The 55452-nt window shown below is 72.7% G+C and carries 53 protein-coding genes and 2 tRNA genes (2 of these 55 only partly in view); 35 read left to right on the plus strand and 20 right to left on the minus strand.

Annotated features, from left to right (window positions below):
* The 3 genes in view from ACFW3D_RS02835 to ACFW3D_RS02845 are tightly spaced (at most 38 nt apart) and all read right to left on the minus strand, a layout consistent with a single transcriptional unit that may run on beyond the window.
* Positions 1-422, minus strand: the 5' end (the start) of a protein-coding gene (locus ACFW3D_RS02835; RefSeq protein WP_500500566.1) for an acyl-CoA thioesterase. Its footprint begins 460 nt before the window's first position; only the first 422 of its 882 coding nucleotides appear in the window; the start codon lies at positions 420-422; its stop codon lies beyond the left edge, outside the window.
* A gap of 31 nt (positions 423-453) precedes the next feature.
* A complete protein-coding gene (locus ACFW3D_RS02840) occupies positions 454-1611 on the minus strand; it encodes an acyl-CoA dehydrogenase family protein (RefSeq protein WP_500500568.1) in 1158 nt (385 codons plus the stop codon).
* A 38-nt stretch (positions 1612-1649) separates the two neighbouring features.
* Positions 1650-2273: an SACE_7040 family transcriptional regulator gene (locus ACFW3D_RS02845; protein WP_500500571.1), complete on the minus strand. Its 624-nt coding sequence runs from the start codon at positions 2271-2273 to the stop codon at positions 1650-1652.
* Positions 2274-2414: 141 nt separating this feature from the next.
* On the opposite strand from ACFW3D_RS02845, the gene ACFW3D_RS02850 reads away from it, so the two are divergent.
* The 6 genes from ACFW3D_RS02850 to glmS all read left to right on the plus strand — a co-directional run bounded on the left by ACFW3D_RS02850 (position 2415) and on the right by glmS (position 10400).
* Entirely contained in the window at positions 2415-4043 is a 1629-nt protein-coding gene (locus tag ACFW3D_RS02850) for a carboxyl transferase domain-containing protein (protein WP_500500573.1), read from the plus strand.
* 22 nt (positions 4044-4065) lie between these two features.
* Positions 4066-6066, plus strand: a complete 2001-nt coding sequence (locus tag ACFW3D_RS02855) for an acetyl/propionyl/methylcrotonyl-CoA carboxylase subunit alpha (RefSeq protein WP_500500722.1) — start codon at positions 4066-4068, stop codon at positions 6064-6066.
* A gap of 29 nt (positions 6067-6095) precedes the next feature.
* Entirely contained in the window at positions 6096-7019 is a 924-nt protein-coding gene (locus ACFW3D_RS02860) for a hydroxymethylglutaryl-CoA lyase (RefSeq protein WP_500500724.1), read from the plus strand.
* Between the two features lie 8 nt (positions 7020-7027).
* Positions 7028-8194 (plus strand): acyl-CoA dehydrogenase family protein, encoded by a 1167-nt coding sequence (locus ACFW3D_RS02865; RefSeq protein WP_500500575.1) that lies wholly within the window; start codon positions 7028-7030, stop codon positions 8192-8194.
* A 72-nt stretch (positions 8195-8266) separates the two neighbouring features.
* Entirely contained in the window at positions 8267-8542 is a 276-nt protein-coding gene (locus ACFW3D_RS02870; RefSeq protein WP_500500577.1) for a hypothetical protein, read from the plus strand.
* Between the two features lie 43 nt (positions 8543-8585).
* The gene (gene glmS / locus ACFW3D_RS02875) at positions 8586-10400 is read left to right on the plus strand and encodes a glutamine--fructose-6-phosphate transaminase (isomerizing) (RefSeq protein WP_500500579.1); all 1815 of its coding nucleotides are present in this window, start codon (positions 8586-8588) and stop codon (positions 10398-10400) included.
* A gap of 87 nt (positions 10401-10487) precedes the next feature.
* Here glmS and ACFW3D_RS02880 read toward each other — a convergent pair whose 3' ends face one another.
* Both ACFW3D_RS02880 and ACFW3D_RS02885 read right to left on the minus strand, forming a co-directional pair.
* Entirely contained in the window at positions 10488-11084 is a 597-nt protein-coding gene (locus tag ACFW3D_RS02880) for an acetate uptake transporter (protein WP_500500581.1), read from the minus strand.
* Positions 11085-11190: 106 nt separating this feature from the next.
* Entirely contained in the window at positions 11191-11712 is a 522-nt protein-coding gene (locus ACFW3D_RS02885) for a universal stress protein (RefSeq protein WP_500500583.1), read from the minus strand.
* A gap of 714 nt (positions 11713-12426) precedes the next feature.
* On the opposite strand from ACFW3D_RS02885, the gene ACFW3D_RS02890 reads away from it, so the two are divergent.
* The 3 genes from ACFW3D_RS02890 (at position 12427) to ACFW3D_RS02900 (ending at position 14722) form a co-directional block, all read left to right on the plus strand.
* A complete protein-coding gene (locus tag ACFW3D_RS02890) occupies positions 12427-13941 on the plus strand; it encodes a helix-turn-helix domain-containing protein (RefSeq protein ID WP_500500585.1) in 1515 nt (504 codons plus the stop codon).
* A gap of 5 nt (positions 13942-13946) precedes the next feature.
* A complete protein-coding gene (orn, locus tag ACFW3D_RS02895; RefSeq protein WP_500500587.1) occupies positions 13947-14558 on the plus strand; it encodes an oligoribonuclease in 612 nt (203 codons plus the stop codon).
* Positions 14559-14649: 91 nt separating this feature from the next.
* A tRNA-His gene (locus ACFW3D_RS02900) sits at positions 14650-14722 on the plus strand.
* Positions 14723-14809: 87 nt separating this feature from the next.
* Here the strand turns inward: ACFW3D_RS02900 and ACFW3D_RS02905 are convergent.
* Together ACFW3D_RS02905 and ACFW3D_RS02910 are read right to left on the minus strand one after the other, a co-directional pair.
* Positions 14810-15319 carry a flavoprotein gene (locus tag ACFW3D_RS02905; RefSeq protein ID WP_500500589.1) on the minus strand — a complete coding sequence of 170 codons (510 nt, stop codon included), beginning with the start codon at positions 15317-15319 and terminating at the stop codon, positions 14810-14812.
* A gap of 67 nt (positions 15320-15386) precedes the next feature.
* The gene (locus ACFW3D_RS02910) at positions 15387-15587 is read right to left on the minus strand and encodes a hypothetical protein (protein ID WP_500500591.1); all 201 of its coding nucleotides are present in this window, start codon (positions 15585-15587) and stop codon (positions 15387-15389) included.
* Positions 15588-15695: 108 nt separating this feature from the next.
* Between ACFW3D_RS02910 and ACFW3D_RS02915 the strand changes: the two genes are divergently transcribed.
* A complete protein-coding gene (locus tag ACFW3D_RS02915) occupies positions 15696-16469 on the plus strand; it encodes an isocitrate lyase/PEP mutase family protein (RefSeq protein ID WP_500500593.1) in 774 nt (257 codons plus the stop codon).
* Positions 16470-16476: 7 nt separating this feature from the next.
* Here ACFW3D_RS02915 and ACFW3D_RS02920 read toward each other — a convergent pair whose 3' ends face one another.
* The 3 genes from ACFW3D_RS02920 to ACFW3D_RS02930 form a co-directional block, all read right to left on the minus strand.
* Positions 16477-16980: a pyridoxamine 5'-phosphate oxidase family protein gene (locus ACFW3D_RS02920; protein ID WP_500500595.1), complete on the minus strand. Its 504-nt coding sequence runs from the start codon at positions 16978-16980 to the stop codon at positions 16477-16479.
* Between the two features lie 55 nt (positions 16981-17035).
* The gene (locus ACFW3D_RS02925) at positions 17036-17224 is read right to left on the minus strand and encodes a hypothetical protein (RefSeq protein WP_326575914.1); all 189 of its coding nucleotides are present in this window, start codon (positions 17222-17224) and stop codon (positions 17036-17038) included.
* Between the two features lie 227 nt (positions 17225-17451).
* On the minus strand, positions 17452-18480 hold the full coding sequence (locus ACFW3D_RS02930) for a LacI family DNA-binding transcriptional regulator (protein WP_500500597.1): 1029 nt from the start codon (positions 18478-18480) through the stop codon (positions 17452-17454).
* Positions 18481-18637: 157 nt separating this feature from the next.
* On the opposite strand from ACFW3D_RS02930, the gene ACFW3D_RS02935 reads away from it, so the two are divergent.
* The 4 genes from ACFW3D_RS02935 to ACFW3D_RS02950 all read left to right on the plus strand — a co-directional run bounded on the left by ACFW3D_RS02935 (position 18638) and on the right by ACFW3D_RS02950 (position 23492).
* Positions 18638-19984 carry an ABC transporter substrate-binding protein gene (locus ACFW3D_RS02935; RefSeq protein WP_500500599.1) on the plus strand — a complete coding sequence of 449 codons (1347 nt, stop codon included), beginning with the start codon at positions 18638-18640 and terminating at the stop codon, positions 19982-19984.
* Between the two features lie 5 nt (positions 19985-19989).
* Positions 19990-21021, plus strand: coding sequence for a carbohydrate ABC transporter permease (locus ACFW3D_RS02940; RefSeq protein ID WP_500500601.1), 1032 nt, complete (start codon positions 19990-19992; stop codon positions 21019-21021).
* Positions 21022-21026: 5 nt separating this feature from the next.
* Positions 21027-21944, plus strand: a complete 918-nt coding sequence (locus tag ACFW3D_RS02945) for a carbohydrate ABC transporter permease (RefSeq protein ID WP_500500603.1) — start codon at positions 21027-21029, stop codon at positions 21942-21944.
* A 75-nt stretch (positions 21945-22019) separates the two neighbouring features.
* Entirely contained in the window at positions 22020-23492 is a 1473-nt protein-coding gene (locus tag ACFW3D_RS02950) for a GH1 family beta-glucosidase (RefSeq protein WP_500500605.1), read from the plus strand.
* 22 nt (positions 23493-23514) lie between these two features.
* Here the strand turns inward: ACFW3D_RS02950 and ACFW3D_RS02955 are convergent, their stop codons facing one another.
* Genes ACFW3D_RS02955 through ACFW3D_RS02965 form a run of 3 tightly spaced genes read right to left on the minus strand, consistent with a single transcriptional unit; the run spans position 23515 to position 25340 of the window.
* Positions 23515-23715: a DUF397 domain-containing protein gene (locus tag ACFW3D_RS02955; RefSeq protein ID WP_500500607.1), complete on the minus strand. Its 201-nt coding sequence runs from the start codon at positions 23713-23715 to the stop codon at positions 23515-23517.
* Positions 23712-24527: a helix-turn-helix domain-containing protein gene (locus ACFW3D_RS02960; protein WP_500500609.1), complete on the minus strand. Its 816-nt coding sequence runs from the start codon at positions 24525-24527 to the stop codon at positions 23712-23714. The genes ACFW3D_RS02955 and ACFW3D_RS02960 overlap by 4 nt, the downstream gene beginning before the upstream one ends.
* 51 nt (positions 24528-24578) lie before the next feature.
* Positions 24579-25340, minus strand: a complete 762-nt coding sequence (locus ACFW3D_RS02965; RefSeq protein WP_500500611.1) for a GNAT family N-acetyltransferase — start codon at positions 25338-25340, stop codon at positions 24579-24581.
* A 37-nt stretch (positions 25341-25377) separates the two neighbouring features.
* On the opposite strand from ACFW3D_RS02965, the gene ACFW3D_RS02970 reads away from it, so the two are divergent.
* The 5 genes from ACFW3D_RS02970 (at position 25378) to ACFW3D_RS02990 (ending at position 31346) form a co-directional block, all read left to right on the plus strand.
* On the plus strand, positions 25378-25998 hold the full coding sequence (locus ACFW3D_RS02970; RefSeq protein ID WP_500500613.1) for a hypothetical protein: 621 nt from the start codon (positions 25378-25380) through the stop codon (positions 25996-25998).
* 150 nt (positions 25999-26148) lie between these two features.
* Complete coding sequence (locus ACFW3D_RS02975) at positions 26149-27873, plus strand: nucleic acid/nucleotide deaminase domain-containing protein (RefSeq protein ID WP_500500615.1); 1725 nt, start codon at positions 26149-26151, stop codon at positions 27871-27873.
* A gap of 76 nt (positions 27874-27949) precedes the next feature.
* Positions 27950-28513, plus strand: a complete 564-nt coding sequence (locus tag ACFW3D_RS02980; protein WP_500500617.1) for an SUKH-4 family immunity protein — start codon at positions 27950-27952, stop codon at positions 28511-28513.
* Between the two features lie 44 nt (positions 28514-28557).
* Positions 28558-29370 (plus strand): nucleic acid/nucleotide deaminase domain-containing protein, encoded by an 813-nt coding sequence (locus ACFW3D_RS02985; protein ID WP_500500619.1) that lies wholly within the window; start codon positions 28558-28560, stop codon positions 29368-29370.
* A 5-nt stretch (positions 29371-29375) separates the two neighbouring features.
* Entirely contained in the window at positions 29376-31346 is a 1971-nt protein-coding gene (locus ACFW3D_RS02990; RefSeq protein WP_500500621.1) for a hypothetical protein, read from the plus strand.
* Positions 31347-31444: 98 nt separating this feature from the next.
* On the opposite strand, the gene ACFW3D_RS02995 is transcribed toward ACFW3D_RS02990, so the two are convergent.
* Positions 31445-32791, minus strand: coding sequence for an NsdA family TPR-like regulatory protein (locus tag ACFW3D_RS02995; RefSeq protein ID WP_500500623.1), 1347 nt, complete (start codon positions 32789-32791; stop codon positions 31445-31447).
* A 223-nt stretch (positions 32792-33014) separates the two neighbouring features.
* Between ACFW3D_RS02995 and ACFW3D_RS03000 the strand changes: the two genes are divergently transcribed.
* On the plus strand, positions 33015-33368 hold the full coding sequence (locus ACFW3D_RS03000) for a hypothetical protein (RefSeq protein WP_500500625.1): 354 nt from the start codon (positions 33015-33017) through the stop codon (positions 33366-33368).
* 34 nt (positions 33369-33402) lie between these two features.
* Positions 33403-34266 carry a spermidine synthase gene (locus ACFW3D_RS03005; RefSeq protein ID WP_500500627.1) on the plus strand — a complete coding sequence of 288 codons (864 nt, stop codon included), beginning with the start codon at positions 33403-33405 and terminating at the stop codon, positions 34264-34266.
* A gap of 16 nt (positions 34267-34282) precedes the next feature.
* Here the strand turns inward: ACFW3D_RS03005 and ACFW3D_RS03010 are convergent, their stop codons facing one another.
* On the minus strand, positions 34283-34846 hold the full coding sequence (locus tag ACFW3D_RS03010) for a hypothetical protein (protein ID WP_500500629.1): 564 nt from the start codon (positions 34844-34846) through the stop codon (positions 34283-34285).
* A gap of 107 nt (positions 34847-34953) precedes the next feature.
* On the opposite strand from ACFW3D_RS03010, the gene ACFW3D_RS03015 reads away from it, so the two are divergent.
* Together ACFW3D_RS03015 and ACFW3D_RS03020 are read left to right on the plus strand one after the other, a co-directional pair.
* Positions 34954-35631, plus strand: a complete 678-nt coding sequence (locus ACFW3D_RS03015) for a response regulator transcription factor (protein WP_500500631.1) — start codon at positions 34954-34956, stop codon at positions 35629-35631.
* Complete coding sequence (locus tag ACFW3D_RS03020) at positions 35628-37016, plus strand: HAMP domain-containing sensor histidine kinase (protein ID WP_500500633.1); 1389 nt, start codon at positions 35628-35630, stop codon at positions 37014-37016. Before ACFW3D_RS03015 ends, ACFW3D_RS03020 begins: the two co-directional genes overlap by 4 nt.
* A 77-nt stretch (positions 37017-37093) precedes the next feature.
* Here ACFW3D_RS03020 and ACFW3D_RS03025 read toward each other — a convergent pair whose 3' ends face one another.
* Positions 37094-37342 carry a hypothetical protein gene (locus ACFW3D_RS03025; RefSeq protein WP_500500635.1) on the minus strand — a complete coding sequence of 83 codons (249 nt, stop codon included), beginning with the start codon at positions 37340-37342 and terminating at the stop codon, positions 37094-37096.
* Between the two features lie 306 nt (positions 37343-37648).
* On the opposite strand from ACFW3D_RS03025, the gene ACFW3D_RS03030 reads away from it, so the two are divergent.
* Positions 37649-39145: a cellulose binding domain-containing protein gene (locus ACFW3D_RS03030; protein WP_500500637.1), complete on the plus strand. Its 1497-nt coding sequence runs from the start codon at positions 37649-37651 to the stop codon at positions 39143-39145.
* Between the two features lie 98 nt (positions 39146-39243).
* Here ACFW3D_RS03030 and ACFW3D_RS03035 read toward each other — a convergent pair whose 3' ends face one another.
* The gene (locus ACFW3D_RS03035) at positions 39244-39927 is read right to left on the minus strand and encodes a TetR/AcrR family transcriptional regulator (protein WP_500500639.1); all 684 of its coding nucleotides are present in this window, start codon (positions 39925-39927) and stop codon (positions 39244-39246) included.
* 260 nt (positions 39928-40187) lie between these two features.
* Here ACFW3D_RS03035 and ACFW3D_RS03040 point away from each other — a divergent pair, with 260 nt between their 5' ends.
* The 7 genes from ACFW3D_RS03040 to ACFW3D_RS03070 all read left to right on the plus strand — a co-directional run bounded on the left by ACFW3D_RS03040 (position 40188) and on the right by ACFW3D_RS03070 (position 46337).
* Positions 40188-41072, plus strand: coding sequence for a phosphatase PAP2 family protein (locus ACFW3D_RS03040; protein ID WP_500500641.1), 885 nt, complete (start codon positions 40188-40190; stop codon positions 41070-41072).
* Between the two features lie 146 nt (positions 41073-41218).
* A complete protein-coding gene (locus ACFW3D_RS03045) occupies positions 41219-42244 on the plus strand; it encodes a hypothetical protein (RefSeq protein ID WP_500500726.1) in 1026 nt (341 codons plus the stop codon).
* Positions 42235-43779, plus strand: a complete 1545-nt coding sequence (locus ACFW3D_RS03050; protein ID WP_500500643.1) for a hypothetical protein — start codon at positions 42235-42237, stop codon at positions 43777-43779. The genes ACFW3D_RS03045 and ACFW3D_RS03050 overlap by 10 nt, the downstream gene beginning before the upstream one ends.
* Positions 43776-45101 carry an AAA domain-containing protein gene (locus ACFW3D_RS03055; protein WP_500500645.1) on the plus strand — a complete coding sequence of 442 codons (1326 nt, stop codon included), beginning with the start codon at positions 43776-43778 and terminating at the stop codon, positions 45099-45101. Before ACFW3D_RS03050 ends, ACFW3D_RS03055 begins: the two co-directional genes overlap by 4 nt.
* A gap of 77 nt (positions 45102-45178) precedes the next feature.
* Positions 45179-45550 carry a DUF8844 domain-containing protein gene (locus ACFW3D_RS03060; RefSeq protein WP_500500646.1) on the plus strand — a complete coding sequence of 124 codons (372 nt, stop codon included), beginning with the start codon at positions 45179-45181 and terminating at the stop codon, positions 45548-45550.
* Positions 45551-45662: 112 nt separating this feature from the next.
* On the plus strand, positions 45663-46211 hold the full coding sequence (locus ACFW3D_RS03065; RefSeq protein ID WP_500500648.1) for a bifunctional DNA primase/polymerase: 549 nt from the start codon (positions 45663-45665) through the stop codon (positions 46209-46211).
* A 53-nt stretch (positions 46212-46264) separates the two neighbouring features.
* Positions 46265-46337, plus strand: a tRNA-Lys gene (locus tag ACFW3D_RS03070).
* Positions 46338-46409: 72 nt separating this feature from the next.
* Here ACFW3D_RS03070 and ACFW3D_RS03075 read toward each other — a convergent pair.
* Positions 46410-47642, minus strand: a complete 1233-nt coding sequence (locus tag ACFW3D_RS03075) for a M6 family metalloprotease domain-containing protein (RefSeq protein ID WP_500500650.1) — start codon at positions 47640-47642, stop codon at positions 46410-46412.
* Between the two features lie 4 nt (positions 47643-47646).
* Positions 47647-48903, minus strand: coding sequence for a M6 family metalloprotease domain-containing protein (locus tag ACFW3D_RS03080; protein ID WP_500500652.1), 1257 nt, complete (start codon positions 48901-48903; stop codon positions 47647-47649).
* Between the two features lie 309 nt (positions 48904-49212).
* Between ACFW3D_RS03080 and ACFW3D_RS03085 the strand changes: the two genes are divergently transcribed.
* Entirely contained in the window at positions 49213-51039 is a 1827-nt protein-coding gene (locus tag ACFW3D_RS03085) for a putative bifunctional diguanylate cyclase/phosphodiesterase (RefSeq protein ID WP_500500654.1), read from the plus strand.
* A 67-nt stretch (positions 51040-51106) separates the two neighbouring features.
* Positions 51107-52201: an LLM class flavin-dependent oxidoreductase gene (locus tag ACFW3D_RS03090; protein ID WP_500500656.1), complete on the plus strand. Its 1095-nt coding sequence runs from the start codon at positions 51107-51109 to the stop codon at positions 52199-52201.
* A 292-nt stretch (positions 52202-52493) separates the two neighbouring features.
* Here ACFW3D_RS03090 and ACFW3D_RS03095 read toward each other — a convergent pair whose 3' ends face one another.
* The gene (locus tag ACFW3D_RS03095) at positions 52494-53978 is read right to left on the minus strand and encodes an NAD-dependent succinate-semialdehyde dehydrogenase (protein ID WP_500500658.1); all 1485 of its coding nucleotides are present in this window, start codon (positions 53976-53978) and stop codon (positions 52494-52496) included.
* A gap of 141 nt (positions 53979-54119) precedes the next feature.
* On the opposite strand from ACFW3D_RS03095, the gene ehuB reads away from it, so the two are divergent.
* Positions 54120-55037: an ectoine/hydroxyectoine ABC transporter substrate-binding protein EhuB gene (gene ehuB / locus ACFW3D_RS03100; protein WP_500500660.1), complete on the plus strand. Its 918-nt coding sequence runs from the start codon at positions 54120-54122 to the stop codon at positions 55035-55037.
* Between the two features lie 48 nt (positions 55038-55085).
* On the plus strand, positions 55086-55452 hold the 5' portion of the coding sequence (gene ehuC / locus ACFW3D_RS03105) for an ectoine/hydroxyectoine ABC transporter permease subunit EhuC (RefSeq protein WP_500500728.1). The gene runs 314 nt beyond the window's last position; only the first 367 of its 681 coding nucleotides appear in the window; it begins with the start codon at positions 55086-55088; its stop codon lies off the right edge, out of view.

A 55452-nucleotide genomic window follows, 5' to 3' on the forward strand; every position in this document is an offset into this window, starting at 1 on the left:
TGCGGGAGCAGCAGCTCCTCGCCCGTGGGCAGGGTCTCCGGATCCGGCGCCGGCGGCATCGGCTCCTGGTGCTCCAGCCCGTCCTCGTACGTCTGGAAGGACGCGGACAGGTGGAAGATCGGCTGCCCGTGCTGCACCGCGACCACCCGGCGGGTGGTGAAGGAGCGGCCGTCACGGATGCGGTCGACCTGGTAGACGATCGGCGCGCCCGGGTCCCCCATGCGCAGGAAGTAGGCGTGCAGGGAGTGGGCGTCGCGTCCTTCCGGGACCGTGCGCCCCGCCGCGACCAGCGCCTGTGCGGCGACCTGGCCCCCGAAGACACGGGGGACGACGGCGGGGCGGCTGGCGCCGCGGAAGATGTCCTGCTCGATCCGCTCGAGGTCGAGCAGATCGAGCAGGGACTGCAGTGCGTGGTTGGTCACGTGCGTCTCTCGGGGTCGGCGGACCGTCCGGTCACAGCCCCATCGACTTGGCGATGATCGACTTCATGACCTCGCTGGTGCCGCCGTAGATGCGGTGCACGCGGTTGTCCGCGTACAGACGGGCGATCGGGTACTCCAGCATGTAACCGTAGCCACCATGCAGCTGGAGGCACCGGTCGATGACCTTCGCCGCGGTCTCGGTGCAGAAGAGCTTGGCTCGCGCGGCGTCGGCGGCGGTGAAGTCGCCGTGCTCGTGGGCCTCCAGGCCGCGGTCGACGACGGCCTGCATGGCGTCGACGTCGGAGGCGCACTCGGCGAGCACGAACTTGGTGTTCTGGAACTCGGCGACGCTCTTGCCGAAGACCTTGCGGTCGCGCACGTACTGGGTGGCGAAGCGGACGGCGGCATCGGCCTGGGCGTAGGAGCCGACGGCGATCGCGAGGCGCTCGACCGGCAGGTTGTGCGCCAGGTAGGAGAAGGCCCTGCCCTCCTCGCCGAGCAGGTCCTCGACGGGGACCTTGACGTCGGTGAAGGACAGCTCCGCGGTGTCGGAGGTGCGCAGGCCGATCTTCTCCAGCTTGCGGCCGACGGCGTAGCCCTCGCTCGTGGTGTCGACCACGAGGATCGACAGGCCGCGGCGGCGGTCCTCCGGGGTGGCGGACGAGGTGCGGCAGACGACCAGCACGCGGTCGGCGACCACGCCGCCGGTGATGAAGGTCTTGGCGCCGTTGAGGACGTAGTGGGTGCCGTCCTCGGAGAGCCTGGCGGTGGTGGTCATGCCGGCCAGGTCGGAGCCGGTGCCGGGCTCGGTCATGGCGATGGCGGTCATCATGTCGCCGCTGATGAAGTCCGGCAGCCAGCGCTTCTTCTGCTCGTCACTGGCGAACTCGAGGAGGTAGGGGAGCACCAGGCCGGTGTGCACGCCACTGCTGCCGAAGCTGACGCCGGCGCGGGCGCACTCCTCGGTCACCACGGCGCTGAACTTCCAGCCCGTGATGCCGGCGCCGCCGTACTCCTCGGGCACCTCGATGCCGAAGATGCCCAGCTCGCCCAGGCGCCGGTAGAAGTCGCGGGGCGGATACCCCGCCTCCTCCCACTCGGGGTAGACGGGCACGACCTCGTTGGCGATGAAGTCCCGGATCGTCTCCCGGAAGGCCTCGTGGTCCTCGTTGAATACCGTGCGACGCACTTGGCGCCTCCTCTGCACACCGAGCGATAAGCAAGCGCTCAGTAAGTTACTTCCCGGTTGTGCGCGCTGTCCAGAGCGGCGAAGGCGCCCAGGGCCAGCCGGTGCAGCAGGACGGCGGTAGCCGCGCGGCCGGGCAGCCCCCCGTGCGGGCCGAGGTGCGGGGTGGAGTTGAGCAGGCCGAAGACGGCGTGCACGGCCGCCCGGACCTCCGGCTCGGCGGCCCCGGGGTGCACCTCGCGGACGACCGTGACCCACTGCTCGACGTACTGGCGCTGGAGCTGGCGCACGAGCTTGCGGTCGGAGTCGCGGAGCCGGTCCAGCTCGCGGTCGTGGAGGATGATCAGCGCCCGGTCGTCCAGCGCGAAGTCGATGTGCCCGCGGACCAGGGCGTCCAGCGCGGCGTGCGCGCCTTCGGCCTCGGCGACGCGCATGCGGCCCGCCGAGTGCAGCCGGCCGCTGATCCCGACGAGCAGTTCGGCGAGCATCGCGTCCTTGCCCGCAAAGTGCCGGTACAGCCCCGGGCCGCTGATACCGACGGCCGCCCCTATCTCGTCCACGCCGACCCCGTGGAACCCGCGCTCGGCGAAGAGCCGCGCGGCCTCCCTCAGGATCTGGTCGCGCCTGCCGCTGGCGGCCCTGGCCGCCGTCCTCGTGGGCTCCACACCGCACCTTTCCGCGAGGCGTCCGGTCTGCGGATGCCCCCCGCGATCTCATCGTCCTACCATTCTAGACAGCCGTGTTAACGACCGCTAACGTGGTCGACAACACGTTAACGACCGCTAACTCCTCCGGGGGCCCGTGACATGGAAGCACCCGTCCTCGCCAGCGCCGCGGATCCGGCGAGCGAGGCCTACCGCGCCAACGAGAAGGCGCACGCCGAGCTCTCCGCGCGGCTGCGCGAGAAGCTCGCCGCGGCCGCGCTCGGCGGCGGCGAGAAGGCCCGCGCCCGGCACACCGCGCGCGGCAAGCTGCTCCCCCGTGACCGGGTGGACGGGCTGCTCGACCCCGGATCGCCCTTCCTGGAGCTCGCCCCGCTGGCCGCCGACGGCATGTACGACGGCCAGGCCCCGGCCGCCGGCGTCGTCGCCGGGATCGGCCGGGTCGCCGGCCGCGAGGTCGTCGTCGTCGCCAACGACGCCACCGTCAAGGGCGGCACCTACTACCCGATGACGGTCAAGAAGCACCTGCGCGCCCAGGAGATCGCCCTGGACAACCGGCTGCCGTGCGTCTACCTGGTGGACTCCGGCGGCGCCTTCCTGCCGAAGCAGGACGAGGTCTTCCCCGACCGCGACCACTTCGGGCGGATCTTCTTCAACCAGGCCACCATGTCCGCGCGCGGCATCCCGCAGATCGCCGCCGTCCTCGGCTCCTGCACGGCGGGCGGCGCCTACGTCCCGGCGATGAGCGACGAGGCGGTGATCGTCCGCGGTCAGGGCACGATCTTCCTCGGCGGGCCGCCGCTGGTGAAGGCCGCCACCGGCGAGGTGGTCACGGCCGAGGAGCTCGGCGGCGGCGAGGTGCACTCCCGCACCTCCGGCGTCACCGACCACCTGGCCGAGGACGACTCCCACGCGCTGCGCATCGTGCGGAACATCGTGGCGACCCTGCCCGCCCGCGGCGAACTGCCCTGGACGGTCGGGCCCGTCGAGGAGCCCGCCGTCGACCCGGCCGGGCTCTACGGCGCGGTCCCGGTCGACTCGCGCACCCCCTACGACGTCCGCGAGGTCATCGCCCGTCTCGTCGACGGCAGCCGCTTCGCGGAGTTCAAGTCCGAGTACGGCACGACGCTGGTCACCGGCTTCGCCCGGATCCACGGCCACCCGGTGGGCATCGTCGCCAACAACGGCATCCTCTTCTCCGAATCGGCCCAGAAGGGCGCGCACTTCATCGAGCTGTGCGACCAGCGCGGCATCCCGCTGCTCTTCCTGCAGAACATCTCGGGCTTCATGGTGGGTCGTCAGTACGAGGCGGGCGGCATCGCCAAGCACGGCGCCAAAATGGTGACGGCGGTCGCCACGACCCGGGTGCCCAAGCTGACCGTGGTCATCGGCGGCTCCTACGGCGCGGGCAACTACTCGATGTGCGGCCGCGCCTATTCGCCGCGCTTCCTGTGGATGTGGCCCAACGCCAAGATCTCCGTCATGGGCGGTGAGCAGGCCGCCTCCGTGCTGGCCACCGTCAAACGCGACCAGATCGAGGCGGCCGGTGACAGCTGGGCGGCGGAGGACGAGGAGGGCTTCAAGGCCCCCATCCGCGCCCAGTACGAGGAGCAGGGCAACGCCTACTACGCGACGGCCCGGCTGTGGGACGACGGGGTCATCGACCCGCTGCAGACCCGCCAGGTGCTGGGACTGGCCCTGACCGCCTGCGCCAACGCGCCGGTTCCGCAACGCGATCCGCAGGCGCCGGGCTTCGGCGTCTTCCGGATGTAGGGGGAGCACTCAGATGTCAGCGATGTTCGACACCGTCCTGGTGGCCAACCGCGGCGAGATCGCCGTCCGCGTCATCCGCACCCTGCGGCGGCTCGGGATCCGTTCGGTCGCCGTCTTCAGCGACGCCGACGCGGGCGCCCGGCATGTGCGCGAGGCCGACACCGCCGTGCGCATCGGCCCCGCGGCCGCCTCGGAGAGCTACCTGTCGATCGAGCGGCTGCTGGAGGCGGCCGCCCGTACCGGCGCCCAGGCCGTCCACCCCGGTTACGGGTTCCTCGCCGAGAACGCCGCCTTCGCCCGCGCCTGCGCGGACGCGGGGCTCGCCTTCATCGGGCCGCCCGCCCGGGCCATCGAGCTCATGGGTGACAAGATCCGCGCCAAGGAGACCGTCCGCGAGGCCGGGGTCCCGGTGGTGCCGGGGAGCAGCGGCAGCGGGCTCACCGACGAGCAGCTGACGGCCGCGGCCCTGGAGATCGGCACCCCGGTGCTGCTGAAACCCTCCGCGGGCGGCGGTGGCAAGGGCATGCGCCTGGTGCGCGACACGGCCCTGCTCGCCGAGGAGATCGCGGCCGCCCGCCGGGAGGCGCGCGGCTCCTTCGGGGACGACACCCTGCTGGTGGAACGGTGGATCGACCGTCCCCGGCACATCGAGATCCAGGTGCTGGCCGACGGCCACGGCAACGTGGTGCACCTCGGCGAGCGCGAGTGCTCGCTGCAGCGCCGCCACCAGAAGGTGATCGAGGAGGCCCCCTCGGTCCTGCTGGACGAGGCGACCCGGGCCGCCATGGGTGCCGCCGCCGTGCAGGCCGCGCTGTCCTGCGGCTACGTCGGCGCGGGCACCGTGGAGTTCATCGTCCCCGGCGCCGATCCGTCCGCCTACTGCTTCATGGAGATGAACACCCGCCTCCAGGTCGAGCACCCCGTCACCGAACTGGTCACCGGGCTGGACCTGGTGGAGTGGCAGCTGCGGATCGCCGCGGGCGAGCGGCTCTCCTTCGGGCAGGACGAGGTCGCCCTGACCGGGCACGCCGTCGAGGCCCGGATCTGCGCCGAGGTGCCCTCACGCAACTTCCTGCCGTCGGCGGGCACCGTGCTGGCGCTGGACGAGCCCGCGGGTGAAGGAGTGCGCGTCGACTCCGGGCTCCGCGCGGGCAGCGAGATCGGCACGTCCTACGACCCGATGCTCGCCAAGGTCATCGCGTACGGCCCCGACCGCCCGACGGCACTGCGCCGGCTGCGGGCCGCCCTCGCCGGGACGACCGTGCTGGGCCTGGAGACCAACACCGGCTTCCTGCGCCGCCTCCTGGCCCACCCCGACGTCGTCTCCGGCGAGATGGACACCGGCCTGATCGACCGGGAGCTGGCAGGCCTGGTGCCCTCCGAGGTGCCCGTCGAGGTGTACGCGGCGGCCGCCCTGCTGCGCCACGCGGCCCTGGAACCCGCGGTGGCGGGCGGCGGCTGGCGGGACCCCTTCTCCGTGCCGAGCGGCTGGCGGCTCGGCGGCGAGCCCGCCTGGACCGACCACTGGCTGCGCGTGCCCGGGTCCGAGGCCGTGCGGGTCCGCGTCCGCGGCAGCGCCCCGGAGGCCGAGGTGCGGGTCGAGGGGGCCGCCGCGGTGCGGGCCCGGCTGTTCGCCGGCTCCGGCCGGCGGATCACCGTCGAGTGGGACGGCGTCACGCACGCCTTCGACCACGCCGGCGACTGGCTCGGCAGGGACGGCGACGGCTGGCACCTGCAGCCGTACGACCCGGTGGAGGCCGCGCTGCGCGGCGGCGCCGGCGCGGGCGGGGTGGACACCCTGGCCGCGCCCATGCCGGGCACGGTGACCGTGGTCAAGGTCGCCAAGGGCGACGAGGTCACCGCGGGCCAGAGCCTGCTCGTGGTGGAGGCGATGAAGATGGAGCACGTCATCACCGCCCCGCACGACGGCACCGTCACCGAGATCGACGTGACCCCGGGCAGCACCGTCGCCATGGACCAGGTGCTCGCCGTCGTCACCCCGCACCAGGAGGAGGCCGAGTGACGACCGTCGGGCGAACCCCAGGGCTGCCCATGTCCGTGCCGATGGACGGGCTGCCGGACCGCGTGCGCATCCACGAGGTCGGCGCGCGCGACGGCCTGCAGAACGAGAAGGCCACGGTGCCCACCGAGGTCAAGGCCGAGTTCGTGCACCGCCTGGCCGGCGCCGGGCTGACCACCATCGAGGCCACCAGTTTCGTGCACCCCGACTGGGTGCCCCAGCTCGCCGACGCCGAGCAGCTGATGCCGCTGCTGGGCGACCTGGGCGAAGGGATCCGGCTGCCCGTGCTGGTGCCCAACCGGCGCGGGCTGGAGCGGGCCCTGGCGCTGGGGGTGCGCGAGGTCGCCGTCTTCGGCAGCGCGACCGAGTCCTTCGCCAAGGCCAACCTCAACCGCACGGTCGACGAGTCGCTGGAGATGTTCGCGCCGGTCGTCACCGCCGCCAAGGAGGCGGGGGCGAGGGTGCGCGGCTACCTGTCGATGTGCTTCGGCGACCCCTGGGAGGGCTCCGTGCCCGTCCCGCAGGTCGCCGCGGTCGCCCGCAGGCTCCTCGACCTGGGCTGCGACGAGCTCAGCCTCGGCGACACCATCGGCGTCGCCACCCCCGGCCACGTCGTGGCACTGCTGGACACCCTGACCGGCCTGGACGTGCCCGTCGAGCGGCTCGCCGTCCACTTCCACGACACCTACGGCCAGGCGCTGTCCAACACCCTGACCGCCCTCCGGCACGGCGTGACCGTCGTCGACGCCTCCGCCGGCGGCCTCGGCGGCTGCCCGTACGCCAGGAGCGCCACCGGGAACCTCGCCACCGAGGACCTGGTCTGGATGCTCGACGGCCTCGGCGTCGAGACCGGGGTCGACCTCAGCCGCCTCACCGCCACCAGCGTGTGGATGGCGGAGCAATTGGGCCGACCGAGCCCGTCCCGTACCGTCCGCGCCCTCTCCCACCAGGAGTGACCACAGCCATGACGACCGCCCACCGGCTCCCCGCCGAGTACGAGGAACTCCGCCGCACGGTGGAGGAGTTCGCGCACGACGTCGTCGCGCCGAAGATCGGCGAGTTCTACGAGCACGACGAGTTCCCCTACGAGATCATCCGCGAGATGGGCCGCATGGGCCTGTTCGGCCTACCCTTCCCCGAGGAGTACGGCGGCATGGGCGGCGACTACTTCGCCCTGTGCATCGCCCTGGAGGAACTCGCCCGGGTGGACTCCTCCGTGGCGATCACCCTGGAGGCGGGCGTCTCGCTCGGCGCCATGCCGGTCTTCCGCTTCGGCACCGAGGAGCAGAAGCGCACCTGGCTGCCCCGGCTGACCTCCGGCGAGCAGCTGGGCGCCTTCGGGCTGACCGAGCCCGACTGCGGCTCCGACGCCGGCGGCACCCGCACCACGGCCCGGCTGGACGAGGCGACGAACGAGTGGGTGATCAACGGCACCAAGAGCTTCATCACCAACTCGGGCACCGACATCACCGCCCTGGTCACGGTCACCGCCGTCACGGGCCGCAAGGAGGACGGCCGCCCGGAGATCTCCTCGATCATCGTTCCGTCCGGCGCCCCGGGCTTCACGGTCTCGAAGAAGTACAGCAAGGTCGGCTGGAACGCCTCCGACACCCGGGAGCTGTCCTTCTCCGACTGCCGCGTGCCGGCCGCCAACCTGCTGGGTGAGCAGGGCCGGGGCTACGCCCAGTTCCTGCGCATCCTGGACGAGGGCCGGATCGCCATCGCGGCCCTCGCCACCGGGCTGGCGCAGGGCTGTGTGGACGAGTCCGTCGCCTACGCCAAGGAGCGCACGGCCTTCGGCCGCCCGATCGGCGGCAACCAGGCGATCGCCTTCAAGCTCGCCGACATGGAGATGCGCGCCCACACCGCCCGGCTGGCCTGGCGGGACGCGGCGTCCCGGCTGGTCGCCGGAGAGCCCTTCAAGAAGGAGGCGGCGATGGCCAAGCTGTACTCCTCGGAGATCGCCGTCACCAACGCCCGCGAGGCCACCCAGGTGCACGGCGGCTACGGCTTCATGAACGAGTACCCGGTCGCCCGCATGTGGCGGGACTCCAAGATCCTGGAGATCGGCGAGGGCACCAGCGAGGTGCAGCGCATGCTGATCGCGCGCGAGCTCGGCCTTCCGGCGTAGTTTTCGCCGCCCCCTGCCCGATATCGGGCAGAAATCTTGCGATCAGCCTCCTCCGTCCCTCAGTATCAACCGGTGCTCGAACACCGGACGACCCATGACGACCTCGTCGACCACCTGGTGCGGACCACGCCGCTGCAACGCGGCGAGGTCGCCCGGGTGGTCCTCGACGTCCTGGCGTACTTCGACGAGACAGCCGAGGACTTCGTGCGGCGCCGCCACCGTGAGCTGCAGGCCAGGGGCCTGCAGAACACGGAGATCTTCGAACGGATCACGGCCGAGCTGCCGCACCGGGCGGTCGCACCGCCCGAGTACTCACTGCGGCAGCTGCGCCGCATCGTCTACGGCTGACAGCGAGACCGGGCCGCCTCGTGCGACCGGGAGGGACGGAAACATGTGCGGAATCGTCGGCTACATCGGGAAGCGTGATGTCGCCCCGCTGCTGCTGGAAGGCCTGCAGCGACTGGAGTACCGCGGATACGACTCCGCGGGCATCGTGATCGCCGGCAGGTCCGGCGGGCTCAGGGCCGTCAAGGCCAAGGGCCGGGTCCGTGAGCTGGAGGCACGGGTCCCGAAGCGCTTCGCCGGGACCACCGGCATCGCGCACACCCGCTGGGCCACCCACGGCGCCCCGAGCGACGAGAACGCGCACCCGCACCTCGACACCGAGGGCAAGGTCGCCGTCGTCCACAACGGCATCGTCGACAACGCCTCCGAGCTGCGCGCCAAGCTGGAGGCCGACGGCGTGGTCTTCGCCTCCGAGACCGACACCGAGGTGATCACCCACCTCGTGGCCCGCTCCCAGGCCGAGTCCCTGGAGGAGAAGGTCCGCGAGGCGCTGAAGGTCGTCGAGGGCACCTACGGCATCGCCGTGATGCACGCCGATTTCCCCGACCGGATCGTCGTGGCCCGCAACGGCTCGCCGGTGGTCCTCGGCATCGGCGAGAAGGAGATGTTCGTCGCCTCCGACGTCGCCGCGCTGATCTCCCACACCCGCCAGGTCGTCACCCTCGACGACGGCGAGATGGCCACCCTGAAGGCCGACGACTTCCGTACGTACACGACCTCGGGCACCCGCACCACCGCCACCCCCGAGACCGTGGAGTGGGAGGCCGCCTCCTACGACATGGGCGGTCACGACACGTACATGCACAAGGAGATCTGCGAGCAGCCCGACGCGGTCGACCGCGTGCTGCGCGGCCGGATCGACGACAAGTTCTCCACCGTGCACCTGGGCGGTCTGAACCTCGACGCCCGCGAGGCGCGCGGCATCCGCCGTGTGAAGATCCTCGGCTGCGGGACCTCCTACCACGCCGGTCTGATCGGCGCCTCACTGATCGAGGGCCTGGCCCGGATCCCGGCCGACTCGGAGCCGGCCTCCGAGTTCCGCTACCGCAACCCGGTCGTGGACCCCGACACGCTCTACATCGCCGTCTCGCAGTCCGGGGAGACCTACGACGCGCTGGCGGCGGTGCAGGAGCTCAAGCGCAAGGGCGCCCGCGTCCTCGGCGTGGTGAACGTGGTGGGTTCCGCGATCGCCCGGGAGACCGACGGCGGTGTGTACGTGCACGCCGGCCCGGAGGTCTGCGTCGTCTCCACCAAGTGCTTCACCAACACCGTCGTCGCCTTCGCGCTGCTCGCCCTGCACCTGGGCCGCATCCGCGACCTGTCGGTGGCCGACGGCAAGCGGATCATCGAGGGCCTGCGCGCGCTGCCCGGGCAGATCCAGGAGATCCTCACGCAGGAGGAGGACATCAAGAAGCTGGCGGCCGAATACGCGCAGGCCAAGTCGATGATGTTCATCGGCCGGGTGCGCGGTTACCCGGTCGCGCTGGAGGCCTCGCTGAAGCTGAAGGAGATCTCCTACATCCACGCCGAGGCGTACCCGGCCTCCGAGCTCAAGCACGGCCCGCTGGCCCTGATCGAGCCCGCGATGCCGACGGTCGCGATCGTCCCGGACGACTCGCTGCTGGAGAAGAACCGCGCCGCGATGGAGGAGATCAAGGCCCGCAGCGGCCGGATCCTCGCGGTCGCGCACCAGGAGCAGGAGAAGGCGGACCACACGATCCTCGTCCCGAAGAACGAGGACGAGCTCGACCCGATCCTGATGGGCATCCCGCTGCAGCTGCTGGCGTACCACACGGCGCTGGCACTGGGCCGGGACATCGACAAGCCGCGCAACCTGGCGAAGTCCGTCACCGTCGAGTAGCCGGCCCCGGCACGCACGAGGCCCCGGCACGCACGAGGCCCCCCGCGCCCGAGGGTGCGGGGGGCCTCGCCGCTGCTTCCCCGGGCGTCAGGCCGCGTGCCCGCGGTGCGGCATGGCCAGCCGCCAGCCGTCGGCGAGGGCACGCCGCCCCCACGTGGCGTTGGTGAGCAGTGCCGTCCCGCCGTACCAGGCGACCGCGCCGGCCGCGAGGCCGACCCAGCCGGCCACCTTGCCGAGGCCGCCGTTGGAGGCGAGGGCCGCGACACCGAACAGCGCCATGGACACGGTCAGCAGCCCGAAGACCGCCTGTGCCACGCCGCCCATCTGCCACGCTGCCATCGTGAGGCTGAGCGCCGCCAGCGCCCACAGGAGCATGAACAGCCCGGTGACCTCCTTGCTCGCACCCGCGCCGGTCGCCGCCGACCAGGTCACCCAGAGGGCGCCGAGCAGGGCGAAGGCCGTGCCGGTGAAGCCGTTGCCACCGTAGAACTCCCACATGCCGGCGACGAATTGCGTGACGCCGCCGACGACGAGCGCGAGTCCCGCGGCGTCGGCCGCCGCGGTGTTGTCGAATACGCCCGTGCTGAGCAGCCCAAAGGCGATCAGTGTCAGGCCGAGTGCCAGATATCCCAGAGCCGTGGCGCCGGCTCGTGCGGTGCTTGCCGTGGAGACGTCGTTGTCCACCGCGGGCCCCCTTCGGGTACGAGGGAAGAAACTGCAGGTGAGATACCCTTCACAAGGGCACAAGCAATCCCGCTAAGCCGCCGTTCGCGGCAACGTGCCCGAATCGTTATGGAATGACCACGACAGGCCGCTGAGCGCGCCGGGCGAGCCGCCCGGCGACCGACCCGAAGATCTTGCCGATGATCCCGTGCGTCCCACCGACCACGATGGCATCGGCCTCGTACTCCCGGCCGACCTCCTCGAGTTCGTGGCAGATGTCGCCGCCGCGCTCGACCAGGATCCACGGCACCTCCGACAGGTGGTCGGCGCAGGCGAGTTCCAGGCCGAGCACCTCGGTGCGGTGGTCGGGGACGTCGACGAAGACGGGCGGCTCGCAGCCCGCCCACACCGTCGCCGGGAGCCGGTTGGCGACGTGCACGATGATCAGCGCGGAACCGGACCGGCGTGCCATGCCGATGGCGTAGGAGAGGGCCCGTTCACTCGACACGGAGCCGTCGAAACCGACGACCACGCCGTGCCGGAACGCGGGATCACAGGAAGTGCGCGGCTCGGAGTCCGCCTCCGGCACCGCCGCCGATTCGGCGAGCGGCTTTCCGTCGGCGGGCTCGGGGAGCTCGTAACCGGCCATGATGCGGTTTCTCGGCAAGGTCGGCGCCGGGGGCGCCGAGTGGGCGGACAACAACAGTGCGGGGGCCGCGGGACCGGCCTGATTTCGACCGGTAAGGGGCTGCCCTTCCCGCTGACTCCAGAGTACGGCGACTGGGGGCCCCTGCACAGATGCGCAGGCGCCCTCACAGCGTCCCCCTACCCCGGAGTTTCCAGGAGAATGCCGGAGCGGACGGCCGAGCGCAACGCCCCGCCGCCAATCGGACAAGTCACCCCGCGCCTTACCCTCCGCCGCTGTCCGCCTCCGGCCATATCCGGAATCGTCCTCCTGACCCCACGGGGCGACAGGGGCGCACTCGTTCCCCGGCCACCCAGGGGGCGTACGACGGAGCGCTGACCAGGGGCGCGTACAGGACTTCCCATCATTTTCGGCCAACTTCCCACCGCAGGGCGGGACTTGGGATCATGTCCCACAACCCCCGCCACCACCAGGGTGGAAGCGGAATGAGGGGGCGCGCGGACGTTGTGCGCCGGTCCCCCTCCCGGAAGGCACACTTCACGAGGAGAACGCTTCGTGATCGAATGCTTCACGCCACGTGGTCATGTCGACATACCGGCAGGTGGTGAACTTGCCATTGCGGGTACAGCGGAACCAGTAGATTCGATCTTGAGCGACAACGGCGGGGGACCCGTGCAGGACCGAGAGGACCACACGACCGAGGGGGGCTTGAGCTCCATGACACAGGAGTCCAGGACCGGCACCATGGCGGAGATCCAGTCGGCCGCCGGCATGTCCACCGCACCGTCCGCGTCGACGGGGACGGTGCACGTCCCGCACGTCCCGGGAGCGTCCGGCGCCCCGGTGAGCACCTCCGTTCCGTCGGGCCCGTCCGCCAGCGCCCAGCAGGGCCGCGGGCCACGCAAGTTGTCGGCGCGACGCCGTCAGGAGGTCGTCGCCGTACTGCTGTTCAGCGGCGGGCCCATCTTCGAAAGCTCCATCCCGCTCTCCGTGTTCGGCATCGACCGCCAGGACGCGGGCGTACCGCGCTACCGGCTGCTGGTCTGCGCCGGCGAGGACGGCCCGCTGCGGACCACCGGCGGGCTGGAGTTGTCGGCCCCGTACGGACTCGAGGCGCTGTCACGGGCCGGCACGGTCGTCGTGCCCGCCTGGCGGTCCATCTCGCAGCCGCCGCCCACCGAGGCGCTGGACGCGCTGCGCCGCGCCCACGAGGAGGGCGCCCGCATCATCGGGCTGTGCACCGGCGCCTTCGTGCTCGCCGCCGCCGGACTGCTGGACGGCCGCCCCGCCACCACGCACTGGATGTACGCACCGACCCTCGCCAAGCGCTACCCGTCCGTCCACGTCGACCCGCGCGAGCTGTTCGTCGACGACGGCGACGTCCTGACCAGCGCCGGCACCGCCGCCGGCATCGACCTGTGCCTGCACGTCGTACGGAGCGACCACGGCGGCGAGGCCGCCAACGCGCTCGCCCGCCGGCTGGTCGTACCGCCGCGGCGCGGGGACTGGGGCGGCCAGCCCCGGCACCTGGACCGCTCTTTACCCGAGGAGATCGGCGGCGATCCGCTCGCCGAGGTCGTCGCCTGGGCGCTGGAGCACCTGCACGAGCAGTTCGACGTGGAGACCCTGGCCGCCCGCGCCTACATGAGCCGCCGCACCTTCGACCGCCGCTTCCGCACCCTGACCGGCAGCGCGCCCCTGCAGTGGCTGATCACCCAGCGTGTCCTGCAGGCCCAGCGGCTGCTGGAGACCTCCGACTACTCCGTGGACGAGGTCGCCGCGCGCTGCGGCTTCCGCTCGCCCGTCGCACTGCGCGGTCACTTCCGCCGCCAGCTCGGCTCCTCCCCCGCCTCGTACCGGGCCGCCTACCGGGCCCGGCGCCCGCAGGACGAGCCGGACCCGGCCGCGCCCGGCGCCGCCCGGGAACCGCGCGGCGCCGAAGCGGGCGGCGGTCCGGTCCCGGCCCCCCGCCGCAGTCCCGTGCCCGCCGCGGACCGCGGCAACAGCGGGGTGCTGCAGGTCCAGGGCCAGACCGCTCCCGGCGCCGGCCCGGGGACGCTCAAGACGGACGGCGAACCGCCCTACGCGGCGCGCATCCCGGAGCAGCCCGGCAGCCGTTTCGACCCCCGTGAGCCGCACGGTTCCCGGCGTCCGCGGGGTGACCGGGACGGCCGTGACGGACGCAGTCGCAGCGCAACCATGCCTGCTCCGCGGGATCGCCCCGTAGGGTGAGACGTATGAACGACCGGATGGTGTGGATCGACTGCGAGATGACCGGGCTCTCCCTGGCCCAGGACGCTCTGATCGAGGTGGCGGCGCTCGTCACCGACTCGGAGCTCAACGTGCTCGGCGAGGGGGTGGACATCGTCATCCGTCCGCCGGCCGAGGCCCTGGAGAGCATGCCGGAGATCGTCCGCACGATGCACACCGCCTCCGGCCTGCTCGAGGAGCTCGACGGCGGAGTGACGCTGGAGGAGGCGGAGAAGCTCGTCCTGGACTACGTCCGCCAGTACGTGGCCGAGCCCCGCAAGGCACCGCTGTGCGGGAACTCGGTCTCCACCGACCGCGGCTTCCTCGCCCGCGACATGCCCACCCTCGAGCAGCACCTGCACTACCGCATCGTCGACGTCTCCTCCGTCAAGGAGCTGGCCCGGCGCTGGTACCCGCGCGCCTACTTCGCCAGCCCGGAGAAGAACGGCAACCACCGCGCGCTCGCCGACATCCGGGAGTCCATCGCGGAGCTGCGCTACTACCGCGAGGCGGTCTTCGTGCCGCAGCCGGGACCCGACACCGACACGGCGCGCTCGATCGCCGCGAAGTACGTCCTGCCTGCGGAAACGTCGGACTGAGCGAGCCGCGGAAAACGTGGCAGCGAGCACCCCGCCGGACCCTGTACACTTTTTCTCGGCCGGTGCGGAGCAGTGAAGAGCGCCGGTCGTGGTGGGTGTAGCTCAGCTGGTAGAGCACCTGGTTGTGGTCCAGGATGTCGCGGGTTCGAGTCCCGTCACTCACCCTGATCGACGAGGGGCCGGTCCGTACACACGGACCGGCCCCTCGTCGTTTGTCCGGCGGCCACCGGCTCACCGGTGGCCGCGGCGCCTCAGCCGGCGACCGCCTCGGCGGCGGCGAGCGCCGGCTGCCAGGGGTACTCGGGTCCGGATCCGGCGTCGCCGAACAGCACCGTGACACCGGCGGCGCGCAGGGTGTCCAGCGAGCGCTCGAACTGCGGGTGCTGCATGAGCGCGGCGTTCACGGACGGCATCGCCACCATCGGGACCCGCTTGCCGATGCCCTCGGCGAGGATGCCGGTCACGAACGTCTCCGTGAGGCCCAGCGCCCATCCGTTGATCGTGTTGAAAGTGGCCGGGGCCACCAGGATCACGTCGGCCGGGGGCCACACCTCGGGCAGGCCGGGCAGGGGGTACTCGTGGCGCACCGGGCGACCGGTCAGGGCGGCCAGTCCGTCCAGGCTCGGCTCCAGCCAGCGGGCCGCCGTGGGCGTCAGGCCCAGGCAGACGTCCCAGCCGCGCACCTGGGCGTCCTCGATGACCCGCGCGACGTCGAAGACGGGAGGGGCGGCACCGGCGAAGAGGTAGAGGGTCCGAGTCATGCGGCCCACCCAATCGCGGGAAGTGGATCTTACGCAACCGTATGCGGGACCGGACGTCCGGCGGGCCTCACGGGGCCCAGTGGTACTTGCCCCCGCCGAGCCAGCGCACGGCGTGCGGGTCGTCGAAGTCGACGTGCTCGTGACCGGCTGCGTGGGCGATGCGGACGACGTCGAGCAGGTCATGGGCGATCCCGACGGGTTCCCCGTCGATCTGCACGATGCGGAAGGGCGGGTCACCGGCCTGGACGGGGGACACGACGATGCTCACCCGTCCAGCTTGCGGCACCCGGGCACACCGCGCACCCGAAGTGGCCCCGCGACGCGACGGGTGAATGGCCCTCGGCAGGGCCGGGCCCGCGCTCGTAGCGTGGAGGACATGAGCACCGAGCCCTCCCGCACGGCCCTCGCCCGCCGACTGCGCGCCCTGCACGTGCCGGGCGACCCGCTGGTCCTGCCGAACGTCTGGGACGCCGCCTCGGCCCGTGCCGTGGCCGACGCGGGCTTCCCTGTGGTCGCCACCGGGAGCGCGGCCGTGGCGCCCGCCCTGGGGTACGACGACGGGGAGTGCGCACCCGCGGAGGAGATGCTCGCCGCGGTCGCCCGGATCGCCCGGGCCGTCCCCCTGCCGGTGACGGCCGACATGGAGCGGGGCTACGGGATGGGGCCCGCGGAACTGGCGGAGCGGCTGGCCGCGACCGGTGCCGTGGGCTGCAACCTGGAGGACACCGACCACCGCACGGGGCTGCTGGCCGACGCCGGGGAGCAGGCGGCGTACATCGCCCGGCTGCGCGCCGAGGACCCCGACCTGGTGATCAACGCCCGGACGGACTGCTTCCTGCGCGGCGGCGCAACCGCGGAGCGGCTCGCGGAGGCGGCGGCCCGGGCGCGGGCGTACCTGGAGGCCGGCGCGGACTGCGTGTACCCGATCGGGGCGCTGGACGAGGCGACCGTCGTGGCCGTGGTCGGGGCCGTGGACGGCCGCCCGGTCAACGTGATCTCCCGGCCCGACGGGCCCTCGCCGGCCCGTCTGGCGGAGCTGGGGGTGGCGCGGATCAGCTTCGGCCACCAGCTCCACCGGCTGGTCCAGGGGTACTTCACCGGACTCCTCGCGGCCGTGGCGCGCGGGGACAGCCCCTTCACTGGGAGCTGACGACGCGTCAGCCGTCCGTGCGCGGGGGCGACTCGTCGTTGCCGCGCCGGATCGTGCGCAGCGGACCGCCGGGCCGCCACACCTGCAGGACGAGGTCGGGGTCCTCGACGTAGGTGCGCACGACCTCGGCGATCTCGGCGCGGAAGAGGTGGAAGGGCCCCTCGGGCACCGTCACCTCGCCGGTGAAGCGGGCGATCGCGGCCGGGTCGGCGACCTCGACGGCGCGTCCGGAGATCCGCACGTCCCCGCCGTCCATGGAGGTGTCCGGGCCGGGGTTCACGTGGAGCGCGAAGCGCGGGTCGCGCCGCAGGTCGAGGGCCTTGCGGGAGCCGGGCATCATGCCGAGCCACAGCTCGCCGAACCGGAACTCGGCCTCGATGCCGCTGAGCCTGGGTGAGCCGTCGGCACGGAGGGTGCCGAGGACGTGGTGCTTGTAGCCGCCGAATCGGGTGCGCACGGCCTCGGCGAGGCCGGGCTGCGCTTCCTGGAGGTCTGTCCAGCTGGTCGTCATGCCGCCATGCTCCCCGGCATACCCGACATCCTCTGTCGGCATTGCCGGGGCGGGATCACTCCTCGCCCGGAAGGCGGCGGGCCGGGGCGTCGCCCTGGCCCTGGCGGGCGGCCTGCCAGATCCCGCGGAGGCGGTCCAGCTCGGCCAGTTCGGCGCGCGACCAGGTGCGCCGGCCCGCGACGTACCGCCGTATGGCCTCATTGGCGGCTTCGACGGATCGGCGGTCCAGAACGGTCGGTGGCATGCCTTGATTTTAGGAGAGGGGTGTGACAAAGAGCCCTGGTTGATGCCCTCGTGGGCTCATGTCACACCGTGAGCCTCCTCACGTGACGGGGCTCACTCCCGGTGTCCGTGCCGGACCCCCTGCTCGCGCGCGCCACCCGGCGGGGCAGGTGCCACCGATCCGGGCGGGCGTCCGGTTCCGGGTCCGCGAGCCCGCCCTCCTGCGCCGGAACGGCCCGGGGCCACCCGTCACGCCGACTCGCGGCGCACGAGCTCCGTCGACAGCACGACGTGCCGGCGGGTGGCGGTGCTCGCCGCGATCTCCTCCAGCAGCACCCGAGCCATGGTGCGGCCCATCTCCTCGATCGGCTGCCGCACGCTGGTCAGCGGCGGGTCGGTGTGGCGGGCGATGGCGGAGTCGTCGAAGCCGATCAGGGCCACGTCGTCGGGCACGCGCCGGCCCCTCTCGCGCAGCACCTGCAGTGCGCCACTGGCCATGACGTCCGAGGCGGCGAAGACCGCGTCGACGTCGGGCCGGCGCTCCAGCAGCGCCCGCATCGCGGCGCGGCCGCCCTCCTCGGTGAAGTCACCGGCCGCGACCAGCGCGTTGTCGTGCGCCAGCCCGGCGCCCTCGATCGCCTGCCGGTAGCCGTCCAGGCGACAGCGGGCCACGTACATGTCCAGGGGCCCGGTGATGGTCGCCACGTTGGCGCGTCCACGCCCCAGCAGGTGGGCGACCGCCGAACGGGCGCCGCCGACGTTGTCCGAGTCGACGTACGACACCGACTCCAGGTCGGAGCGGCGGCCGCTCAGCACCGTCGGCATCTCCAGCTGCTCCAGCAGGTCGGGCAGCGGATCGTCCTCGTGCACCGAGACCAGCAGGACGCCGTCGACGCGGTGGGCGCCGAGGTACTGGGCGAAGCGCTGCCGTTCCTTGGGCGTCCGCAGCAGCGTGAGCAGCAGCTGCATGTCGGTGTCGGCGAGCTCCGCGCCCACGCCGCGGATGATGTCGGAGAAGTACGGCTCGGCGAAGAGCCTGGTCTCCGCCTCCGGGATGACCAGCGCGATCGCGTCCGTGCGGTTGCCCGCCAGGGCGCGCGCCGCGCGGTTGGGGACGTAGCCGAGCTCGGCGATGGCGGCCTCGACCGCGGCCTTGGCATGGTCGCTCACCCGAGGTGATCCGTTGATCACCCGGGAGACGGTGCCCCGGCCCACTCCGGCCCGCGCGGCGACCTCCTCGAGCGTCGGCCTGCCGCTGCGCCGTCCGCCGATCACCATTACGGCCTCCCAATCACGAGGTGGTAACTGCGCCAACTTAGAGCGTCTGCTCCCTTGACACCTCATCGGGGAACGGAGACTCTTCAACACATCACCTGTGGGAGCGCTCCCACACTATCGAACACGTACACTTCCCGCACGTACCCGGAGGACCCGAATGCGCACGACAAGGAAGTCGTCCCGGCCACGAGGCCGTACCGCGGCAGTCGCGATAACCGCGGTGGCAGCGCTCGGAGTGAGCCTGCTCGCGGGCTGCTCCAAGGACAGCGACGGCACTGCGAAGGCCGGTGGCTCGGAGGGTGACGGCAAGGGCAAGATCACTCTCACGGTCGGCACTTTCGGTGTCTTCGGCTACAAGCAGGCCGGTCTGTACGAGGAGTACGAGAAGGCGCACCCGAACATCACGATCAAGGAGAACGTGATCGAGCGGAACGACGCCTACTACCCGCAGCTCCTCACCCACCTCGCCGCCGGCAGCGGCCTGAGCGACATCCAGGCCATCGAGGTCGGCAACATCAACGAGATCGTCACCACCCAGGCGGCGAAGTTCGAGGACCTCTCCAAGGCCGAGGGCGTCGAGAAGTCGAACTACCTCGACTGGAAGTGGGCGCAGGCCAGCACCTCCGACGGCAAGACCATCGGCCTCGGCACCGACATCGGCCCGATGGCGATCTGCTACCGCACCGACCTGTTCAAGCAGGCGGGCCTGCCCACCGACCGCGAAGAGGTCGGCAAGCTCTGGGCCGGTGACTGGAGCAAGTACCTGGACGCGGGCAAGACGTACACGAAGAACGCGCCCAAGAACACCACGTTCCTGGACTCGTCCGCCGGTCTCTACCAGGCGATCAGCAACTCGGCCTCCGAGCGCTACTACGACAGCAGCGGCAAGGTCATCTACAAGACCAGCCCCTCCGTCAAGGAGGCCTGGAACCTGGCCATGGAGGCCACCACCGGCAAGATGACCGCCAAGCTGAAGTTGTTCGACAAGGCCTGGGACCAGGGCTTCGCCAACGGCCGCTTCGCGTCGCTCCCCTGCCCGTCGTGGATGCTCGGCTACATCCAGGAGAAGGCCGGCGACGCGGGCAAGGGCAAGTGGGACGTCGCCGCCGCGCCGAAGCCCGCCAACTGGGGCGGTTCCTTCATCGGCGTGCCCTCCGCGGGCAAGAACAAGGCCGAGGCCGTCAAGCTGGCCGCGTGGCTGACCGCGCCCGCGCAGCAGGCCAAGGTCTTCGCCAAGCAGGCGAGCTTCCCGAGCGCCCCGGGCGCCTATGACCTGCCCGAGGTCAAGGACGCCAAGCACGAGTACTTCAGCAACGCGCCGATCGGCCAGATCTTCGCCGACGCCGCCAAGAGCATCCCGACCCTGGTGATCGGTCCGAAGGACCAGCAGATCTACACGGCCATCACCGACGTCGGCATCCTGCAGGTCGAGCAGCAGGGCAAGACCCCTGCTCAGGGCTGGGCGGCTGCCGAGAAGGAAATCGACAACGCACTGGACCAGTGACCCGCATGGCTTCGGAGATCTCCGACATGACCGCAGTGACCGCGCCCCCCTCCGAGGGGGGCGCGGCCCCGCGCGACGGCTCCGGCCGTCCGCGCGACGCACGTGACGAGCGACGCGGCCGCTGGCGCAGCCGCCGCTACCGGTGGGACGTCAAGGCGATGCCGTACGCCTTCGTCTCGCCCTTCTTCCTGTTCTTCGCCGCCTTCGGGCTCTTCCCGCTGATCTACACGGGCTGGTCCTCCTTCTACCGGGTGGAGCTGACCAACCTCGACGCGCGCGAGTTCGTCGGCTTCCACAACTACACCCGTCTGCTGGAGGACGAGTTCTTCTGGAACGCCCTGAAGAACACGTTCACCATCGGTGTGATCTCGACCGTCCCGCAGCTGCTGATCGCGCTGGGCCTGGCCCACCTGCTCAACTACAAGCTGCGCGGCTCGACTTTCTTCCGGGTCGCGATGCTCACCCCGTACGCCACCTCGGTCGCCGCCGCGACGCTGGTCTTCACGCTGATGTTCGGCACCGACTACGGCATGATCAACTGGGTGCTGGAGCACCTCGGGTTCAGCCACCACATCGACTGGCGGGCGGGCACCTGGTCCTCGCAGATCGCCGTGTCGTCCATCGTGATCTGGCGCTGGACCGGTTACAACACCTTGATCTACCTGGCCGCGATGCAGGCCGTGCCGCACGACCTGTACGAGTCCGCCGCATTGGACGGCGCCTCGCGCTGGCAGCAGTTCCGGCACGTGACCATCCCGATGCTGCGGCCGACGATCCTCTTCACGATCGTGGTCTCGACGATCGGTGCCACCCAGCTGTTCGGCGAGCCGTTCCTCTTCGGCGGCCCCGGCGGCGAGAAGGGCGGCTCCTCGCACCAGTTCCAGACGCTGGGCCTGTACCTGTACGAGCAGGGCTGGACGAACTACCACCTCGGGCGGGCCTCGGCCATCGCCTGGGCGATGTTCCTGCTCCTGCTGCTGATCGCCGCCGTCAACGGGCTGGTCGCCCGCTGGCTGCGCAAGAACCACGAGGGGTGACGACGATGGCCACCATCTCGACCAACCCGGCGGATCAGGCGGCCGGCGCAGCGGACGCGCCCCGCACGCCGAAGCGCCGCACCCCCGGGGCGCCCAAGGCCGGACGGCAGCTGCACGCGGGCCCGTTCACCTACATCGTGCTGATCGTCTTCACGGCGATATCGCTCTTCCCCCTGGTGTGGACCGCGATCGCCGCCTCCCGGACGAACTCGCGGCTGGCGCAGACCCCGCCGCCGTTCTGGTTCGGCTCGAACCTCTTCAGCAACCTGCAGACCGCGTGGACCGAGGCCAACCTCAGCACGGCGCTGCTGAACACGACCATCGTCGCGGGCAGCATCACCCTCGGCACGGTCCTGTTCTCGACGATCGCGGGCTTCGCCTTCGCCAAGCTGCGGTTCAGGATGAAGAACTTCCTGCTGATGCTGACCATCGGCACCATGATGGTGCCGCCGCAGCTGAGCGTGGTGCCGCTGTTCCTGTGGATCGCGGACCTCGACTGGACGAACCACCTCCAGGCGGTCGTCCTGCCGACCTTCGTCAGTGCCTTCGGCGTCTTCTTCATGCGGCAGTACCTCTCCCAGGCCCTGCCCACCGAGATCATCGAGGCCGCCCGCGTCGACGGCGCCAGCAGCCTGCGGATCGTCTGGCACGTGGTCTTCCCGGCCGCCCGGCCCGCGATGGCGGTCCTGGGCATGCTGACCTTCGTCGCGGCCTGGAACGACTTCTTCTGGCCGATCATCGCGCTGACCCAGGAGAACCCGACCGTGCAGGTCGCGCTCACCAGCCTCGGCCGCGGCTACATCCCCGACGAGTCCGTCATCATGGCCGGCGCGCTGCTCGGCACGCTCCCGCTGCTGCTGGTCTTCGTGATCTTCGGCAAGCAGATCGTCGGCGGCATCATGCAGGGCGCGGTCAAGGGCTGACCCCTCCCGCGGCCGCGACCGCGCCCTTCCCCCCTTATCTCTCTTGTTCACTCGTTCCGATGGGAGCGCTCCCGTATGACAGCGTCCGACATCCGTCCCGCAGCGAGCGGCACCGCCGCAGTGAGCGGCCGCCAGTTCCCGCCCGGTTTCCTGTGGGGCGCGGCCACCGCCGCGTACCAGATCGAGGGCGCCGCTGCCGAGGACGGGCGCACCCCGTCGATCTGGGACACCTTCAGCCACACCCCCGGCAAGGTCTTCGAGGGCCACACCGGCGACGTCGCCGCCGACCACTACCACCGGTTCCGTGACGACGTCCGGCTCATGGCCGACCTCGGCCTGAGCGCCTACCGGTTCTCCGTCTCCTGGTCCCGCGTCCAGCCCACCGGCCGCGGGCCAGCGGTCGAGCGCGGCCTGGACTTCTACCGCGCGCTCACCGACGAGCTGCTGGAGCACGGCATCCAGCCGGCCGTCACGCTCTACCACTGGGACCTGCCGCAGGAGCTCGAGGACGCCGGCGGCTGGCCCGCCCGCGACACCGCGGAGCGCTTCGGCGAGTACGCGCGGATCGTCGCCGACGCGCTCGGCGACCGCGTCCAGCTGTGGACCACCCTCAACGAGCCCTGGTGCAGTGCCTTCCTCGGCTACGGCTCCGGCGTCCACGCCCCGGGCCGCACCGACCCGGTCGCCGCCCTGCGCGCCGCGCACCACCTCAACCTGGGCCACGGCCGCGCCGCCGAGGCGCTGCGCTCGGTCCTCCCGGCCCGGGCCCAGCTCGGCATCACCCTCAACCTGCACCAGGTCCGCGCGCTCACCGGCTCCCCCGCCGACGTGGACGCCGCGCGCCGCATCGACGCCGTCGGCAACCGGGTCTTCACCGGACCGCTGCTCAAGGGCGCGTACCCGCAGGACCTGCTCGAGGACACCCGCGGCCTGACCGACTGGTCCTTCGTCCAGGACGGCGACCTCGCCGCGATCAAGCGCCACCCGCTGGACGTGCTCGGCATCAACTACTACACGCCCACGCTGGTCTCGGACGGCGCCTCGGTCGACGGGCCGCGCAGCGACGGCCACGGCTCCAGCGAGTTCTCCCCCTGGCCGGGCGCGGACGACGTCGCCTTCCACCAGCCCCCGGGCGAGCGGACCGCGATGGGCTGGTCCGTCGACCCGACGGGCCTGTACGACCTGCTGATGCGGATGAACCGCGAGTTCCCCGACCTGCCGCTGCTCATCACGGAGAACGGCGCGGCCTACGAGGACTCCGTGGGCCCCGACGGCGCCGTGCACGATCCCGAGCGCGTGGAGTACCTGCGCGTCCACCTCGAGGCCGTCCACCGCGCGATGCGCAACGGCGCCGACGTGCGCGGCTACTTCCTGTGGTCCCTGATGGACAACTTCGAGTGGGCGTACGGGTACAGCAAGCGCTTCGGCGCGGTCTGGGTCGACTACGAGACGCAGGAGCGCATCCCGAAGTCCAGCGCCCTCTGGTACGCGGGCGTCGCCCGCGCGGGCGCGCTCCCCGACACGGCGGAGGCGGACACCGCGTCGTGACGGACCGGCGGGACGCGGCGCACTAACCGGAGGGGGGCGCCGCGTCCCGTCCCACGCCGCGGACGAACTCCGTCCACGCGGCGGGCGTGAAGGAGAGGGAGGGGCCGTCCGGGTCCTTGCTGTCCCGGACGTGCACGCGGTGCGGGGTGGTGGCGACCTCGACGCAGTTGCTGCCCTCCGTGTCGCTGTACGTCGACTTGCGCCAGGACGGTCCGCCGCTCATGCCTCACCCGCCATCCGTTCGATGAACCGCGCCGACTCGTCGGCTCCGAGGGCCTCCGTTCGGATCATGCCATGCCGCTGTGTCAGCGCACCCACTTGTTCCGGGTCCGCGGTCAGCAGGCTGAGCGACTGCCCCTCGGTGAGCGCGAGCCGTTCGTGTTCCCGGGTCTCCAGCAGCACGATGGGTCCGTTGAGCCCGGGATGAGCGCCGGCGGCGAACGGCAGCACCTGCAGGGAGACATTGCGCAGCGCGGCCACCTCCAGCAGGTGCAGAAGCTGCCGCCTCGCCGTGCCCGGGCCTCCCACGGGACAGCGCAGGGCCGCCTCGTACACCACGAAGCTGAACTCGACGGGCGGGCTGCGCCGCAACAGCGCCTGGCGCTCCAGCCGTGCCCGGACCCTTTCCTCCAGCACCTCGTCGTCCAGCGGCGGCCGATGGGCGCCGAGCAGGGCACGCACGGTGCCCTCGATCTGGAGCAACCCGGGGATCAGCAGCGGTTCGTACGACCAGAGGCTGACCGCCTCCGCCTCGTAACGGAAGAAGTCCTGCGACCTCGCCGGGAACTTCTCCGGCTTGAGGTACGCCTCCGCCGCGGCAAGCTTCCCCTGGGCACCGCACAGTTGGTCCGCGATCTGCAGGAAGCGGGAACTGGGCCGGCGGCGGCCCTGCTCCATGGACTTCACCGTGTCGTAGCCGTACGCCGCCTCGCGGGCCAACTGCTCGCGCGTGACGCCCGCTTGCTCGCGCCAGAGCTTGACCTGGTTGCCGCAGTACCGCCACGCCATCGGCGGCCGGGTCGCCTCGCCGGTCATACGCACCCACCCCCGCACTCTCCGTGTCCACCAGAGTACGGACGGGCACCGTCAACCGCGTCCGAAGCTGTGGAAGCGGCCGATGACCGTGAAGCCGCGGCGGCCGTACCACTGCCGGGGCCAGTCGTCGGCGTCGGCGACGAGGAAGCGGGTGGCGCATCCGGCGTCTACGGCCTGGCGCAGGGCCGTGGACAGGACGGCGTCCGCGTAGCCGTGTCCGAGGTGGGCCTCGGAGGTGATGAGGTCCTCGACCTGGGCGATGCCCGACGCGCGGTCCATGTAGAGGTCCGCCCAGGACGCGACGTCGCCCTCGGGCGTCCGCGCGCCGATGAAGCGGACGACGTCCGCGCCGCGGTGGCGGACCTCGCGGCGGTCGACGAGCTGGCGTACGGCGTCCTCGTCCGCCTCCGGGAGGAAGCCGCGCCAGCGCCGGGTGAGGGGGGCGCGGAAGGCGTCGAGGCCCACTTCCTCCGCGGGGCCGCCGTCCGGCACCGGGCCGGTGTGCAGCATGACGAGCTCGGCGGAGTGGCTGTAGCCCGCGCGCACCAGGGGCCCGGCGCAGGCGGTGCCCGTAGCGTCGTCGAGGACGGTGACGGCCCGGTGCCCGAGGTGGCCGAGCGCGTCGTCGGCGAGGGCGGGCAGCGCCTCGGGGTCGACGTCGCCGTCGACGACCACCTGGTTGTTGCCGTGCGAGTACGCGAAGGAGTCGTCGAGGACGGCGAAGGCGCCGGGGAGTTCGACGGTGCGTGCGGCCTGGCGGCGGGTGAAGGCGGTGACGAAGGCGCGGATCCTCCGCAGTTCCGGTCCGGTCATGGGGGCAGCCTAGGCGGGGGCGTTATCGTCACGGGTCATGGCGATGCAACTGCTCGGAGCCGACGGCGCCTTCGCCGACCGGATGGTCGCGCTGGCCGGCCTGCCGTGGACCCGGCGGGCGGTCGAGGACGCGTTCGTGGCCAACGGCTGGGAGGTCCCGGAGGACGAGGAGGCGGGACCCGACATCGGCTGGTGGGAGGTCCAGTTCCTGCCCGGACGCCAGGAGGACGTCGACGACTGGTGGCTGGAGCTCGGTGAGCCCCCCGGCTGCGTGGACGACGGCTCCCCCGACGCCGTGTGCGCCCACACCCGGTGCCGTGCGGGGAGCTACGTCCTGCACCCCTTCGCGTACTTCGCCGACCCCGACGACCCGGCCGAGTGGGACGACGAGTTCGGGCCCTGGCACAGCCGCTCCGACGTACGGGGCGAGGCGACGGCGGCGGACTACGACGCCGAGTACCTGCGTGTGGCGGCGCTGCTGCGCGACCGCCTCGGGGAGCCGGAGCCGGCGGGCCCCTGGCCGTACGAGGACATCGACGCCACCCGCCACGTCCGCTGGTCGCGGGGCGGCGCGTACGTGATCCTGCTCGACGGGAGCGACGCCATGTCGTACGGCGCCTACCGCCGCGCGGGCGTCGCCGTCCGGCCCAAGCGGTAGGGGGCCGCGGCGGCCGCGCGGCTCCGGCGCGTCGACGCTTTGACACATGACGTGCTCAGGGGGTGCGTCCGATACACAGTCCGTCGTTTTCACGGCAGTTGAGGAACTGATGCCTCTCACGTAGCGTCAGAATCTCTGCTGCTGCAGTCGATGAATGACACGGGGGTGTCCGCGGTGGGTGTCGTACTACCCGACGAGCTGGCGTACGTGCTCGACCTGATCGGCATCGCGTGGCCGAACGTCGATGAGGACGACTACCGCGAGATGGCCACGTCGCTGCGGGACTTCGCGGACGACATCGACGGTGGCGCCATGGACGCCCACACCGCCGTGCAGGAGCTGCTGGGCGCCAACGCGGGCGCCGCCATGGACGCCTTCGAGGCGCACTGGGGGAAGGTCAAGGGCACGCATCTGGCCAATCTCGCCGAGGCCGCGCGGATGGGGGCGACGGCGCTCGACGGGGTGGCAATCGCGATCGAGGTCGCCAAGGTCGCGGCGATCGTCCAACTCGGCATTCTGGCAGCGGAGATCGTCGCAACCATAGCCTCCGCGCCCTTCACGCTGGGCCTGTCGAGCTTCGCCGGGGCCGCCGCGACCCAGGCGACCCGGATGATCGTGAAGAAGATCTTCCGTGAGGTCATCAACCAGGTCGTCGACCAGCTGATGTCCATCGCCACCGCACCGATCTACGCCGCCCTGGAGTCGATGGCCGCCGACCTCGTCATCCAGGTCGGCTCGAACGCCCTCGGCCTGCAGAAGGGCGTCGACCTGGGCCGCACCGCCAACGCCGGCAAGGAGGGCTTCGGCGAGGGCGTCGACGGCGCCAAGAAGCAGGCCGACAGCTTCACCCTGGCGAGCGCGGGGGGCGGCAGTGGTGGAGGAGGCGGCGGCACCGGGGGCGGGGGCGGCGACCACTTCCAGAGCGACGGGGACAGCTTCGACCGGATCGACACCCAGCTCGACGGCATCACCGGCTCGATGCACGGCAAGTCCAAGGGGCACATAGGCCGGGCCCGCAACGCCAAGGGCCGCACCAACGGGCGGGGCGAGATCGCGGAGCACATCATGCCGATCGCCACGAAGATCGTGGACGGCATCGGCGACGCTGCCGAGAAGGCCGTGGGCCATGTGCGAGGCGACATGCGCAAGGGCCTCCAGAAGATGCACCAGAACCATCGCGACAACGACGACAGCATCGCCACCGAGCTGAACGCCCTCCACGGCGCCCGCAATCGCGATCCGAACAACCCGACCCCGGTCTACCTGCTGCACGACGACGGCAGGGTCCAGCGGGTCCACCCCGACGCCTCCACGAGTGACGTGCATCCCCTGGACACATCCGGGATCCACGGCATCACGGGCGGGAAGTCCTCCACGACCCCGATCCAGAAGGGCGACTACCCGCTCCCGCCGAAGAAGAAGAACGACATTCGGACCAAGGTGAGCTCGCGCCAGATTCCCGAAGGCGGGTCGGAACTGGCGCGGGCCACTCAGCTGGCGCGCCGGGCGCACAACGACGGTGACGGCGACTACGGCGACAACAACTACGCCTCCGTCCGCTACAAGGACGACCAGGGGCGGGAGTTCATCCTCGTCGGACGGAGCAACCGCGCCATCTACGCGCATTCCGAGCGCGTGCTCGGGGTCCCCATCATGAATACCGGGAACAGGGACCACATCACCGAGCTGTACACGGAGAGGGCACCCTGCGAACGCAGGTCACCCGTGTGCGCCGCATGGCTGCACCACTACTTCCCCAATGCCTCGGTGGAACACACTTTCCAGTACGGGCCCACCAAGGCGAGCGAGGACGCGGGCAACGAGGAGCACCAGCGCTACATGGACCGGCTCAAGCAACGTCACGGTCGTGCGTGATGAGTAGACTCCGCTGGTCCGTCGCTCACCGACCGTTCGGTGCAGCGTGATGGCCATGAGCAGGAAGGACCGGTGAATGTCGCTCGAGCAGACGCACGCACGGCTCGTTGAGGTCTTCGGGCCCGAGGCCGTCGTCCGCGTACCCGAGGACTCCCTCCATCCGGCGGTCACACACGAGGGGACCAGGCGTTTCCTGGCCGGTGCCGGACTTCCGGATCCCAAGGACTTCCTGTTCGGACTTGAACCGGGCGTCTCCGGCGGAATGCGGCTCGCCGAAGACGTGTACGAATTCTTCGGCGACATGGAAGATCTCCCGCCGACATCGGACAGCTGGGTCTTCATCGGCTGGATCGGCTATGACGACGGGCTGGTCGTGGACGGTGTCGACGGCTCCGTCCACGCGCTGCCCCAGGGCGAGTCCCTCGCCGAGCCCCTCCACCCGGGCCTCGCCGAACTCGTCCGGTTCCTCACCGTGCTGTACGAGGAGCGGGACAACTACTCGGACGCCACCAGCCGGCAGTTCCGCGAGGAGACGGTGGAACGGATCACGGCGCGCTTCCGGTCCATCGATCCCGGCGCACTGGCCGACGAGGAAGGCACGTACGCGCGGCTCCTGGAAAGCATCGCCGAGCATTACTGACCGACCGGCGCAATGGTGCCGTCCGTCGAGGAGTGGGGAAGCAAGTGACCGACCTTGGGCAGCCCGTGGTCGCGCGGTTCGGCGAGGGCGGCGTCCGCCGTTTCGCGAGCGCTCCGGGGGTGGTCGTCCCGCTGCAGGTGGGGCCGTATTTCTCGACGTCGCCGGAGGACCCGGAGCCGCTGGTCGACCACGCGGCGACGCTCGAGGTGGGCGTGCCCGAACGGGCAGCCGAATACATCCGCCTCGGCACCGACCGCGGGTACGAGATCTGCCTCGCCCCCGACGGCGCCGTGCGCGGCGTCCTCGTGGAGTACGACGAGCCGGAGCGGCATGTGAACGGCTCCCTGGAGGCGTTCACCGCGAGCCTGGTGGCACTGGACGAGGCCCTTGCGGTGATCGCGGACACGGACCGGCCCGAGACGGCGTCACTGGCGTTCGAGGCGCTGGAGGCACGGCTGCGGGAGCTGGACGCGACGGCGTTCGCGGACCGCGAGGACTGGTGGCCACAGGTGCTGGACGACATCCGCGACACCGCGAGCGCGGAGTGGTTCGCGGCGTTCGAGATCGTGGGCGCGGACGGTGAGGCGAAGATCATCACGTCCTCGGGCGGGATCTGCGTGCACCCCGAGGAGCGGCTGTGGGCGAACCTGCGGGCGGGCGGGGTGGAACCGGAGCAGGTCCGGCGCATCCACACCGAACTTGAGTCGTGCTTCATGCCGGGGCACTACTGCTCGATGACGCTCGCCGACCTCTTCCCGGAGGCCGAGGTGACGCACAACTTCCCCTACGGGGAGACCGCCGAATCCCGGGCCTCCGGCATCCGGAAGCTGCGCGAGGCGGCGGCACAGGAGGGCTGAGGGACATGACGGGGGAACTGGGGATGTCGGACTGGCCCGGTCTCGGGGCCGGCCGGGGGCCCGCGGGGCAGCGGGTACTGGAGTGGGCGACGTCGGGCGCCAGGTCACCGCTGGTGGTGACCGGTTCCCCCGGAGCCGGGAAGAGCCATCTGCTGGCGTGGTTCGTGGCGGGCGCGCAGCAGGACCCCGGCACGATGGTGCACGGCCTCGTCCCCGCTCGCGGGCTGACCGCGGATGCCGTCGCCTGGGAGCTGGGACGGCAGCTGGGCTACGGGCCGCTCTCCCCGGACGCACTCGTAGAGCGGATATGGGCCGACCGGCGCCCGCTGACCCTCGGCCTCGCCGACCTGCACCGGGCACGGCCGGGTTGCCGCGAGGCGCTGGTGGCGCCGCTGCTGGCCTTCCCCCACGTGCGGTTGCTGCTGGAGACGGCCGGTGCCGAGGGCCTTCCGGACGATGCCGTGGTGGTGGACCTGGACGACCCCGCGCTCACCGACCGCCCGGAGTTCGCCGTCTGGTACGCCGGACAGGCCATCGCCGGTTCCGCCTTCACCGCGGGGCAGGTCTTCCCGCACCCGGCGACCGCCCGGCTCGCCGCGACGGTCACCGGGCCGCCCGCCGAAGGTGACGTACCGGCCGCGTGGTGGGCACGGCTGCCCGATGCGGCCCGTCCCGCGCTGCACACCTTGGCCGCGCTCCGCGGCCCGGTTCCCGCCGACGTGTGGGAGTTGCTGCACGCGCACCTGACGGGCGACCCGGGGGCGCGGGAGTCCGTCGCCGCCGCCGTGGATCACCTGCCCGGAGGAGCCGGGTACGAGGTCCCGCCCGGTGGGCCCGCCGTCGCGGGCCTGGACGAACGCATCGTCGACCTCCTCAAGTCCCGTGCCCTGACCAGCTCCTACGCCCGGGAGCACGTGCTCGGCCACGCTGTCGCCGCCGGTACGGCGGACCGGCTGCTGCGAGACGCGGGCTTCCTCGTCCACGGCTCCGCGACCGCCGTGACGGCGGCCCTCGCGGACCCGGACACCGCAGCCGCGGCACCCGCGGTACTGACCCCGCTGTGGCGCCGCGCGGCTCCCGTGCTGACGCACCCCGGCATGGGCGACCCCGAGCGCGCCGCCGTCCTGCACGCCGCCGCGCTCGCGGACGCGCCGCAGATGGCCGCGCTGCTGCGCCCCATCGCCGAACGGCACCCCTGGACCGCCGAGTGGTTCCGCCCCGGGGAGTCCTTCACCGCTCTCGGTCCCGGCGCGGTCGAGGGGGAGCTGCTCGCGGCCGATCCCCTGGGCCGGTTGCGGGCCTTCGACCCCGCCACGGGTGCGGACCTGCGCAGGGTGCCCTCCCCCACCGAGGTGCGGCCGCTCGCCCTGGCGGCTCTCGGCGACGGCATGCTGCTCCTCGACCGCGAGCGGGTCCTGCACACCTTCCCCGCCGACTCCGTCGCCTTCGGCGAGGCCGCGCTCCGCCACAATCCGGACGGCCCCTCGGCCCTGGCCTCGGAGCCGGCCTCCGGCTTCCTGGCCGTCGGCGACACCTCGGGCCACGTCCACGTCTGGCGCTCTCCCACGTACGACCCCGTCCCCCTGAGCCGCGCCCTGCACCAGGCTCCCGTCTCCGCGATCGCCCTGGTCCACTCGGCCCGGTACGACCTGTCCTTCTGCCTCAGCGGGGGACTCGACGGCACCCTGCGCCTGTGGGCGACCCCGGACGACCCGATGCCAGGCCCCGTGGAGCGCCGCGACTCCGTCGTCACCGCCCTGGCCGCCGCGGACACCCCCGCCCACGGCCCGGTCGCCGTCGCCGCCTGGGCCGACGGCCGGGCGAGCGTCTGGAACCTGCTCGACGCACGCGTCCGCCCCCTTCCGCTGCTGCACCGCGCCGACGGCCTGGCCCTCGCCCCCGACGGCGCCGTCACGGTCACCGGCCCCCGCGGTACGTACGGCCTCCGGCTCCACCTCGACCGGCTGTGGGCGTAGCGGAGGGGGGCGGTCCGGTCGTAGCTGCGGGAGCACGCTGACGGACGCGGAGGCCCTCCACGCCTGACGCGGCCCCCGTCGCGCCGGACCGCGGCGGCTCACGCCGGTCGCGACTCCGTCTGCCGGCGCAGGAATTCGGCGACGTCCGGGCGCCGGGAGTACGGCTGGAGGGTCTGGGCGGCGGAGGCGAGCATGCCCCGTACGCGCGGGGACTGGACACGGCCCAGGAGGTCGAGGACGCGGATGCCGGCGTCGGTGGCCTCGTCGACGCGGCGGGCGGAGGCGAGGTTGTTGGCGAGTTCCGCGGTGTAGAGCGCGGCGTTGCGCGTGAAGTGCGGTGCCTGCAGGCCCACCGCGCGCCGCGCGTGCTCCGCGGCGCGGTGGTGGTCGCCGAGGGCGGACCAGGACTGGGCCTCCAGGCCGGCGAGTTCGGCCTCGCCGTAGAAGGTCATCCACTCCGGGTCCGCGGCGCAGGGGCCGCGGCCGAACAGGGTCTGGGCGCGGGAGAGGGCGCGTTCGCAGCCGGAGCGGTCGCCGAGGCCGGCCCAGCCGCCCGCCTCGCGGAGGGCGAGCAGCGAGAGCAGGCGGGGCGAGCCGAGGTGACGGGCTGCCTGCTGGGCGGCCTGGGCGGCGCGGACGGCCTCGCGGGAGCGGCCGGCGTCGCGGGCGAGGAAGGAGGCGTTGCAGAAGGCGTGCGCCTCCAGGGCGCGGTCGCCGGCCATGCGGGCGGTGGCAAGGGCCTCGCCGTAGAAGGAGCGGGCGTCGGCGAGCCGCCCGGAGTCGTGGGCCAGCCAGCCGACGGAGATGGCGAGTTCACCGGCGCCGCCCATCAGGTCCTCGGCGACGGACTGGCTGTAGGTGCCCTCGTCGAGGAGGCGGTAGGCGACACCGAGGGAGTGTCCGGCCTGGCGGTAGAGCGCCCCGGCGCCGTGGCGGTCGTCGTGCAGACGGATCTCGCGGACGGCCGCGCGGACCGCCCGGGCCTGCGGTCTGCCGACCTTGTGCACCGTCTCCGCCGTCGCGGCGGGCGCCGCCATCAGGGTGGTGGCGATGGCGGCCGGGCCGCCGGTCATGAACGCGCGACGCAGCACGTCGCTCACCTCGTCGGTTTCGGTCTCGTACGGGGTCGGCCGCGGGGCAGTCCTGGGTGCCGGCCGCGGGGCCGGGGCCGCCGGTACGCGCCGGCCGCGGACCAGTTCACGCGGCTCGAAGCCCATGTCGGCGAGGTCCCGGCCGGGGAACATGTGCCGGAAGACCCGCTCGTAGGCGTAGTTGGGGCAGCGGATCTCGCCGGACTCCACGCGGCCGATGTAGCGGGCGTCGCAGCTGACCTGTTCACCGATGTCCCGCCCCGCGCGGCGCACGGCGGCGGCGAACTCACCGGGGGACCGGTCTCCGCGCAGGCGCCGGAAGGCTGTGTTGGGGGTGGAAGGTGACGAGTGCATCGCCGGGCTCCCGTTGGACGGTCGGTGCGGTGCCGGTTGGCGGCGCGACGACCGTACTCGCTGTGAGGGTCCGAGTACCGGGGGTTTGGCTACAAAAGGGATATCTCACCCTCCATTCGCCATGAAACGCCACCCCTGACGGCGTCAAGCGGGCGTAGCTGTTGACGTCCGCGCGCGTTGGACACCGTGCAACCCAACCGTCCGACCCCAAGGAGGATTCGCCTTGTTGGACGAGCCATGGGATCTGGTCACCGTCCCGGCCCGGCAGGGACTGGAGGCCGTGGACATCCTGCGCATGCGGACCGGCCTCGGGCCCGTGCTGCACGACAGCTCGGGTGACAGCCTCGGCTTCCTGGTGCCGCCGGGCACGGCCGACGCCTGGGACCTGCCGGGCAGCGCGTGCACGCAGACCGCGGGCGGCGGCTTCACCGTCCCCGGCGAGCTGCGGGAGCCGCCGGTGGCGGGCACCGGCTGGCTGGTGCCGCCGCGCGGCGACACCGCCGTGACGGACCCGACGGTGCTGCGTGACGCCCTGGGCGAGGCGGCCCGGATGATCGAGCTGGCCGACCGGCTCTGAGCCCGCGCTCCGGCCGCCGCCCATACTGGAGGGCATGGCAGCGCGCAGGACGAGGACGACGAAGGCACCGGACGGCATACGCGAGCAGGTGGGCGGGGGTCTCGCCGAGCTCGTGCCGGACCGGGACCGGCCGCGGGGCTGGTCGCTGCTGATCGACGGGGCACCGCAGTCGCACGTCGACCTCGACGACCCGGAGCACCTGGACTTCTCGTACCAGCGCAGGCTCGGCCACGTCGTCGACCTCGCCGCGCCGCCCGGACGGCCGTTGCGGGTACTGCACCTCGGCGGTGGCGCGCTGACCCTGGCCCGCTACACCGCGGCGACCCGGCCCCGCTCGACGCAGCAGGTGGTGGAGCTGGACACCGCGCTGGTCGAGCTGGTGCGCCGGGAGCTGCCCTGGGACCGCACCTGGCGCATCAAGGTGCGCGGCGGCGACGCCCGCGAGGGCCTGGCCAAGGTCCCGGAGGCCTGGGCGGACCTGGTGATCACGGACGTCTTCGGCGGGGCCCGCACCCCCGCCCACCTGACCAGCACGGAGTTCCTGGCGCAGGTGCGGCACGCGCTGGCGCCCGGCGGGGTGTACGCCGCCAATGTGGCGGACGGCGGACGGCTGGAGTTCCTGCGGGCGCAGATAGCGACGGTGCGGGCGTCCTTCCCGCACGCGTGCCTGGCGGCGGATCCGGCCGTGCTGCGGGGCCGGCGCTTCGGCAACGTCATCCTGGTGGCCGCGGACGGCGAGCTGCCCGTCGCGGAGTTCACCCGGCGGGTGGCCTCGGACCCGCATCCGGGGCGGGTCGAGCACGGCCGGGAACTGGACGCCTTCGCGGGCGGCGCGGCGGCGGTCACGGACGCCACGGCGGCGGCCTCCCCCGTTCCCCCGGAGTCGGTGTTCCGCTAGGCCGTGCCGGACGGCGTTAGCCCCCGGTGTTCTGTGCCTTGTAGGTGTCGACCGTGGGCGGGTGCCCGTTCCAGGTGCAGAAGAGCGAGGAGGTCGTGGTGGCCGACACGAAGTCGACCCGGATCCACTCCGGTTGCTTCCAGACCTTCATCTCCCAGCCGGGGTCGGGCGTCGCCGAGACCAGGGTCGCGGAGGTCTCGCCGAGGTCGAGCACGACCCGTCCGCCCTCGACCGTGTAGCCGTGCACGTTGCCGGTGTCGGCGGAGGAGGTCGTGGCGGGGGTGGCCGAACCGGGCGGGCGGCTCGGGGCGTTGGAGGGGGTGCGCGGCGTGGCCCGCGCGGACCGGTCCGGGCCGGCCGTGGACCTGGGCCCGGCGGGGCGGTGGGTGGCACTGCCGTCCGGGGACGGGGTGGGCGCGGGGGCGGGGACCTCGTCGGAGACGGGCTCGGAGATCGGCAGCGCCCTGGGCGGGTCGTAGGCCGTACCGGCCAGGACGTGGTGGACGCCGAACCACGACAGTGCGACGGCGGCGCTCGTGGCGAGCGTCCACGCTCCGGCGTGCGCCAGTCCTTTTCGCATCCGCCCATAGTGCCGGACGCACCCCCGGACCGGAGCCGGGGGTTGCGCTTCCCGTTCTGACGTGCTCGCGCCCACCCGGCCACCCCTGATGGGCTAAGTTGCGGGCCATGGCAAGTGTGCTCGTGGTCGAGGACGACCAGTTCGTGCGCTCCGCCCTCATCCGGCACCTCACCGAGGCCGCGCACACGGTACGCAGCGTGGGCACGGCCCTGGAGGCGCTGCGGGAGGTCGCGCAGGTCGGCTTCGACGTGGTGATCCTGGACCTCGGCCTGCCGGACCTGGACGGGGCCGAGGCGCTGAAGATGCTGCGCGGCATCACCGACGTGCCGGTGATCATCGCCACGGCGCGGGACGACGAGTCGGAGATCGTCCGGCTGCTCAACGCGGGCGCCGACGACTACCTCGTCAAGCCGTTCTCGGTCGAGCACCTGTCGGCACGCATGGCGGCGGTGCTTCGCCGCTCCCGCACCCACGAGGCGGACCGGGTACTGCGGGTGGGCGGGCTGCAGATCGACGTCCTGCGCCGTCAGGCCGTCCTGGACGGTACGCCGCTGGACCTGACCCGCCGTGAGTTCGACCTGCTGTCCTTCCTGGCGGCCCGGCCGGGCGTGGTGGTGGCGCGGCGCGAGCTGCTGTCGGAGGTGTGGCAGCAGTCGTACGGGGACGACCAGACCATCGACGTCCATCTGTCGTGGCTGCGCCGCAAGCTGGGCGAGACGGCGGCCCGGCCGCGCTACCTGCACACGCTGCGCGGGGTGGGAGTGAAGCTGGAGCCACCCCGGTGAGGTGGGCGCTGGTCAAGGTCTGCGTCGCGGTGACGGCCATGGTCGTCGTCGCCTTCGCGGTGCCGCTGGCGCTCACCGTCAAGGAGATGGCCCGGGACCGGGCGATCGGCAACGCGGAACGGCAGGCCGCGGCGATAGGGCCGGCCCTGGCGATCACCACCGACCGCACCCAGCTGGAGCGGGCGGTGGCCTCCACGCAGGCGGGCGCCGACGGGCGCATCGCCGTACGGGTGCCGGCGACGGAGGCCACGGCCGGAGTGGAGATCGGCGACCCGCACGCACCGGACGCCGACCTGGACCGGGCCTCGCGACTGGGCCGGGCCTCCACCGTCCCGGTGGCCGGGGGCTACGCCCTGCTGCAGCCGACCGCGGTGAGCTCGGGCTCGGTGGCGGTGGTCGAGGTGTTCGTGCCGGACGGCGAGGTCAGCCGCGGGGTCACCGCCGCCTGGGCGGTGCTGGCGCTGGTCGGAGTGGGCCTGATCGTCGGCGCGGTGGCCGTGGCGGACCGGCTGGGCACCCGCATGGTGCGCCCGGCCAAGCGTCTCGCGGAGGCCGCGCACGGCCTGGGGCGCGGGGACCTGACGGTACGCGTCCCGGAGGACGGCCCGGCCGAACTGCGCTCCGCCGCCGTCGCGTTCAACGCGATGGCGGACCAGGTGGTCCAACTGCTCGCCAACGAGCGGGAACTGGCCGCCGACCTGTCGCACCGGCTGCGCACCCCGCTGACCGTGCTGCGGCTCAACGCCGCCTCGCTCGGCGACGGCCCGGCCGGGGAGCAGACCCGGCACGCGGTGGCCCAGCTGGAGCGCGAGGTGGACCAGATCATCCGCACCGCCCGTGCCCAGCAGGCGCAGAGCCAGCCGGTCGCGGTGGGCTGCGACGCGGCCGAGGTGATCAGGGAGCGGATGGCCTTCTGGTCGGCGCTCGCCGAGGACCAGGGACGCGAGGTGAGCACCGCCGGCGTCGAACGCCCGGTACGGGTGCCGGTGGCCCGGGCCGACCTGGTGGCCTCGCTGGACGCCATGCTCGGCAACGTCTTCCGGCACACCCCCGAGGGCACGGCCTTCGCGGTGGACGTGCACAGCAGCCAGGACGCGGTGATCGTGCTGGTCTCCGACGCGGGCCCCGGCATCAAGGACCCGGCGGCCGCGATGCGACGCGGCCAGGGCGCGGGCGGAGAGGGTTCGACGGGGCTCGGGCTGGACATCGTCCGGCGCCTCGCGGAATCCACCGGGGGCGACGTGCGTCTGGGTTCCTCGGTGCTGGGAGGCGCGGAGATCCGGGTGTGGATCGCGCTGCGTCCGCTCGCGACGGGCGGGAAGCGCAACCACCGGGTGGTGCGCCGCCGCCGGCTGAAGCGACCCGCCGCGGCCACGGAGGCCTGAACCCCCGAACGGCCCCGACGGCTCCACGCCCCTGGAACCCGGCCGGACCCGCCCGGCCGGATCCCGCGACCGCCGGGTCACCCCCAGTAGACGTCGCAGTAGTCGTAATAGACGTAGTAGGCGTCCTCCCCGGCGTAGCAGTAGTCGTCGGTGACGTAGCCGTGCGCGGCGCCGGCCGGTGCCGACGCCGATGCCGGAGCCGACGCCGGGGCCGGAGCCGACGCCGGAGCCGCGAACGCGGTGGCGGGGATCAGCGCCCCTCCCGCGGCCAGGGCCGCGGAGGCGGTGAGCAGCAGCAGGCGCCGGGTACGAGGTGTGCGAGTCATGGGAGGTCTCCTTCGGTGGGAAGTCGCGGTGAGGGGAGCGGGCCGGACGGTCCCGCCCGGACGGCTCCCCCGGGTCGCGCGCTCTGCGCGAACCCGTATCTCCATTGACCCCGGCCCGCCGTACCGCGTCACCTCCCGGATTTTCGGGGCTTGACATGCGACGACCCCGCCGACCGGGCACCGGGCCGTCACAGAGGTCTGAACCATTAACCGGCCCCGATGGCTCCCTTAAGCGCGCCATAAGAAATCGAACGTCCGCGCAGCTCTGGGCATTTGTCTGAATCGGCACCACTAGCGTGCCACTCCATGAGGAACTCACATCGTCGTCGTCCCACCCGCAAGGTCGCCCTCCTCGGGGGTCTGACCGCGGGCGCGGTCCTCGCGGCCGGGGCCTTCGCGCTCGCGGGCTCGGCGCAGGCGGCGACCGTCGGCGCCGCGTACAGCAGGACCAGTGACTGGAGCACCGGGTACACCGCGCGGTACGAGATCAGCAATTCCTCGAGCGCGACGCTCTCCGGCTGGAAACTGACGTTCGACCTGCCCGCGGGCACGGGCATCAGCTCACTCTGGAACGCCGCCTACACGGTGTCCGGGCGGCACGTCACCGTGCGCCCGGCAAGCTGGAACAGGGACATCGCCGCGGGGAAGGCGGCCGAGGTCGGCTTCGTGACGAAGTCCGCGGCGAAGGCGGGCGACCCGGTCAACTGCCGGATCAACGGCGTGAAGTGCTCCGTCGACGACGGCGTGACCGCCTCCCCCGCCGGGCGCCCCACCGCCACAGCGAGCCCGGCGCCCACCGCCACCCCCACCAAGACGTCGTCGCCTACGCCCACCGCGACCCCGACCGCGACCCCCACCGCCACCCCGACCGTCACCGCGAGCCCCACCTCGGGCACCGGCTCGCCGTCCTCCGCCGGGTTCGCGCCGTACGTCGACACCTCGCTCCACCCGGCCTTCGACCTGCTCGCCCACTCCCGGGCGACCGGCGTCAAGCAGTACAACCTGGCGTTCGTCACCGACGGCGGCGGCTGCACGCCCAAGTGGGGCGGGGTGAGCGACCTGGCGAACGACGCCGTCGCGGCACAGATAGGCGACCTGCGCAAGGCCGGTGGTGACGTCCGGGTCTCCTTCGGCGGCGCGTCCGGCTCGGAGCTGGCGACGACCTGCTCCTCGGTCTCCGCGCTGGCCTCGGCGTACGCCAGGGTCGTCGACACCTACAAGCTCACCCAGGTGGACTTCGACGTCGAGGGCGGCGCGATCGCCGACACGGCCGCCAACACCCGCCGGGCGCAGGCCATCGCGCAGCTCCAGGCGAGCCACCGCGGCCTGGAGGTCTCCTACACCCTGCCGGTGATGCCGACCGGCCTCACCCAGGACGGTGTCGGCCTGCTCGCCGACGCCAGGGCCCGCGGTGTGCGGATCGCCGCGGTCAACATCATGGCGATGGACTACGGCGCCTCCTTCAGCGGCGACATGGGCGGCTACGCGATCGAGGCCGCCACCGCCACCCAGGGACAACTGAAGGGCGTGCTCGGGCTGTCGGACGCCGCCGCCTGGAAGACCGTCGCGGTCACTCCGATGATCGGCGTGAACGACGTGGCCTCCGAGGTCTTCGGGGTCGACGACGCGACGCAACTGGTGACCTTCGCCCGGTCCAAGGGCCTGGGCCGGCTGTCGATGTGGTCGGGCGCGCGCGACAAGCAGTGCGCCGGGGGCGCCAAGAACGTCGCGGACCCCACCTGCAGTTCGGTGCTCCAGGAGGCGGGCGCCTTCTCCAAGGCCTTCGCGGCCTACGGCCGCTGAGGCCGCACACGACCATCCCCGCTCCCCCCACACGGGCGCCCCGGCCGGCAGTTCAGCACCACCGCCCCGGCCGGGGCGCTCCCGTGTGCGCGCCGCGCTCAGCCGGGGAGCAGACCGTCCAGAAGCGCGGACAGCCCGGCCTCGTACTGCGCGCGGCCGGACTGCTGGGCCACGACGAGTTCGGGAGCCAGCCCCACGAGCGAGGGGTAGCGCTCCGGCGGCAGGTCGGCGAGCCGGCTGCGGATCCTCTCGCGCAGCCCGGCCTCCGCCTCCTCGCACTCCGCGCGTTTGCGGCGGACCACCCACAGGGCGGCGCCGACCGTGTACTGCATCAGCGCCACCTGGGCGCGCGCGGCGGCGGACGGGTCGAGTCCCGCCGTGATCAGCAGGCAGAGCATGCGGTCGATGACGGCGATGGCCTCGTCGCCGCGGAGCGGGCGGCTCGTGAGCAACTGGAGCGCGGAGGGATGCTCACTGAAAAGCCGGTACACACCGACACAGAGTTCAATAAGCTGCTCGCGCGGTGCGCCGGGGCCGGAGGGCAGCTCGATCTCGCCGAGCAGCCGTTCGTTGACCGCGTCGATGATCTCGTCCTTGCCCTTGAAGTGGGAGTAGACGGCCATGGTGCCGACGCCGAGTTCCTGGGCGAGCGCACGCATGGTGAAGGCCTCGGGCCCGTGGCGGTCGAGGAGCGCGACGGCGGCGTCGAGGACGCGGTCCGGGTTCAGGGTGTTGCGGGGGACGCGGCGCCGTGGGGAGCGGGCCGGCGGGGTGACAGTCATGAGGGATGCGTGTCCGGTCGGGGGGAATCGTGGGCGAGCGGTCGGCAGGTTGAGCGGTTTTCTTGATTCTCCCGCGTCAACGGGCAACCCGGGGAGGTGGCGGGGCGTCTTTTCGCACGTCTTCCCGAGCACAGCTATGTGAATCCAGGACGAATCGGGGGTGTAGGGAATAGGCGGGGGCGGTGCCCGGGTTGGTTAGCGTACGTCGTACGGTAGACCGATGTGACTCTCACAGGGAGAGATGGGGGGAGAACGGCCGGATGACCATGAGCATCACCGCCCCGCGGGCGTCCGCCTACCGGGGCGGGCTCCGCTGGTGGACCGAGCTGCCGCTGATCGCGGTGGTCTACGGCCTCTACACCGCGGGCCGCCTCCTCGTACGCGGCGACGTCGGCCGGGCAGTCGACCACGGCATCGCCATACTCCACCTGGAAAGCGCGCTCAGCCTCGACCCCGAGCGCTGGCTCAACTCCCTCTTCAGCCGCTACCGGGCGCTCGGTGTTCCCGCCGACTTCTGGTACGCCTCGCTCCACTACCTGGTCACCCCCGTGGTGCTGGTCTGGCTGTGGCGCCGGCGGCCGACCGTCTACCGCCTGGCCCGCACCTGGCTGCTGGTGTCCACCCTCATCGGGCTGATCGGCTTCACGCTGATGCCCACCGCCCCGCCACGGCTGCTGGCCGCGGGCCACGGCTTCGTCGACACCATGGCGCAGTACGGCTCGTACGGCTGGTGGGGCGCCGAGGCGAGCGCGCCGCGCGGACTGGGCGGGATGACCAACCAGTACGCGGCGATGCCGAGTCTGCACGTCGGCTGGTCCCTGTGGTGCGGCATCATGCTCTGGCGCCACGGACGCACGTCCTTCGTCCGCGCCCTGGGCGTCCTGTACCCCCTCGGCACGACCCTCGTGGTCATGGGCACCGCCAACCACTACCTGCTGGACGCCCTGGCCGGCGTCGCCGTGATGGGCGTCGGACTCCTGCTGGCACGCCCCGCGCTGCGTGTGGTGGACCTCATACGGGACGCCGCGCGGACCCGGTTCGCGACACCGCGGCCCGCCTCCTCCACGGTCGTCGCGACCTCCCGCGACGTCGTCCCGGCCGACGTGGGGATCCTGCCGGGGCCGGCGGTCGAACCACGGCGCTGACGCCCCGGCCGGGCCTCGGACCGGCGGCGTCCGCATTGTGGCCCGCGTTGTCGGTGGGGGGTGCGAGACTTGCGCGGGTGAGCACTACGCACGATCTGCGAGAGCGACTGACCGCGCTGCGCGGCCCGACGACCGTGCCGCGCCCGATGGACGCGCGCGCCCTGGCGGCGCTCGCCGCGAACCCCGGGTGCCGGCGCCGGGCGCTGATGGACGCCGCCGGGGTGGACAAGGCGGCGGTGGCGCGCGTGCTGGGCAACCCCGCGCCCTTCGGGCAGTCGCAGTTCGCCTTCGTACGGGGCCATGCCTTCGAGGCCAGGGTGAAGGCCGGGGGCTGCGCCGAACTGCTGCGCCTGCTGGGCGCGCCCGAGGGCACGGAGGCCGTGCTGCCGGACCTGTCCGCGCCGGGCCCCGAGGGCCGGGTCGCCCGTACCCGCCTCGCGCTCAAGGAGGCGACGGCGGCCGGCCGGTGGACCCTGCTCGACCACCCCCTGCTCGTGCTCGAGGTCGCGGACTCACCCGTCCACCTCGAGCCGGACGCCATCGCGGTGCGGCCGGACGGCTCGTGGACGGTGGTGGAGGTCAAGTCCTTCCCGATCCTGGACGGTTCCGCGGACGCCGTGAAGGTCGGCGCGGCGGCCCGCCAGGCCGCGGTGTACGTCCTGGCGCTGGAGCGGCTGGGGTTCGGCAGCCCGGAGCACCGAGTGCTGCTGGTGTGCCCCAAGGACTTCTCCAACCTGCCCGCCGCCGAGTTCGTCGACGTCCGCAAGCAACTGTCGGTCACCCGGCGGCAGCTGACCCGGCTGACGCGGATCGAGGAGATCGCCGCCGCCCTGCCCGAGGGCACGACCTTCGACCTGCGGCTCGCCGACGACGGACGGACGGCGACCCGCCCCGCCGCGGAGCTCTCCGACGCGGTGGACCGGCTGCCCGCGGCCTACGCGCCCGAGTGCCTGGCCAGTTGCGAGCTGTCCTTCCACTGCCGCGAACAGGCCCGGGCCTGCGGCGCGGTGGAGGTCCTCGGCCGCGGCGTGCGCGGTGAACTGGGCGCGCTGACCGAGGTGGAGCAGGTGCTGGCGGCCGCGCTGGGCACCGAGGGCGATCCCGACGATCCCGCGGTCGCCGCGCTGCGGCGGGCGCAGGCCCTGCGGGCGGAGGCGCTGGGATGTCGCTGATCTCCGTGCTGGCCCGGGCGGAGGCCATGGCGACCGGCCGGGCGACCCCGCTCGCGACGGTGCGCCACCGCCATCTCTCGGACCGCCCGCTGGTCCTCGTCCCGCTGACCACCGCGGGCGAGGTGGGCGCCCCGCTGGGCGCCCTGGTCGGCACGGACCGGGACGCACCCCGGCTGCTGGCGGTGCCGCAGCCGCGCGACCGCGACCTGCGCTTCGCGTTCCTGGCCGAGCTGGCGCAGGTCGTGCTGCCCTACCTGGAGTCCTACGCGGACGACACGGAGACCGAGCCGGCGACCCGCAACCGGGAAGAGTCGGAGGTCTGCGCCGACGCGCCCCAGATCGTGGTCGCGAACACCCCCGCGGTGGAGTACGTGCGCCTGCTCGGCCGCTCCACCCGCTTCCGCCGCACCGCCGAGGACGACCCCGACGAGCCGCATCCGGTGCCGGCCCGGGTGCCGCTGCTCGGCCGCTGGCTCACCCACTACGGGGAACGCGCCCGCACCCCCGGCTCCGCGCTGCTGCTGTCCGCGACCGAACTCCTCTCCCGGCACTGGGCGACCGGCCAGAGCAACCTCGAGGACCAGCACCTGGGCGCCCTGCTGGCCTGGATCGAGCCTCCGGAGGGCGCGACGGGCATCGAGGCGGCCCGCCGCGCGGAGACCCACCGCGGCCCGGACGGCCTGCTGGTGTGCCCGCCCGCGGGTCCCGCGACCGACCCGGTCTTCGACAACACGGTGCTCGCCCCGGCCACCGTCCGCTACGACGCCGGGGTCACCGGTGCCGGGGAGGAGATCTCCCGCCTGCTGGCCGCCCAGATGCGCCCCACCTGGGACGCGGTGTGGCGGTCGCTGGACCTGCTGCGCGAACTGCCCGAGGGCGGTCACGTCGCGGACCGCTGGAAGCGCGACCGCTGGTCGTACACCTCCCACCGGGACCGGGTGCGCGCCGGGGAGCCGCCGCAGCCCCGCCGCGACGACGCCGTGTCGGCGGCCCAGAAGCTCGCCGGCCGGGAGACGGCGCAGGTGCGGCTGGAGGCCCAGGAGGCACTGGACGACCCGCTGGTGATGGCCGGGCGGCGGCTCGCCGGGGAGGCCTTCGCGGGCCGGGTGGACCGGGTGGAGATGGCGATGAGCGAGGGCAAGGTGCCCAAGCCGCGTCCCCTGGTGACGGTCCTCACACAGGACCGGCCGCATCTGGACGAGGACGCGAAGCTCTACCGCGCGCTGCCGGACGGCCGTACCCAGCAGGCCCGGTTCGTGGAATGGGCCGGGCCCGGGGCACTGCTCCTGCGGGTGGTCAACGGCATGGGCCGCGGCAAGGCCCCCGATCCCGGCACGGTGCCGGAGGAGGGGGACGAGGTGTGCTGGACGTTGTTCGAGCACGCGCCGCGCGGCGGCGCCGGGCTGCCGGAACCGGAGGACACCCCCTGGACCCACGGCGGGCCCCCGGGCGCCGCCGCCGGCACGACCGCGGTCGCGGCCGTCGTCCCCGCCGCCGAGAGCCCCGACCCCGCGACCACGGAGGACTATCTGTGAGCCCGGTGAGCGACGCCGCCCAGGCGGCCGGCACCGCGACCGAGCGGATCCTGCACGACACCCTGCACGGCACGCACCGCGGCGTCGTCGTGGACTCACCGCCCGGCGCGGGCAAGTCCACGCTGGTGGTGCGCGCCGCGCAGGAGCTGGTCGCGGCCGGCGAGTCCCTGATGGTGGTCGCCCAGACCAACGCGCAGGTGGACGACCTGGTGGACCGGCTGGCCACCGCCGACCCCGGGCTGCCGATCGGCCGCCTGCACGGCAGCGACTCGCCCCCGGACCCAGTGCTCGACCGCCACGAGGCGGTGCTGAAGTCGGCCAAGGCCGCCGACCTCGCCGGGGCCAAGGTGGTGATCGCCACCGCCGCGAAGTGGGCCTTCGTGAAGGACACCGAGCCCTGGCGGCACGCCATCGTCGACGAGGCATACCAGATGCGCTCGGACGCGCTGCTGCAGGTGGCGGGCTTGTTCGAGCGGGCGCTGTTCGTCGGCGACCCCGGCCAGCTGGACCCGTTCAGCGTGGTCGGCGCCGAGCAGTGGGCGGGGCTGAGCTACGACCCGTCGTCCAGCGCGGTGGTCACCCTGCTGGCCCACAACCCGGGGCTGCCGCAGCACCGGCTGCCGGTGTCCTGGCGGCTGCCGGCCTCCGCCGCGCCGCTGGTCTCGGACGCCTTCTACCCGTACACCCCCTTCCGCAGCGGAACCGGCCACGGGGACCGGCGGCTCACCTTCGGCGTGCCCGGTGACGGCTCGGGCCCGGACCGGGTGGTGGACGAGGCCGCGGCCTCGGGCTGGGGGCTGCTGGAGCTGCCCGCACGGCGCACCCCGCGGACCGACCCCGAGGCGGTGCGCGCGGTCGCGCTGGTCGTCCGGCGGCTGCTGGACCGCGGCGGCGTGGCGGTCTCCGAGCGGGGCACCGCCCCGGTGGGCCCGGACCGGATCGCCGTGGGCACCGCCCACCGCGACCAGGCGGCGGCGGTCCGCGCGGCGCTGGCCGGCCTGGGTGTGACCGGGGTCACCGTGGACACCGCCAACCGGCTGCAGGGCCGGGAGTTCGACGTCACCGTGGTGCTGCACCCGCTGTCGGGACGTCCCGACGCCACCGCGTTCCACCTGGAGACCGGGCGGCTGTGCGTGCTGGCCTCGCGCCACCGGCACGCGTGCATCGTGGTGTGCCGGGCGGGCGTCTCGGAGCTCCTGGACGAGCACCCCTCGACGGAGCCGGTGCAGCTCGGCGTGACCGTGAAGTTCCCGGACGGCTGGGAGGCCAACCACGCCGTGCTGGCACACCTGTCCGAGCACCGCGTGACCTGGCGGCCGTAGCGCGCCCGCCGTGCGCCCCGGGCACTCTTGCGCGGGGCGGGACAATGGAAGGCGCTGACGATCCTGGAGGTACGTTCATGTCCGAGCCGCAGTCGGCTCACAGCGCGGCGGGCAAGCAGCCCGTCCCGCGCCTGAAACCCGCCCAGCTGCTGTTCGAGCCCGCCGCGCTGGCCGAGGACGAGGAGCACTTCTTCGACCTGGAGTCCATCGAGGACCCCCGGCAGCTCCTGGCCCGTGCGTCGGAGCTCGCCCTCGCCTTCCGCGCGGCCGCGGACCGGGCGACGGAGTTCCAGGCCATGGCCGCCGCGCAGCTCGCCGACCCCAAGCGTTTCGACCGGCTGACCCCCGCCGCCATCGCGGAGCAGGCGGGCTGGTCCGAGGACTACGCGAAGCGGATGATCGAGTTCGGCGAGGGCCTGATGCACGGCGGGGACGCGGCCCTGTCCTGACGGCGCACCTGGCATATGCGTGCGGGGCACCGTACCCGACGCGCGGCGGGTGTGTCCGGCCTTCGGACGATGTCGTGTAGCGAAACGTTCACTCACGGTAGTTGTATGGGTCATGAGTGATTGGCAGTGGCACACATGGCCGGGGGGCGTGCCGGAGTCCGCCTCCCACCCATATCCGTATGCGCAGTACCCCACCCCCGACGGGGCCGACTGGCTCGCCTCCGCCAGCGCGTTCCCGCGCAGCGTGCGGGCGCTGTGGTCCGCGCGGCCCACGGCGCCCAGCGTGCTGCCCTGCGGGACGGCCTTCGACGCGGTGAACCTGCCGGCCCTGTTCGGGCGCCGGGTCCTGGAGCATCTGTGGTCCGCGGGCCCGGGCTCCGGCCCGGCCGCCGTACTGCGCGGACGGCTGCTGCTGCTCGCCGAGCCGGGCACCGCCGCACGTCTCCCCTCGCTGCTGGCCTGGGAGGAGTGGCGGCCGACGGTGCCGCCGGTGCTCTGCCACGGCGCAGGGGACTCGGTGGCGCTGCCCCCGCCGTACGGGGACACCGGCCACGGACGTTCCCGCTGGCTGGTGGCCCCCGACACGCGCCGTCCCTGGCTCCCCGGGGCCGACGTCCTGCTGTGGGCCTGCGTCCGGGCGGCCCGCGCGGAGGCCGGTTGATTATCGATTTTCACCCGCCCGCAAGCGGATGCTAATGTCTACGACGTCAGCGAGCGCCGCTAGCTCAACTGGCAGAGCAGCTGACTCTTAATCAGCGGGTTCGGGGTTCGAGTCCCTGGCGGCGCACTCACGGCACAGCCGTTGACCTGGGCGCTCTCCCATCGGGAGGGCGCCTTTCGTCATGTCGGGACCGCGGGCCTACGGCCCGTCCCACAGCGGGCGCGAGGTGGTGATCCGCACCGTCCAGCCCTCGTCCTCAGGGTCCCGGCTGAGGACCTCGACGGTGAGACCGCGGGCGCGGTCGGTGAAGCGTCCGCCCGAGGAGAACGGGGCGTCGTTGAGCGCGTTGAAGGTGGCGCTGCTGTACTCGCAGGCGGTGGTGCGCGGGTGGGCGTCCTCGACGGTGACGGGTCCGTGCCCCGAGTCGACGTCGGTGCGCACCTGGTAGACCAGCACTCCCTCGCGGCAGGCCTCGTTGTCGTTGCCGCGTGCGGCGCGCGCCTCGACCACGTACGCCCGGGTCCGGCCGAGGGGGATGACGGCCGCCTTGCGGCCGCCGGGCACCTCGACCGGCGTGAGGTGCACCGAACGGGCGCCCGGATCGCGGACGCAGACGACCTGCCAGTCGTCGAGCCAGCCCAGCCGCCATTTGTGCCAGGCGAAGAAGTCGCCCTGCAGCCCCCAGTCCAGCGACATGCTGTCCCACTGGCCCGCGAGGGTGTCGGTGTGCCCGAAGTCCTCGACGGAGTACAGGTCGGGCAGCCCGAAGGCGTGGCCGTTCTCGTGGCTGAGCACCCGTGCGCCGGACTGGTCGTGGCCGTAGACCAGGGAGACCCGGTCCAGGCTCGTGCCGTCGTCGGTGGTGGCGGCCGAGGCGCCGGTCCAGGTCACCGAGAGGACGGCCTGTTCGGCGGGCGGCCCGGCGTTGGGCGTCACCAGGACGTTGACGAGGTCGTACCCGGAGAAGTCGATCTTCCGGTCGGCGACGCGCAGCAGGTCCCGCATCATGGCCGTGTGCGTGCGCCAGCCGTAGCCGCGCCCTATCCCGTACGAGTGGAACGGCCGCGGCATGCGGATGTAGCGCAGCACCGGCGTGGAGACGTAGCGCAGCTTCCCGTACGAGGCGCGGTAGAACCAGTGCCGCACGGCCGGGAAGAACTCGCTGTAGCGCTCGGCGGCGCTGTACGGGGCCTGCTTGTCGGGAAAGTCGACGAGCAGGGTGAGCGCCCGTACCTCGCCGGTGGCGCGGGCGAACTCACGGCCGTCCGCGCCGCCGAAGCCCTCGGACATCGTGACGCCCGGCGCGGCGCGCAGCGCGCAGGGGCGGTCGGCCGGCGGGGCCGCGGCGGGCGCGCCCTCGGTCACGGCGGTGCTGCCGGCCGCGAAGAGGAGCACCGAGGCCAGGACCGCGAGCGCCCGGGGACCGCGCATCGCCTCAGCCCTGGGTGACCTGGACGGTCCAGGATCCGTCGGAGTGGCGGTCGGCGACGTGGACGCGGGCCGAACGGCCGAGCGCGTACGTCTCCCCCGTCCGCATCGGCGCGTCGGCGAGCGGCGGGTACACCGAGGACTCCCGGCAGCCGTCGCTGCCCGGGTGGGCGTCGACGACGTCGACGGGACCGTCACCCGACGACAGGTCGGCCCGGACGCGGTACATCAGCACGCCCTGGCTGCAGGCGAGGCGGTCGTTGCCGTAGGCGGCTCGGGCCTCGATGGCGACGACGCCCTCCAGGCCCGCGGGCAGCACCAGCAGCTTGGTGCCGCCGGGCCGCTCCACGGGGCTCAGGCGGAAGGTGTGCGTGCCGCCCTCGGTGACGCAGCGGACCTGCGAGGGCCGGAGCCAGCCCAGTTTCCACTTGTGCCAGGCGAAGAAGTCCGGAGCCAGCCCGAACTGACTGCCCATGAGGTCCCAGTCGCCGACGTGGGTGTCCCAGTCGGCGTTGCTGCCCGCGGGCGGCCGGTAGTAGAGGTCGGGCAGGTCGAAGGCGTGCCCGGTCTCGTGGGCGAGCACGTTGATGTCCGGCGGGTGCCCCTCGAAGACGGTGACGAAGCGGTGCAGGTCCGCGCCGTCGACCCGGACCGGCCGGCCCAGGTTGACCACCTTGGTGGCGTCCGGGTCGACGCCCGGCGCGTCGGGGTCGGCGACCAGGTAGACGACCCCGTACCGGGAGAAGTCCACCTGCCCGTCGGCCGCGACCACGGCGTCCCGCAGGTAGCGGGCGCGCAGGGCGGGGCTCCAGTCCCGGCCGATGCCGTACGCGGTGGAGGGCGCGGGCATGCGCAGCCAGTACGGCAGGAGGCGCGGCCGCAGCCGGAAGGTGCCGTAGGAGGCGCGGGCGAAGAAGTCGGTGGTGGCGGGGAAGTGATCGGCCGCCAGTTCGCCCGGGCTGATGGTGGGGGCGGCGTCGGGGAACGCCAGGAACACCATCAGCGCGTCAACGTCGCCACGGGCCCGCGGGTAGGCGGGGTTCCAGGCGCTGACGCCCTCGGAGTGGTGGGCCCGGGTCCGCTGCAGGGCGCACAGCGAGGAGTCAGAACCCCCGGCCGCGGGGCCGGTGACCAGCGTCCACGCGACGACGGCCGCGAAGACGCTGACGGCGGCGATGGCCGCCCGGATCCCGTCGGGGGCATGCCCGCGGACGCTCCGGCGGAACCGCCGATGCGCACGTATGGGTAGCCCTGACAGCGGCACGTGGACCTCCCGTACGGGGTCGGGACACCCACATCACGCTGCTACGGTTTGCTATGTTTTGCCCCGTTGTGCTGCGCCGCCCGGGTTACCGTCCGATCACTACAGTGCGTAATGAGTGACGAAAACCGATCAATGGAATTCAGCAGCCACCCACAAATGATCAAGATCGCATCCCGCGTGCCGAGAATCACCACGACGGCGGTGGCCGCGGCAATTCCCCAACGTCTATGATCGGCACATTTCCAGCATGAACGCCGCCTCTTGGCGGTCATTCGATTCCTCCACGACCACGTGTGCGAGACGACAGCTATGCGGGAGCCAGCGGTGGGCGGACCTTTGGGAAGCCCGGACCTCGAACCCGAGGCGACGGCCACGACGGTCACTCAGCGTCACGCTTCGGCCCCGGAACGGTCGGCCACGGAGGTGCGCGACTACCGCGCCGCCTTCAACGTCGCCCGGCTGCCAATGGCACTGGTCGACCCCGACGGCCGGGTGCGCGAGGCCAATCCGGCGCTCGGCGCGCTGCTCGGCGCGGACCCGGTGCTGCTCACCACCCGCACCGCGGCGGAGCTGGTCGGCCTCGCCGGCGCCGGCGGCGAGATGCCCCCGCTCGGGGAGAGCCCGGAGTACGCCGAGTACGAGGACGTGCTGACCGGACGGCGCGGGGAGTTGCGCCGCACCAGACCCGTACGGGGACCGGACGGGCGCACGGTCTGGGCCGAGGTCGTCGTGGTGCCCGTCCCCGGCGGCGCGCTGATGTCCGTGGAGGACCTGGGCGAGACCCGCGAACTGCGCGAGCAGCTACGCCACTTGCGGATGCACGACCCGGTCACCCGGCTCCCCAACCGGCAGTTGTTCTTCGAGCGCCTCGCCACGGCGCTGGAGGGCGCTGACAGCCGCACCGGCCGGATCGGCCTGTGCTACCTCGACCTCGACGGCTTCAAGGCCGTCAACGACACCCTCGGCCACCGGGTCGGCGACCGGCTGCTCAAAGCCGTCGCCGACCGGCTGTCGGACTGCGCCGCCCGCCTCGGGCGGAGCGGGACCCTCGTCGCCCGGCTGGGCGGCGACGAGTTCGCCGTCCTCGTCGAGGACTCCACCGGCACCGGGCAGGCCACCGGGCTCGCCGACTCCGTACTGACGGCGCTGCAACTGCCCTTCGACCTCGCAGGGCAGCGCCTGGCGGTCTCGGCGAGCATCGGCGTCGTCGAGCGCGAGGCCGCCGGGGCCACCGCCACGGGCATCATGCAGGCCGCCGACACCACGCTGTACTGGGCCAAGGCCGACGGCAAGGCCCGCTGGACGCTCTTCGACCCCGAGCGCAACGCCCACCGGATGACCAAGCAGGCGCTGTCCAGCACCCTGCGGCAGGCCGTGGAGCGCGGGGAGTTCGCCCTGGAGTACCAGCCGCTGGTGGAGCTCGGCACCGGCAGCCTGCGCGGGGTGGAGGCCCTGGTGCGCTGGGAGCACCCGCACTTCGGGCGGCTCGGGCCGAACCGGTTCATCCCGCTGGCGGAGGAGAACGGCTCCATCGTCCAGCTCGGCCGCTGGGTGCTCGCCGAATCGTGCCGCCAGGCCCGGCAGTGGCAGAAGGACTGGCCCGACGACCCGATCTTCGTCAGCGTCAACGTCGCCGTCCGCCAGGTCTGGGACTCCGACCTGGTCGCCGACGTCGCGGAGATCCTCGACGACACCGGGCTGCCGGCCGGGCTGCTGCAACTGGAGCTCACCGAGTCCGCGGTGATGGGCTCGGCCGGCCGGCCGCTGCAGGCACTGCACGCCCTCCAGGAGATGGGTGTGCGCATCGCCATCGACGACTTCGGCACCGGCTACTCCAACCTGGCCTACCTCAGCCGGCTGCCGGTCTCCGCGCTCAAGCTCGACGGCAGCTTCGTGCACGGCTTCCGCGACGGCCTGCACCCCAACCCGGCGGACGAGACGATCGTCGAGGCGCTGGTGCAGCTCGCCCACCGGCTCGGGCTGACCGTCACCGCCGAGTGCGTGGAGAACGCCGAGCAGGCGGAGCGGCTGCGCCGGATCGGCTGCGACACCGGGCAGGGGTGGCTGTACTCGCGGCCGGTGCCGGCCGAGGGGATCGCCGCGCTGCGCGGCCAGGGACCGGGGCCCGGGGAATAGCCGGAGCCGGTACCGGGTTGGTCGTTGCCGTAGGCAAGGAACCAGCCGCAGGAGGCGACGCAGGCACGTGGACACGAACGACCCGGTACGAGGCACCGCCCTCGGCAGCGCACCCGTCCCGCTCTCCGTCCTCGACCTGGCAGGCGTCGGCAGCGGCCTGACCGCGAGGGACGCCCTCGTCGCCGGGGTCGCACTGGCCCGGCTCGCCGAGGCCCGCGGCTACCACCGCTACTGGGTCGCCGAGCACCACTCGATGCCCGGGGTCGCGTCCTCCTCCCCCGCCGTGATCCTCGCCCACCTCGCCGCCCACACGGAGCGGATACGCCTCGGCTCCGGCGGCGTCATGCTGCCCAACCACGCGCCGCTGGTCATCGCCGAGCAGTTCGGCACCCTGGAGGCCCTGGCACCGGGCCGGATCGACCTCGGCCTCGGCCGCGCCCCCGGCACCGACGGCGCCACCGCCGCGGCGCTGCGCCGCAGCGACCGGCTCAACGAGGGCGCCGACGAGTTCCCTCAAGCGTTGTCCGAGCTCATCCGCTTCCTGGACGACGACTTCCCCGACGGCCACCCCTACGCCCGCATCCACGCCATTCCCGGTCCCGTGCAGGGCACCGTGCCCGGCGGCGTTCAGTCCCCCGCGCGGCCGCCGATCTGGCTGCTCGGCTCCAGCACCTTCAGCGCCCGGCTGGCCGCGGCCCTCGGCCTGCCCTTCGCCTTCGCCCACCACTTCTCCGCGGCGAACACCGAACCCGCGCTGGAGATGTACCGCAGGTCCTTCCGCCCCTCCGAGGTACTGGACGAGCCCTACGCGCTGATCGGCGTCGCGGCGCTGGCGGCGGAGGAGGAGAAGGACGCCCGCCGGCAGGTGCTCGCCGGCGCCCTGGGCATGCTGCGCCTGCGCATGGGACGCCCGGGCCTGGTGCCCTCCCCGGAGGAGGCGGAGGCGTACGGGTTCAGCCCGGCCGAGCGGGACTTCGTGGACGGGTGGCTCGGCAACGTGGTGCACGGTACGCCGGACGCGGTCCGGGACGGCCTGGACGCGCTGGTGCGCCGCACCGGGGCGCAGGAGCTGATGATCACGGCCAACGCCCACACGCCGTCCGCGCGGCTGCGTTCCTACGAGCTCATCGCCGACGCGTACGGCCTGCCCGGCGGCGCCTGACCGGCCGCGCGCGGCGGCCGGTGCGGGGGGCGCCGGCCGCCGGCGCGAGCGTGCGACCCGGGGGGCAGGCGTTCGACGCCTCCGTTTCCCGGGGCACCGGGCGCACGAAGCGTCGTGGGGGACGATCCCGGCCCTCTCGTCAAAGCCCTCCGACTGGCTCGACGGGTGGAGGGACGCCTCGTCCGGGGAACGGAGGTGCGAAGAGTTCGACATCCCGCGAGGCCGGCGGGGCGCACCGACACGCCGCCCGGACCGGCGGGTGGCATGGGCGACGGCGCACTCCCGCTCGCCGTCAGACGTCCACCGCCACGTACTTGATCTCCAGGTACTCGTCGATCCCCACGGCGCCGCCCTCGCGTCCGGTCCCGGACTGCTTGACGCCGCCGAAGGGCGCGGCGGGAGTGGAGACGACGCCCTTGTTGAGGCCGAGCATGCCCGTCTCCAGCTCCTCGGCGTAGCGGATCCCGCGCCGCAGGCTCTCCGTGAAGACGTAGCCGACCAGGCCGAACACGGTGTCGTTGGCCAACCGGATCGCCTCGTCGTCGTCCTCGAAGGTGACGACCGGCGCGACCGGGCCGAAGATCTCCTCGCGGAGCATCGCCGCGTCCGGCGGCACGTCGGCCAGCACGGTCGGCGGGTAGAAGTACCCGGGGCGGTCCGAGAGCGGGGCGCCGCCGGTGACCGCGCGGGCGCCGGCGGAGACGGCGTCCTGTACCAGGCGGTCCACCTTGTCCAGGCCCGCGCCGTCGATGAGCGGGCCGACCTGGGTGCCGGGCTCGGTGCCGCGGCCGACGACCATGGAGCCCAGCTTCTCGGCGAGCCGCCCGGTGAAGGCCTCGGCCAGCTCGCGGTGGACGTAGATCCGGTTGGCGGCCGTGCACGCCTCGCCGATGTTGCGCATCTTGGCGATGGCCGCGCCCTCGACGGCCTTCTCCAGGTCCGCGTCCCGGCAGACGATCAGGGGGGCGTTGCCGCCCAGCTCCATGGAGGTCCGCAGCACCTGCCGCGCGCTGAGCTCGATGAGCTTCTGCCCGACGCCCGTGGAGCCGGTGAAGGAGAGCTTGCGCAGCCGCGGGTCCTCCGTCAGCGGGCCGCTGATCTCCGCGGGGCGGGAGGTGGTGAGGACGTTGAGCACGCCGTCCGGCAGCCCGGACTGCCCGAGGATCTCGGCGAGGGCGAGCATGGACAGCGGCGTCTGGTGGGCCGGCTTGACGATCATGGTGCAGCCCGCGGCGACGGCGGGGCCGATCTTGCGGGTGCCCATCGCCGTGGGGAAGTTCCACGGGGTGATCAGCAGCGCGGGTCCCACGGGCTGGCGCATCACCCAGATCCGTCCGTTGCCGTCGGGCGCGGTGCGCCAGCCGCCCTCGATCCGCACCGCCTCCTCGGAGAACCAGCGGAAGAACTCCGCCGCGTAGAGGATCTCGCCGCGGGACTCGGCGACCGGTTTGCCCATCTCCAGCGTCATCAGCAGGGCGAGTTCCTGCTGCCGCTCCACGATGAGCTCGTAGGCCCGGCGCAGGATCTCCCCGCGCTCGCGCGGCGGCGTGGCCGCCCATCCCTCCTGCGCGGCGGCCGCGGCGTCCATCGCCGCCTTGGCGTCCTCCGCCCCGGCGTCCGGCACGGCGCACAGCGACCGCGCGGTCGACGGGTCCTCCACCTCGTACTCGCGCCCGTCGCTCGCCGGCCGCCAGCGGCCGCCGACGAGCAGTGCCTTCGGCACCCGCTCGACCACCAGTTGCTCGCGCTTGCCGTTCCCTTCGGCGCTGTCGCTCATGGCAGCTCCCTGCCTCTCGCGGACGTTCCGGACATCGGGTACCCCACCAGATTCGCATGAATGCCCCCGGTGCGCCGGGGTAGGCGCGGCCCTCGTGCGGTCACCGCGCCGCACGGAAACGGACGACCGGAGGTCTGGTTCATGTCGGAGCGCAGTTCCCTGTCCCGCAGGGGTTTCCTCTCCCGTACCGCAGCCGTGGGCGGTCTCGCGACGGTCCCGGGGCTGGTGGCGGCGTGCAGCCGTACACAGGCCGGCACCGGCGCGCCCACCGGAGACGGGGACCTGCTGGCCAAGCTGAGGAAGCAGGGCTACGTCCGGGTCGGGTTCGCCGGCGAGGCGCCGTACGGGTACCGCGACGGCAACAAGCTGGCCGGAGAGGCGCCCACCCTCCACCGGGAGATCTTCACGGCGCTCGGGGTGCCGGAACTGCGGCCCACGCTCACCGACTTCGGCGCCCTCATACCGGGCCTGACAGCGGACCGCTTCGACGTGGTCAGCGCCGGGATGGCGATCACCCCCGACCGCTGCCGGAAGGTGATCTTCTCGGAGCCCGAGTTCGTCTCGCCGACCGCCCTGATGGTCCGCGGGGGCAACCCCAGGGGCCTGAGCGACCTGGTGTCCTGCGCCCGCGAGAAGGCCACCGTCGGCGTGCTGAGCGCGGCGGTCGAGGCGGACTACGCGGACGCCGCCGGGGTGCCGCCGGCCTCGGTGAAGTCCCTGGCCAAGCAGCAGGACGGGGTCGACGCGCTGCTCGCCGGGCGAATCGACGCCTTCGCGCTGACCGGGATCTCGCTGCGCTGGCTGGCGCGCACCAACAAGGGCGCGGCGGTGGAGGTGCTCGACCCCTTCCTGCCGGTGGTCGGCGGCCGGAAGCAGTACAGCCCGGGCGGCGCGGTGTTCCGGCCGGACGCGACGGGGCTGCGCGACGCGTTCAACAAGGAGCTCGAGAAGATCACGGGCGACCCCGGCCACTACACCTCCCTCATCGGGAAGTACGGCTTCACCAAGGCGGAGGTCCCGCCGGCGACGCTGCGCACCGCACAGCTGTGCAAGGCCTGAGGCGGCGCCTTGTCCCCGTACCCGTACGCCTTCCTCGCCGGTGAACCCCTGTCCGGCCTCACGGAGTTCACGCGCTCGCTGCCGAGCGTGGGGGCGGGTCTGTGGGTCACCGTGCAGGCCACCGTCCTCGGCGCGGCGCTCGCGCTGCTGCTCGCCTTCCTCCTCGGCTTCATGGCCCGCTCGCGGCGGCTGCCGGTGCGCGGGACCTCCCGGGTGGTGGTGGAGTTCTTCCGCGGCACCTCGCTGTACATCCAGATGTTCTGGCTCTTCTTCGCGCTGCCGATCCTCGGCTTCAAGCTCGTGCCGCTCGCCTGCGCCGTGGTCGCCTTCGGGCTCAACTACGGGGCGTACGGCTCGGAGGTCGTCCGGGGTGCCCTGGACGCCGTGCCCCGCGGGCAGCGGGAGGCGGCGGTCG

Source organism: Streptomyces sp. NPDC058864 (assembly GCF_042742985.1).
In the GTDB taxonomy this organism is placed as follows: domain Bacteria; phylum Actinomycetota; class Actinomycetes; order Streptomycetales; family Streptomycetaceae; genus Actinacidiphila.

Excerpts from the sequence above, each read along its gene's own strand:
- ACFW3D_RS02850 (WP_500500573.1), top strand. The coding sequence starts at position 2,415 with ATGGAAGCACCCGTCCTCGCCAGCGCCGCGGATCCGGCGAGCGAGGCC.
- ACFW3D_RS02855 (WP_500500722.1), top strand. The coding sequence starts at position 4,066 with ATGTTCGACACCGTCCTGGTGGCCAACCGCGGCGAGATCGCCGTCCGC.
- ACFW3D_RS02860 (WP_500500724.1), top strand. The coding sequence starts at position 6,096 with ATGTCCGTGCCGATGGACGGGCTGCCGGACCGCGTGCGCATCCACGAG.
- ACFW3D_RS02865 (WP_500500575.1), top strand. The coding sequence starts at position 7,028 with ATGACGACCGCCCACCGGCTCCCCGCCGAGTACGAGGAACTCCGCCGC.
- glmS (WP_500500579.1), top strand. The coding sequence starts at position 8,586 with ATGTGCGGAATCGTCGGCTACATCGGGAAGCGTGATGTCGCCCCGCTG.
- ACFW3D_RS02885 (WP_500500583.1), bottom strand. The coding sequence starts at position 11,712 with ATGGCCGGTTACGAGCTCCCCGAGCCCGCCGACGGAAAGCCGCTCGCC.
- ACFW3D_RS02890 (WP_500500585.1), top strand. The coding sequence starts at position 12,427 with ATGACACAGGAGTCCAGGACCGGCACCATGGCGGAGATCCAGTCGGCC.
- orn (WP_500500587.1), top strand. The coding sequence starts at position 13,947 with ATGAACGACCGGATGGTGTGGATCGACTGCGAGATGACCGGGCTCTCC.
- ACFW3D_RS02905 (WP_500500589.1), bottom strand. The coding sequence starts at position 15,319 with ATGACTCGGACCCTCTACCTCTTCGCCGGTGCCGCCCCTCCCGTCTTC.
- ACFW3D_RS02915 (WP_500500593.1), top strand. The coding sequence starts at position 15,696 with ATGAGCACCGAGCCCTCCCGCACGGCCCTCGCCCGCCGACTGCGCGCC.
- ACFW3D_RS02920 (WP_500500595.1), bottom strand. The coding sequence starts at position 16,980 with ATGACGACCAGCTGGACAGACCTCCAGGAAGCGCAGCCCGGCCTCGCC.
- ACFW3D_RS02925 (WP_326575914.1), bottom strand. The coding sequence starts at position 17,224 with ATGCCACCGACCGTTCTGGACCGCCGATCCGTCGAAGCCGCCAATGAG.
- ACFW3D_RS02930 (WP_500500597.1), bottom strand. The coding sequence starts at position 18,480 with ATGGTGATCGGCGGACGGCGCAGCGGCAGGCCGACGCTCGAGGAGGTC.
- ACFW3D_RS02935 (WP_500500599.1), top strand. The coding sequence starts at position 18,638 with ATGCGCACGACAAGGAAGTCGTCCCGGCCACGAGGCCGTACCGCGGCA.
- ACFW3D_RS02940 (WP_500500601.1), top strand. The coding sequence starts at position 19,990 with ATGGCTTCGGAGATCTCCGACATGACCGCAGTGACCGCGCCCCCCTCC.
- ACFW3D_RS02945 (WP_500500603.1), top strand. The coding sequence starts at position 21,027 with ATGGCCACCATCTCGACCAACCCGGCGGATCAGGCGGCCGGCGCAGCG.
- ACFW3D_RS02950 (WP_500500605.1), top strand. The coding sequence starts at position 22,020 with ATGACAGCGTCCGACATCCGTCCCGCAGCGAGCGGCACCGCCGCAGTG.
- ACFW3D_RS02955 (WP_500500607.1), bottom strand. The coding sequence starts at position 23,715 with ATGAGCGGCGGACCGTCCTGGCGCAAGTCGACGTACAGCGACACGGAG.
- ACFW3D_RS02960 (WP_500500609.1), bottom strand. The coding sequence starts at position 24,527 with ATGACCGGCGAGGCGACCCGGCCGCCGATGGCGTGGCGGTACTGCGGC.
- ACFW3D_RS02965 (WP_500500611.1), bottom strand. The coding sequence starts at position 25,340 with ATGACCGGACCGGAACTGCGGAGGATCCGCGCCTTCGTCACCGCCTTC.
- ACFW3D_RS02970 (WP_500500613.1), top strand. The coding sequence starts at position 25,378 with ATGGCGATGCAACTGCTCGGAGCCGACGGCGCCTTCGCCGACCGGATG.
- ACFW3D_RS02975 (WP_500500615.1), top strand. The coding sequence starts at position 26,149 with ATGAATGACACGGGGGTGTCCGCGGTGGGTGTCGTACTACCCGACGAG.
- ACFW3D_RS02980 (WP_500500617.1), top strand. The coding sequence starts at position 27,950 with ATGTCGCTCGAGCAGACGCACGCACGGCTCGTTGAGGTCTTCGGGCCC.
- ACFW3D_RS02990 (WP_500500621.1), top strand. The coding sequence starts at position 29,376 with ATGACGGGGGAACTGGGGATGTCGGACTGGCCCGGTCTCGGGGCCGGC.
- ACFW3D_RS02995 (WP_500500623.1), bottom strand. The coding sequence starts at position 32,791 with ATGCACTCGTCACCTTCCACCCCCAACACAGCCTTCCGGCGCCTGCGC.
- ACFW3D_RS03005 (WP_500500627.1), top strand. The coding sequence starts at position 33,403 with ATGGCAGCGCGCAGGACGAGGACGACGAAGGCACCGGACGGCATACGC.
- ACFW3D_RS03010 (WP_500500629.1), bottom strand. The coding sequence starts at position 34,846 with ATGCGAAAAGGACTGGCGCACGCCGGAGCGTGGACGCTCGCCACGAGC.
- ACFW3D_RS03015 (WP_500500631.1), top strand. The coding sequence starts at position 34,954 with ATGGCAAGTGTGCTCGTGGTCGAGGACGACCAGTTCGTGCGCTCCGCC.
- ACFW3D_RS03025 (WP_500500635.1), bottom strand. The coding sequence starts at position 37,342 with ATGACTCGCACACCTCGTACCCGGCGCCTGCTGCTGCTCACCGCCTCC.
- ACFW3D_RS03030 (WP_500500637.1), top strand. The coding sequence starts at position 37,649 with ATGAGGAACTCACATCGTCGTCGTCCCACCCGCAAGGTCGCCCTCCTC.
- ACFW3D_RS03035 (WP_500500639.1), bottom strand. The coding sequence starts at position 39,927 with ATGACTGTCACCCCGCCGGCCCGCTCCCCACGGCGCCGCGTCCCCCGC.
- ACFW3D_RS03040 (WP_500500641.1), top strand. The coding sequence starts at position 40,188 with ATGACCATGAGCATCACCGCCCCGCGGGCGTCCGCCTACCGGGGCGGG.
- ACFW3D_RS03045 (WP_500500726.1), top strand. The coding sequence starts at position 41,219 with ATGGACGCGCGCGCCCTGGCGGCGCTCGCCGCGAACCCCGGGTGCCGG.
- ACFW3D_RS03050 (WP_500500643.1), top strand. The coding sequence starts at position 42,235 with ATGTCGCTGATCTCCGTGCTGGCCCGGGCGGAGGCCATGGCGACCGGC.
- ACFW3D_RS03060 (WP_500500646.1), top strand. The coding sequence starts at position 45,179 with ATGTCCGAGCCGCAGTCGGCTCACAGCGCGGCGGGCAAGCAGCCCGTC.
- ACFW3D_RS03065 (WP_500500648.1), top strand. The coding sequence starts at position 45,663 with ATGAGTGATTGGCAGTGGCACACATGGCCGGGGGGCGTGCCGGAGTCC.
- ACFW3D_RS03075 (WP_500500650.1), bottom strand. The coding sequence starts at position 47,642 with ATGCGCGGTCCCCGGGCGCTCGCGGTCCTGGCCTCGGTGCTCCTCTTC.
- ACFW3D_RS03085 (WP_500500654.1), top strand. The coding sequence starts at position 49,213 with ATGCGGGAGCCAGCGGTGGGCGGACCTTTGGGAAGCCCGGACCTCGAA.
- ACFW3D_RS03095 (WP_500500658.1), bottom strand. The coding sequence starts at position 53,978 with ATGAGCGACAGCGCCGAAGGGAACGGCAAGCGCGAGCAACTGGTGGTC.
- ehuB (WP_500500660.1), top strand. The coding sequence starts at position 54,120 with ATGTCGGAGCGCAGTTCCCTGTCCCGCAGGGGTTTCCTCTCCCGTACC.